A 57,671-nucleotide genomic window follows, 5' to 3' on the forward strand; every position below is an offset into this window, starting at 1 on the left:
GAGGATACCGATACCGACAATGACGGCACAGGCGATAATGCCGATACCGATGATGACAATGATGGAACATTGGATACGGCGGATGTTTTCCCATTGGACCCGACAGAGGATACCGATACCGATGATGACGGCACAGGCGATAATGGCGATACCGATGATGACAATGATGGAACATTGGATACGGCAGATGCCTTCCCATTGGACCCGACAGAGGATACCGATACCGACAATGACGGCACAGGCGATAATGATGATACCGATGATGATGCTGATGGCCAAAGTGATGAAAACGAAATAGACTGTGGGTCCGACCCATTGGAAGCGTCTTCTACCTCACCGGATGCCGATAATGATTCAATACCAGATTGCGCCGACAATGATTATGAAATAGAGGAAGAAGAAGAAGAAGAAGAAGAAGAAGAAGAAGAAGAAGAAGAAGAAGAAGAAGAATCCATTGTTTGTGCCCAAGCCATTACCCCAAATGGCGATAATATAAATGATTCATGGATAATTATGGGTATCGAAAATCATCCAACTGCCGTAATTACTGTTTACAATAAATCAGGCCATGAGGTTTTCAAGACGATCAACTATAAGAATGATTGGGACGGCACATTTAAGTCTCGCTCAGAAAAACTACCCCAAGGATCTTATTACTTTGTAATAAACCTAGGTAATGGCAAGGCTCCTGTGAACGGATGGATATTCATCAATTACTAATCAACCATTTAACCCATAAAAACATGAATAAATTACATTTATATACTGTTATGCTCTTACTGTTTATTTCAGGTACATTGGCAGCACAACAGGACCCAGCCTATACCTTCTATAGGTATAATATGAACTTTATTAACCCTGCCCATGCGGGAGCAGAATCAAGAACGGAATTTGGCGCCAATATTCGTAGCCAGTGGTCGGGTGTTGTTGGTGCACCAGAAACCCAGAGTTTTATGGCAAGCACCTATTTCGGAAAGAATGTAGGACTTGGGATTAGCATTATTAACGACAAGACCTTCATAGAGAACCAAACTTCAGTCGCCCTAGATTTTTCTTACCATTTAAAATGGGACGATGATACGAATATCTATTTGGGACTAAAGGCCTCAGGTAATTCCTATAATGCAAATACAGATGGGTTAATGACCTTTGGTATAGAATCAGATCTTTCATTGATGAATCTTAACGGGGGCGTCACGCCCAATATAGGCATAGGGGTTTATTTGCAGGCCAAGAAGTTGTCACTTTCCTTTTCGGCCCCAAGGATTTTAAAACCAGAACGATTGGAACAGGACGGCGCCACAGCCAAATTAGGTAGAAACAAAATGCATATGTACCTCATGGGAGTATATGACATAGAAATTAATGATAATTTAGTTTTAAAGCCCGCTACCTTAATTAGGCATGTTGAAAGTGCTCCTTTATCGGTAGACCTTACCTTGACCCTAAATTATAATAGCTTATTAGAGTTTGGGTCTTCCTATCGCATAAATGAAGGCTTTTCAGGTTTGTTTATCTTTGATTTGAGCAAAGGGATGAAAGTAGGCTACGCTTATGAGGTTTCTAAGCAGTCTTCTTTAGCTAATACCAATAACGGCACACACGAGATTATGTTAAAGTTGGAATTATAACGTAAAAGAAAAAAATAAGTATGAATATAAAAAAAGCAGTCTATAGGCTGCTTTTTTTATATTCATACTCTTCATTTTAAATTTACGAAAGACTAGCAATCAACACGATTTCAGCTTTCAGTAATTTAGAAACTGGACAAACTTCTTTTGCTTTTTGAGCAATTTTATTGAATTCATCAGCCTTAATGTTTGGTACATTTCCTTTTAAATCTAAAGTAACTTTAACGATTTCTCCATCTTTAAAATCAACCTTTGCATCTACATCTAAAGTTGTAGGTGTAAAACCTGCTTCTCCAAGTAAAAAACTAAGTTGCATTGAAAAACAACCGGCATGTGCTGCGCCGATTAATTCCTCTGGGTTTGTACCTTTTCCATCTTCAAATCTTGTATTATAGGAATATTGAGCATCTTGTAAAACGGTACTCTCGGTTGACATTGTTCCTTTACCGTTTTTTCCATTACCCTTCCATTGTGCTTTAGCGCTTCTTGTAAAATTCATATGTTTTCTTATTTAAGATTAATATAGTAAAACCTGACTATTAAAATGTTTAATTATGTTTCTATCTTTAAGTAAACTATTCTTTCTCGATATATCTTGGATAATCAATATAACCCTCTTTACCTGGCGTGTAAAACGTATCATTATCCCACTGTGCTAATTCATAATCATGTTCAAATCGCTTTACTAAATCAGGATTTGAGATAAACGGTTTACCAAAAGCTACTAAATCTGCATCACCAGCTTCAATAACTTTATTACCTGATTTTTGGTCAAATCCTCCATTAATTATCAATGTACCATTATATAAGGGTCTAAAGTGTTTTGCAATATGTTTTACTGCAAAAGAAATTTCAGATACATCGGTAAAAGGTTCAGATAAATGCACATAAGCTAAATTATAGTCATTTAACTTTTTAATAATGTGCTCAAATGTAGGAATTGTTTCTTCATCCATGGTAATCCCAAAAAGACCATGCAATGAAGGATTGAATCGTACTCCTATTTTTTCTTGTGGAACGACTTTTTTTATGGCTTCTAAAACTTCAAAAAAGAAACGAGTTCTATCTTCTATACTGCCACCGTACTCATCTGTTCTGATATTTGAAGTACCATTGAAAAATTGATGAAACAAATATCCATTAGATGAATGTATTTCAACACCATCAAAGCCAGCTTCTATAGCATTTTTAGCTGCTTGAACAAAATCTTCAATCGTTTGTTCAATATCCTCCTTTGTCATTTCTTTCGGAATCACTGTTTCTTTAAACCCCTCTGGAGTATATGATTGTGCATTAGGATTAATGGCCGAGGGAGCTAATGGCAATTCCCCATTATGAAAATCGGGATGCGACATTCGCCCTACGTGCCATAATTGAATAAAAATCTTACCACCTTCATTATGAACCGCTTCAGTAACTTTTTTCCAACCTTCAACTTGGGCTTTCGAATAAATACCAGGTGTATTCACATAACCAACAGCATCTTTAGATACTTGCGAACCTTCTGTAATTATTAATCCTGCCGAAGCTCTTTGCTTATAGTATTCAACATGCAATTCCTTAACTGGTCTATTCTCTGCATTCGCGGCACGACTTCGAGTCATCGGAGCCATAACGACACGGTTTTTTAATTGCAAATTTTTATGAAACGGAGTTAATAAAGCTTGTTTTCGCATATTAAGTAGTAATAAATTGTTTTGATATTCATTACAAAGTTCAAACATTTAATGCTCAATAATTAACTCATCTCGTTAAAACATTGTTATAAATGCGAAAAGGTATCATACAGATTTAATTGCATGATACCCTATTATAATTAATAATTAGTGTTTATTCTTCTTCTGTCCCAGCAACTGCTACAATGTGGTCATTTTCTACACTACTTCCACTAACGACTATTGCACCTATAATTGTACCCTTAGCATCTTTTATAGATATGCCACCAGGAAACGTAATTAGGCCTCCATTAGAATGTTCTGTTAAATAATGGTCCGCCTGGTTGTGATAGTCCTTCTATACTGCCAGTAGGCATATCTTAATAACGTGCTGTTTTTGCTTTTTCAATAGCTTTTTGAGCTTGTTCTAATGTAATGTTCATTTCTAAGTGTTACTTTGTATTTTCAATTTTGCGATTCTATTCGATGAAAAGCAATGACTTCAAAAGTATTTGTAAGAAATGTAAATTAGGTTGACCTATGTCAATTAAGAAAATACTAACATTTTAAAGAACTACGAATACGGCTTAAACTTTCTGCAGAAACACCCAAATAGTTGGCAATATGATAATTTTGAACCCTATTCTCTATATTTGGATAAGAAGCGCAAAATTCTAAATACCGTTCTTTAGTGTTTTTTTCCAATGAGGAGAATACACGTTTTCGTTGGCCTATAAATGCATTCGTTAATAAAATTCTAAAATAGCGTTCAAAAGCAGGAGCTTTTGTAAATAGAATTTCTAAATTTTCTTGATTAATAGCTAGCAATGTAGAGTCTTCAATGGCCTCTATATATAATTTGATATCTAGATTGTGATAGAACGCTTCGAAATCACTTACCCACCAATTTTCTATAGCAAACTGTATAACATGTTTGTTGCCTTTTTTGTCCAAATAATAGGCTTTCAAGCAACCTTTGTTTACAAAATAGCAATGTTTTAATTGGATGCCTGGCTTTACAAGATACTTTTTTGCTTTAACCGTTAATTCGGTTAAAAGGCTTTGAAATAGGTTTATTTCTGATTCTGTTACTGAAATATATTTTTTAATATGTGTTTCGACCGGTGATTTCATGAATTCGATAATAACCATAGTTTGCAATACCACAATATAATTTAAAATACACTTACGGTTAATGCCTATAACATAAGTATTAAAGAATATAACAAATACTCAATTTATTTTATAAAAATAAAAAGGTAAGCTTACTTTGAAAATGCCAAGAAATACCTAAGTTGTACTGTAAAACTAAACTTAAAAGAAAATTGAAATATTACATCCTGTTTGTTACTTTCTTATGTATATCCAACATAAATGCGCAAAAAAAGAATGAGAACTATAGATTACATATTAAAAAATCGTCAGGGCCAATAAATATTGATGGCATAGGAAATGATATCGCATGGCAAGATGCCGAAGAAGCGAATGATTTTTTTATGGTGTTACCTATGGATAATCGCAAAGCTACTGAGCCTACTACCATAAAAATGACTTATGATAATGATAACTTATACCTCTTAGCTACCTTTTATAATGCAACTAAAGCCAACTATTTTGTAGAGTCTCTACGTCGTGATTTTTCATTTGGTAAGAACGACAACTTCCTACTATTCTTAGATCCTTTTAATAATCAAACAACTGGATTTTCATTTGGTTCTAATGCATATGGTGCACAATGGGACGGTACCATGTATGATGGTTCAAAAATAGACTTGAATTGGGACAGTAAATGGATATCTAAAGTTACCCGTGATGACGAAAAATGGATTTTTGAAATGGCAGTACCTTTTAAATCCATAAGATATGAAGAGGGAGTAAAAGAATGGGGAATAAATTTTAGCCGTTTAGATTTAAAATCGAGCGAAAAATCTAGTTGGACGCCTGTTCCTCGTCAATTTCCAACCGCTTCCCTCGCTTATTCGGGTACTTTGGTATGGGATGCCCCACCACCTGCTCCAGGAACAAATTTCTCTATTATTCCTTATGTACTAGGCGACGTTAAAAAAAACTTAGAAATTGATGGTTACGCTAAAACAAATGGAAAAATTGGAGGAGATGTAAAGTTTAGTCTTACCTCTTCCTTAAATCTTGATTTAACCGTAAATCCCGATTTTTCGCAAGTTGAAGTAGATCGTCAAGTAACCAATCTTGACCGTTTCGAATTATTTTTCCCAGAACGTAGGCAGTTCTTTTTAGAGAATGGCGACTTGTTCGCTAATTTTGGATATGAAACCATAAGACCTTTCTTCTCACGTAGAATCGGACTAAATGTACCTATTCAAGCAGGTGCTCGAATAAGTGGTAACCTAAATGATAAATGGCGTTTGGGTGTAATGGATATGCAAACGGCCCCAATTGATGAGTCTGGACAACCGAGTCAAAACTTTGCGGTCATGTCGCTACAGCGTAAAATTTTTGGGCGAAGTAGTATTGGTATGATGTTCGTAAACAAACAATCTATTAATTACCCACAAGAAAATGATTCTTTAACTGATATTTATTCTAAATATAATCGCAACCTAGGTATAGAATACAATCTAGCCTCTGCAAATAATGCATGGAACGGTAAGGCATTTTTTCTCAAATCTTTTGCACCTACAGATGATGACAGCGGATTTACACAAGGTGCTCATTTAGCATATACCAGTCGTAAATGGAATTTACGCTTGCAAGAAGAATGGGTAAGTAATGATTATTCTGCTGAAGTTGGTTTTATAAGGCGTAGAGGTTATAAAAACCTGTCTGGAAAAGCTGGTCATTTATTTTTCCCGAAAGCAGGACCAATACTTAGCCACGGACCAGAAATAAACGGATTCTATTACTTCAACGAACAATTAAGAGAGACAGATCATACGGCATATATGGCCTATAAATTTGATTTTAGAAAACGTAGCAGTTTACTGTTTTTTTTATCGGATGATTATGTAGAATTACTTTCTCCATTCGACCCTAGCGGGCTTGGCATTTCTAATTTAGCAACAGGTAGTAAACACAACTGGAATGCGTTGGGTTGGGAATATCTTTCAAAGCCTCAAAGTTTAATAACCTATTCCTTTGAAGGTCGATTAGGAGGATATTATCAAGATGGTAATAGAACTAGTTTAACCGGTGAAGTCGGTTATAGATTTCAGCCTTATGTAAGTTTAAAAGCTAATCTTAATTACAATCATATTAATTTACCTGCACCTTGGAATACGAATGAATTTTGGTTGATAGGTGCCGAGGCCGATATCACATTTACCAATAAGCTATTCTTTGCCAATTTATTACAATACAATGAACAAAGCAATAATTTTAATATCAACTCCCGTTTTCAATGGCGTTATACTCCTGCTTCCGATTTGTTTATCGTCTATACCAATAATTATTTCATAGAACCTTATCAAAGTCGCAATTGGGGTTTAACATTAAAATTCACCTATTGGTTAAATAATTAATATACTAAGATTTTTCTATGGTTTGAATTACCCCAATAGCAGCCATTTCACCAGAAATCATGGCAGCATTCAAAGACCCATTGAGCAAATAATCACCTGCTAAAAATATTCGCTCTGTAAGTCGTGTCTCAGTAGGCATTAAACTATACCGAAGGTCGTTCAACTTTGGTAAAGCCATTTTAATAGGGTAATGCTTTAAGTAGCGTTCGGTAGTTATATCGCAATAGATTTTTAGATCCTCTTTTACCTTCTGTATGAGTTTGTACTCACTTAACTCATGTTCTTTTACTACAGTAACAGATAAAAGTTCTTCTGCTCCACTAAGTTTAGTATCTAAAGAATTATGATAAAATATATTATTTATTAATGCCTCCTTATCTGAAATTAAACCGATTAAGGGTTTCTGAATTTTTCTGGTCTTAGTAGTGAAGTATAACGTATCGGATGAATGCCAAACTAGCTGCTGTTTTCGTAAGTTAGGTACTAATGGGGAAGCATCTGTGGCAATAATCACATAGTCTGGCTGAATTAACTGTCCATCGGTAAATTTTATACCATTATCAGTTACACTTTCAATTGCTGTTTTAAATTTAATGGTAGTATGTTTAAGTTTCTGTTCCAATTGCTTCGGAATCGCCTCAATACCAGCTTTAGGTAAAACTGCATTTCCTGTTCCAAACATCTTGTAGACAAATTGAAACATTCTACAAGAGGTATCTAAATTGGGTTCTAAAAATATACCCGAAAAAAAAGGTCTAAAAAACTGTTCTATTATTTGTTCTGAGAATCCTTTTTCTTTTAGGTAAGCCAGTGTTGTAATTTCATCTTCATTAAAAATCTCATTTAATGATTTCTTCTTTAATTCAATATTTAATTTTAAAATCTTCAACTTGTCTGAAAAATTCCCAATAGTTGAAAAAAGAGTAGGTAATAAAAATCGCAAGTTTCGCAAAGGATCCCCAAGAACAGAGCTTTTATCTTTATTGAAAATTTGTGCACCTGGTAATAATTCCTGAAGTTCTAAAGATTTATAATCAAGATATTCTTTTGCCATTGGGTAAGCATCCAAAAGCACTTGAAATCCGTGGTCTAATTGATAGCCATCAACAATATCCGTTTTTACTCGGCCTCCTACCCTATCTTTTTTTTCGTAAATGGTTGGTGAATATCCATCTTTCTCAAGCCTTAGAGCAGTAATAAGTCCGCTAATTCCGGCTCCGATTATTGCAATTTCAGTAGTCTTCTTTTCCATTCGTATAAAAATAGGAAAAGTAGATGGCTTTTTTCGTTAAGTTATTTTAGGAATCTATTCTGGAGAATTTATAGTTACTTCCGATAGCTCAATAAATACTTTTCGCTCCTTTGCAAAAGAATTAATGAAATTTAAAAACCTTTCTATTTAATCCTCTGGCGGATGCCCGTGAATATCTTCAAAAACAGAGTCAAAGTTTTCACGTAAATAAGCATTCAATTTCTTTTGATAATCATCTTTTAACCAGCTTAAGAAATTATAAGTGCTCTTACTGATACATTTACCATACACATGTATACGGTTATCGATATCCTCTTTTAGTAATTTAGCCAATGCCAATGCATCATAAACATCTTCGCTATTTTCAATACATATATAAGCATGATGAGCAATAGACCTTTCTAAAACTACTTTAGACGATTCACCAGCAAATGTTGCGGTTTCATAAGTATCTTTAATATCAAAATACGTTTCCTTCGAATTTTTAAATTCCTCTTTTACTTCGTCGGATAAGTCTAGTATAAAATCACTTTCAATTTCCTCATCATCACGAATACGATCCATGTAGAAGTTAGGTGACTTAAAGATGGCACCCCAGTCTAAATCGGCACCCCATGGTCCAAAACGATATTTATTATTACCTAAATCGATTACAGTAAATTTCGATTTATTGTTCAAAACCCTAGAACCCCTACCTATCATTTGATAATAAAGCGTTAGTGATTTTGTTGCCCTATTAAGTATTATCGTATCTATGGTAGGTTCATCAAAACCCGTGGTCAATATGCTAACCGATGTTAAAATGGCATCTGGGGTTTCTTTAAACCATTTTAATATTTGCTTACGTTGTTTTTTGGTCGCTGTATTATCAAGGTGCATAATCGGGAGACCCGCTGCTTGAAATGTATGATACACCTGAACCGATGTTTCAATACCATTATTGAAAATTAAGGTCTTTTTGCCCTTAGAGTGCTTTGTATAAGCTTCTAACAGCTTACTTAACATTGCAGGACTTGTATATAAGTCTGCCGATGATTTTACGGTATAGTCACCATTAGAGCCTATTTCTAATGATGTTAGCCCCATGTCATATTGAAAAACTTCAGCCCTTGCCAAGAAATCATTAGCAATCAAATTCTCTATAGATTCCCCTGGTATAAGCTCATCATAGTTTTTGTTCATTGGCAAATCTTTGTTCGAACTTAACGGAGTAGCCGTTACCCCTAAAACAAAGGAATTTTCAAAAAACTTAAATAATTTGGTAAATGAGTTGTAGTGTGCCTCATCAATAATTACGAGACCGACATCAGAAATATCTAGGTGGCCATCATTTAACCTATTATTTAAGGTTTCTACCATTGCTACATAGCAACTATAGCGTTCTTGATCGTCTAAATTGGCTTTACTATTTACTACTTTATTTACAACTCCAAAACTGGTAAGCATCTTTGATGTTTGGTTGCAAAGTTCAATACGGTGTGTCATTACCAGAACCTTTTTATTATGGTTCTTTAAATACTGCCGTACCATTTCAGAAAAAATTACTGTTTTTCCACCACCTGTAGGTAATTGGTATAAAAGGTGATAATCATCTCGTTCTGAATCGAACTTGTCAAAAATTTGTTGAATTGCACCTTGTTGGTAGCTGTATAGTTCCTTATCGGTCTTCCTATCCTGTAATTCAAAAACAGTCTCTTGCATAAAATCTTTTCTGGAATTTGCAAAGGTAGCATTCTCTCAAGTAGATTACTAATTCATAGGATAAAAATGGTATCTTTTGCGACCATTGGCACGCGATTATAGACCAATTATAAAATTTTAATGAAACATTACCATTTTTTAGTTCACAAACCTTTCGGTCTTTTGAGTCAAATGACCTCAGGTGAAGAACGTCAATTACGAAAAAAACGATTTTTAAGTCAGCTTTATGATTTTCCTGAAGGAATAATGCCAATAGGTAGATTGGATGAAAAATCGGAAGGTCTTTTATTGATGACTACAGATGGAAAATTAAGTGATGCTATAAATAGTTCTGGGATTGAAAAGGAATATTTAGTACAGTTAGATGGATTGATTTCTTCTAAAGAAATAGAGCAGCTTTCTGAGGGAGTGTGTATAGGAATTTTTGGTAAAAAATATTTGACCAAACCATGCAAAGTACAGTTATTAAAAATTACACCTACACTACCAGAAGCTCATTCGTCTTTACGAATTGGAAGACATAGACCAACCTCTTGGATACGTATTACTATAAGGGAAGGGAAATTTAGGCAAATCAGAAAAATGACCGCTGCAGTGGGTTTTCCAACGTTACGCTTAGTTCGAATACGTATTGGAAAAATTGATTTGGCAAAGATGATACCTGGTGATGTAACACCAATATCTATAAATTTAGAATCTATTTAGGAATTCTTTTCCCTGAGAAACGAGAAAATATGGTTAGTCTCTTTTTGGTATTAATAAAATAAACTCCGGTTAACAAGATCACAGAAGCAATGGCTGATTGTAATGTAACAGCTTCATTCAAAAAATACCACCCTAAGATCATCGCAATTATCGGATTTACATAAGAAGATGTAGCCACCTTTTCTGGCGATACATTTCTTAATAAGTAATTGAATGCGGTGAAGGTTACAATACTGCCAAAAATAATTAATAACAACATCGACCAAAGTACTGGAGTACTCCATTCGTATGGCGATGACCAGGTTTCACCTAATAAAGTACTTATCAGAAGTAATGATAAGCCACTTGAAAGCATTTGATATCCTGTGTTCACAAAAAAATTAGCAGGTAAATCAGCCTTACCAACAAAAAGGCTGCCGTAAGACCAGCTTAACATGCATATAAAAATCAGGACCATTCCTAAAATTGCTCCATCTTGAGCAATAATTTCCTGCTGTCCTACCAAAAGAAAAATACCGGTTATGCCTAAAATTACACCGATGACAGACATAGGCTGTATTTTTATTCCTTGCAACACTCGCATCATTAACAAAACGACTAATGGTTGTGCCGACACTTCTAGTGCAGCAAAGCCACTATCAACATAATTTAATGCCCAAACCACTACTCCATTACCAAAGATTAGAAACAAAAACCCTGCGATAAATGTATTTTTAAATTGTTTTTTGGTTATTTTTAAAGGAAGTCCTAGAATTTTGGATATCATAAAAATTAAACTACCGGCTACCACAAAACGAATACCCGCCAACATAAAGGCAGGTAATTCGCTAACAGCAATTTTATTCCATAGATATGTAGATCCCCAAATGAAGTAAATGGCAAAAAAAGACAATACGACCAAAATGGTATTGCGTTGCATTTTTGCCATTGGAAAACTTTAAATACTATATTTTTTTAACACGAACGGCGTTCATTCCTTTCATGCCTTTTTCAAGCTCATAAGCTACTTTGTCATTTTCCATAATCTCATCTATAAGACCACTAACATGAACAAAGTATTTTTCGTTGTTTTCAGAATCAATTATGAATCCGAAGCCTTTTGAAGTATCGAAAAATGAAACTTTACCGTTTCTTACTGGATCAAACTCTTCAACATCTCCTTCTTCCTTTTTAGGAATACCTAAAATAATATCTTCAGCATCAACTTCGACTTTCATAGAAGGATCTGGTGGAGTGTCTACCAAATTACCGTTGTAATCAACATAAGCAAGTGGAATACCAGAAGTACCACTTTCTTTTACTGCTGCTTTACGGGCAAGCATTTTTTTCTTTTTTTCTTCACGCTTCTTTAAGCGTTTTTTTTCTTTTTCAGTTTTATTAAATGTCTGCTGTGATTTTGCCATTCGAAATTTTAATGATAATACTTTATTTTACTGTAAAGGAACTGAAATACGTGGTGACGTGTATAACGAATGGTAGGTTTCTTGAGCAAACTATGACTTCATTCGTTGTAAGGTCATTGCAAGAATCATCTGCATCCCTTTAAAAGTTTTACAAAGATAAGATTTGTATTCGGAATATGTAGTATATCAATGTATCAAACTATCAATGAAATGATAGAAATTTCTTATTCCTTAAAGATATTTAAGAATACTACTGATAGTAAGGTTGAAAATAATGTTGTTTTATGTATTGTTAGCTTCACAATTTCTCTACTACTTCATATCATAACTAGTGCAAAGCTGTTAATTTTTAAAATATAACTGTTAAAATTCAAATTTTTAAATAATTTATAATCAATTGTTAATCAATTACTTATTTATAATTTATTATTAAATTATGAATAAAATATGTTAAAAATAGTACCTTTTAATACATAGTACTGTAACAAAATGAATTTATCGTCGTCTAGTTAGTATAAGAAAATTATTAATCATCAATTAAAATAAATATTATGAGAACTTTCATAAGTAATACACTGACAGAATCAAGAAGAAATACCTTCTTTTCAAATTTCAAGAATAGCAAGAGGGTGCAATGGGTAACCTCTAGAAACCATACCCATTAAAACAGCAATTAAAAACAATCATTAATCTTTCGGCTAATCACCGATATAAAAACGAACGTCATGAGAACTTTCATAAGTAATACACCGACAGAATCAAGAAGAAATACCTTCTTTTCAAATTTCAAGAATAGCAAGAGGGTGCAATGGGTAACCTCTAGAAACCATACCCATTAAAACAGCAATTAAAAACAATCATTAATCTTTCGGCTAATCACCGATATAAAAACGAACGTCATGAGAACTTTCATCAGAAATACACCGACAGAATCAAGAAGAAATACATTCTTTTCAAATTTCAAGAATAGTAAGAGGGTGCAATGGGTAACCTCTAGAAACCATACCCATTAAAACAGCAATTAAAAACAATCATTAATCTTTCGGCTAATCACCGATATAAAAACGAACGTCATGAGAACTTTCATCAGAAATACACCGACAGAATCAAGAAGAAATACATTCTTTTCAAATTTCAAGAATAGTAAGAGGGTGCAATGGGTAGCTGCAAGAAATTATACGCATTAAACCATAATACAAACAAAATTGGGCGTCATCCTAATAGCAACTCAAAATATTGCTGCAAATTTATGTAAGTAAAAAGAGGATTAGGATTAGGATTAGGATTAGGAAACAACACTATAAGTTTCTAATACTTGATAAAAAAGGATAAGATTCAATAATCTTATCCTTTCTCTTTACTATCTAAATTATATTTTTTTGAATTTATTAGTCTTTAAGGTTAATTTCTTCTTCTACACCATTTGGATATGTTAGCATAGCTACATCATCACAACTACCATCTCCAAAATCAACATTTATAGAAAGTCCATTTTTTGATACATTCATATCACCACTAGAAATATAGCTACAGCTAATATCACTGATCAAAGAAGAATTAATTGTAACATTATAGGTGTTTCCTTCATAAACAACTGTCCAAGTACCATCGATACTATAGCTAAATGTTTCATCAAATGTTATTGTAGTAGATTTGGTTCCGCTATCAGATATGATAGAACCGTCCTCCATTTCTATCATCATTTCACTTGTAACTTCAAAAGTGATAGAATTTTGGTCTGTGTTTGTACTAAAAACATATGACCTTGAACCATTAATTTTAGTTTCTCCAACATAAAAATCAACATAGCTTGCAGTAAACGCACCCTCTTCTCCTTGTAGGTCATACGTAACGGTCAATGTTCCATGTACGTTTTCCGTTCCGTTTAAGACGCAATTATTAAACGTTGCTGTGTAACCAGTTTCTGAATATACAGCGCTATAGCATTCTTCACTCGTAGATTTTCCATTAGAATTTTGATTCGAAAATAAATTGTACAATGCAATATCAACACCGCCCGTTTTATTATCGGTTTCTAATATGGCTTTTAATTCCGTTTGTGTAAAAACAATTTCTTCATTATTGCGCTCATCATTACTACAACTATATGCTATAAAAAGCACTGGTAAGAAAAAGCATAGTTTTTTAAAAATCAATTTTAAATTATTCATATTAACTGCTTATAGGGTTGAGCCCTATAAACGAAAAAAAGACTTTTTAAGTATTGACCTTGATAAATTTAACAACAGCATAAGACAATAATTATATCTATTTTATACTAAAATATTTATAATTAAAGTTTTTATCGTATACGATATATTATATTTGATTATGCTAATAAAGGTAAATTTAAGGGACCAAGTACGTGATTATCTATTATCCGAAATGATCACTGGAAATCTAAGAACTGGCAAAACCATTAATTTAGCTGCGCTTTCAAGAGATTTAAATATAAGTGTTACACCTATTAGAGAGGCATTAACACAGTTACAGCAAGCACATATTTTAAAGGCCGTACCCAATAGAGGTTTTATTATTCCTGAATTAGACGTTAAGGAAGCCGAAAATTTATATGGTTTAGTAGCCAATATAGAGGTAATGGCTATTGAAAATTCTGAGTTTAACGAAGAAGATTTAGCTAACTTAAGAAAACAGCAAGAGATTTTTGAAAATGCGAAAGACGCAATTACCAGAATTCAAGCAGATTTAGAGTTTCATAGGTTGCTTACCAAGGGGTATGAAAATGATTTGGCCCTTCAAATTTTAAATGATTTAAAAACACGTATTTTCTTTTATGAAAAAGCTTTTACGAATGATGATTCATTCTATAATAAATCTGACAACCAGCATGAATCAATAATTTCTGCAATAGCAGACGATAATGTACCAACTGCTTCGCTCCTATTAAAAATGAATTGGATGTTAATTTTAAATTATATTCAAAAGAAACTTACCGAATAAATTATCTATTCTAAATCCTTAATTAATTCTTCTGCAGAATTAGTGACTTTTTTATACCCTATATACCCCAATCTTGATACAAAATATACAAATGTCATGGCTATACCCATTGCTATATACTGCTCTATTTTAAGACTTATTAGAAAAACATCTTTATTCGATATAATTTTAGATGTAACAGGCACTATAAAGGATAGTCCGAAAAAACTAATACCAATTGCTAATTTTTGCAATTTTAAAAGGCTATTTTTTGTTTTTAAGAATTGACTTAAATTTTCTTTATAGGAACCTTTAGAAATGTCAATCATCTTCATTTTATTTAAGGTTTTTAATACGAGGACAGGTAGCACAATCAAAAATATAAGTGTTAAAAGGCCACAAATTTGCAAATACCACGTATCTAAGCTGTGAAATTTAATTAGCACTAATAATGCCAAACTAAAACATACAATTGCGCCTATAGTTTCATACGTACTTATCTTTTTAAATTTATTTTGATATTTTTCCTTAGTCATACTCAATATGATATCATCGGTTAATTTTTTTTGTTTTTTTAACTCAGTACTCATTTGTAACCAAGCAGCTTGTAATTCTTCTATTTCCATGATTTAATTTTTAGTCATGTTAGTTCTTAATTTCTTCTTTATTCTTGAAATACGTGTTCCTACATTACTAACTTGTAATCCTGTTATTAATGCTATTTCATTATAGCTTTTCCCTTCTAGTAGTAAAAAAATCAATCCTTTGTCAAGTGTGTTTAAATGATGCAAATATTTATAAAGAAGATGTAAACGCTCTTCATAAACTTCATCAATTGAATCAATTTGCTTTATAAGTACCTCAGCAATAGGCAACACATTTGGTCTTCTCTTTTTCTTTTTTAAGTGGGCTATAGCAGTATTCATGGCTACACGATACATCCAAGTAGTAATTTTAGAGTCTTGCCGAAATGAATCGAAGTATTTCCATAGTTGATAGACCACTTCTTGAAATAAGTCTTCTTGATCTAGATTGTTATCTGTATAAACAGAAGTTACCTTGTACAATAGTGCTTGGTGCTCCCGAATTAAATCAGTAAAGACTGTTTCTTTTGACATATTTAATCTACTGGTTTATCCATTAGTATATGGCAATTATATTTTGTCACACTTTTTGTATAAACTTTTTTACTTATAGTAAAAAATATATAACTCGAACAACATGAAGTATTTATATACGTTTAATTAAAAAATATTCTGATATGCAATTTTTAAACAAAGAGATTGAGGCATTGACTAAAAGAAAAAATACCCCAGCACTTGCTAAAAAGCAAGAATCATGCGGTATTTTTCAAGATATTAAAGATATTCCGGTCGTTGAAGAAACAGTTGTAATTAGAACGGTATAGTTCTAACTTTTAAAAAGCGAAGTATCTAAACCAGGAATTAGGTTCAACGCATTTTGATAATATAATTTTTTCAACACATCGTCAGGCAAATTTAGTCCGTACATAGACCAAAATGCATGGTATTTTTTATAATAAGGAAAGTATTCATCATTACTTTCTAAAACCCTAAAATAGGTTGGAAACTCTTCTGGTTTCCAACTATCCTTTCCAAAAAGCACTCTATCTTGATATTTAATAAAGAAAGCACTAGCATTCTGAGGTTGTCTACCCAATTCTGCTATAACTGCAGAGATACCTACATTCATATTAGGCATTTCATCTAATAGTTCCCCTAATTTTTTAAGATTATTAGCATGCCAACCCATATGGGCGTTAATAAATTTGGTATTCGGGTGCTTTTTAAACACATTATGTTGCTCTTGTATTATTTGCTCAAATGGTGCAGGATCAGTAGCCGTTCGCTTTCTACGAGGATGAGTCTTTAACTCTAACCAACGCTCATTTTCAGCGTCCATTTCATCCCAAAAAGATTTTGGATCGGCAGCATGTATTAATACTGGCACGCCCATTTCAGCACATTTTGCCCAAATAGGGTCTAATCTTGGATCGTCGATCGCTAAGCGTTTTCCATCCGAATCCTTATTTCTAAGACCTAGGCTTTTAAAAATCTTTAATCCCTTTGCTCCATTATTAATATCCTCTTCTAATTGTGCTGCGGCCTTTAAACCCCAATCCAAATCTTTAGCACCTTCAAAATCTATATTGGCAAATACTGCAAATCTATTTGGATAACTTTTATTAATGTTGTCTATTTTCTCTTTAAGACTTTCTCCTGAACCACCACTTAGATTGACCATTATAGCTTCGTTCATAACATCCATATCTACAATCAAATTATTTAGGGCCTCGACCGACATATCTCTTTGGTGACTATGAACATCTATAAAAGGAAACTTTGCACTTGTTATTTCTTCCCCTGGAACTACAAGTGTTGAAGTAGGATTATATTCTTCAAAACCCATTTCTTGTGCCATAACCTGTAGGTCAGTTAAAAGTAGTACTGCCATTACGATTACAAGTTGAAATTTACGTAGATTATTCATCATTCTTAATTTTGGTTTGTGTAATTAATTTATGGTACTCCTCTTCTGTATCGATATCAAGTTGTCGATTATGTGCATCTATAGAAACGATTTTTTTAATATTATTCTCCAAAATGTCCCTTGCTCCTTGATCTCCATTTAAACACTTTAATTCATTAAATAGGAATTGAGGAAATAATGCAGGTACTCCTACTCGTTTACCATAGTTTGTTGCCACTATTTTAGAGGTATCTTTTTTGAATTGCCGAATAATCGAATCAAAATACTCTGTAGTCAAAAGTGGTTGGTCTGCCAGACAGATTAAAATACCATCGAGGTCATAAAATTTTCTTAGTATTCCTTTTACACCTATAGCGATACTATTACCCAATCCTTCATCCCAATTGGGATTTATTATAACGTTTACCCCCAATTGATTTAGATTACACTCCCTTTCTATTCTTTCGGCATTTGAGCCTAATACCACAGAAACTGTTCTTGCTTTACTTTTTTGAACCGTATTAATGGTTTCCGTTAAAAAGTTGGAATTTTTCCAGGGTAGTAATTGTTTAACACCCTTCATCCGTCTAGACGCTCCCGCTGCCATTATTAGCACCACTACATGTAGATTTTCGTTCAATGAAAGATGCCTTTTATTTTAATTTTTAAGTATAATAAATCGATTAAGACTTACAAAAAATTATTGTAATTAACGTAATAACCAATGGAAATATAAGGTTTTTGACCATTTCAACATATTTGAAACATCTGCTTTAACAATCTTTAACATTAATTTTTTTAATCCCCATAATTTAAATAAACTTTGTCCGTTCTGCTAGTTGAACCTATAATTAATGAATATGAAATTTTTTTTAAAGACCCTAAGTGTGTTTTTTGTGCTGACGCTACTTGTTTCTTGTGGTAATGCTGATGATGATGTAAATCTAGATTTGAACACTGGTGATGGTCTAGGAAAGGGTCAGGAAGTAGATGATTGTTTAGGCTTAGAACAAGGTGATTTAGTTTTATCTATACAAGAACAGTTTACAACTCTACCAGGCAAGGTATCTGTATTCTTTAGAGTATCGGATACAAGTGGAAATCCTGTACCAGGTTTAACTGCAAATCAATTTACTATTTACGAACAAGGAAGAAATGATGATTGTTTTAAAACAATTTCAACTTCAGAGTCTTCTGCTCGTATTTCTCCAAATTCACAGATTTTTTCTAATAATACTCTATTAGTATTAGATTTAAGTAATAGTGTACTTAGCAGTAGCCTTGATGAATTAAAACTTGCATCTACTAGTTTTATTGATGCTGTAATGCCAACCACTTCTCAAGAATCTGTTAAAATGGCAATTTACTGGTTCGATGGTGAAGATAACTTACATTTATTAAATGAATTAACTCCGTCGAAATCTGAATTAATAGCAGCAATTGATGGTATTACTAATACTATTAGTAATGACCCATCTACCGATTTATATGGTGCCGTTATTAAGGCTACCGATATTGCTTCAGATTTAGTAAAAAAGTCCACTGCTGGTGGGAAAATTGGAGCTGCCTCTGTTGTAATCTTTACAGATGGTACTGACCAAGCTTCACGTTACACTGAAGATGCCGCATTAAAGAAGGTAAAAGAAGCAAATGCAAATATTTCATTCTTTAGTATAGGGTTAGGCGCTGAAATTGATACACAAGTATTAACTGCCATAGGTAAAACAGCAAGCGTATTTGCTCAAAACAAAGATGAGTTAGAAAGAACCTTTAGAGATATTTCTGAGAAAGTATCAGAAAGAGCTAACAGTTATTACTTATTCGAATACTGTAGCCCTAAACGTGATGGTAGTGGTGAAAACAATTTGGCTATCGAATTAAATACCGGTTCTAGACAAGGTGCAGTACAAACCAAGTTTAATGCAAGTGGGTTCACAGGCGGATGTGAATAATTATTATACTTTTAAAATATAGAAAGAAGCGTAAAAACGCTTCTTTTTTTTGTTTTACCATATAGGAAAATTGAAGCAATCTATATCTGAAGAGGGTGAAGGTATTAATGTAAGTATAGATAAGACAGTGGTTATGATTAATATTTCTGATGAATTATTATTCAACACCGCTAGCTACAATGTTAGCAGCAAGGCAAATAACATTTTGAAGAAATTATCTGAAGTTATCAAGTCTGAGCCAAGCATGGAAGTTATGGTAGAGGGTCATACAGATTCTAGAACTATCAACCCACCTATGGTTATTGATAACTGGGATTTAAATGTAAAGCGTGCAACGACTATTGTTCGTAAATTACAGAAAGAATATGGTGTTGATCCTTCTCAATTAATTGCCTCAGGCAGAAGTAGTTCTTTACCTTTAGTAGAGAATGATTCTAAAGAGAACATGGCTATGAATAGAAGAACAAAAATTATTATTCTGCCAAACTTGGATAAATTCTTTGCACCTTTAGATGCAGAAGATAATTTATAAGAATCTCGATTCTAAAATTAAAAGAGGACGCAAATGCTCCCCCCTTTTTTATGCTTAAAATTTTAAAGTTATCACTTATAAATCATGCTGTTTGGTACTTCTATAGATGCTGTTTTTAAGTCTATTAAAAAACCATTGATTACAGCATATTCGACAGTACCATCCTTTTCTAAAAAAAATGTAGGGTTTATTCCTGGCTCTAATTTAAACTCTTGTATTTTATATTTAGGTCCAATTAAATGAACAGGAAAGGGAGAGTTAATTTCATTACTAGGTATGGTGGTCATCCTTACAAAGCCATAACCTCGTTTTAATAAATCATTAAAATTTAATGCCTTTACTTCTGCTAGCGTATTTAAAATTTTCGGATATGCCTTAGCCTCTTTAATCGTAAAGGCCGAAGCATCTAAGGTTTCATATCCATAATAGGTAGAAAGGTCACCTTGGTCTAAAATACGACTGCTATACCAAAATGATTTATGTTCAGGATAATCTACTTCAACTTGATTTATTCCTAAATCAATAATGTAGTTATTGCCCATTAAATTATAATTGGCATTCATAATTTTAAGGTCAAATAATTTTCTGTCGTTTTCTGGAATCTTTTCATATTCCTCAATTGAAATAGCTTCGTAAGATTTTTTAGCGATGGTATAAATTGCTGATAAAATTGACGTATAATTCAATTTTCTTATTTCTTGTTTTTCAATATCCTCAGGGTATCCACCAGATTCAATAAGTATGGTACTTGTACCCCATTTTTGAATATTATCACCGAATGCTCTTGGCTCGAAATCATCATTATATCGACCAACCTGACCTGGAGCATATTTCTGAAGAATATCATTCATAAAAACGATGATTTTCATAGCATTACCACGTGTTTCATTAATGTCCTTTTCATAATTATAGGCTGGTGCCAAATAAGATATAGTTGCTGGCTTGTCGGTGCGTTCAGCATTATAGTATGTACTTTGATCATGTAAGTTAAATCCGAAATCAGCATCGAGACTATCACGAACTCTTTTTAAGGTTTTAGATTCTGGTGATTGTAATCGCAATGCATCTCTATTGATATCAATTCCTAATAAGTTTCTACGTTGATAAAGCTCTGCCCCATCAGGATTTAGCATGGGTAGAAAATGCACCGTTAAATTGGCTAAAATCGCTTCTTTTTCAACCTTAAAATCTGGACTATTAAAGAAATTTAGAATATCGAAAATAGCTTGAGTAGCTGTAGGTTCATCGCCATGCATTTGAGACCACAGAAAAACATTTGTTTTTCCTGAACCAATACTAATTAGACTCAAGTCTTTACCCCCAATAGATTTACCAACCGTTGCTACTTTGAACTTTATATTAGAAGAATATTTTTCTATTAAGGGTTGTATATCAGCTCTCTTAATACGTCTTTTACCAATCGATGTTTCTTTATAATTCTCGTAGGTGTCATATAACTGTGATGTTAAATCTGTTGATTGACTCATTCCAATCAAAGAGAATGAACATATTATGGCAAGCACTATTTGCTTCATGGCCTATTCTATTTAAGTTGTAATTAATTTTCTGAAGGATTTTTAGGCAATTCTTTAAATTCCAAATTCTTCACGGCCTTTCTAACTTTGAACATAAAATCTGGTCCTGGGTCCGTTTTTTTGGTACGGTAACCATCATCTTTCTCTAGCCATAAAGGATGATTTTCAAAAAGAGTATACTCGTAATGTCCAATTAAATAATCTATATCATACTTATCCTTAAGATATTTCACCAACCAGATATTAGATTTCAACTGTGCTTTTGTTAATGGCAAATCGTCTGTACCGCCAACATTTTCAACACCAATGGCACAGTGATTAAGACCAATAACATGACGCGCCATAGTAGTTTCTGGCAAAAGTCTATAAATGGTACCGTCTCGGTCAACCAAAAATTGAGAGGATACGTTTAGACCACTTACATCTTTAATATCTGGCCTCCAATTTGGCAAACTAGCAGGATTGAATGCTTCGAAAGATTTTTCAAAAGTAGGAATGACGGTCCAATGTAAAACTATCATTTTAGGAATAATCTGAGGAGTTTCTTGCTCTAAGCCATATCTATTCTCAAGATATTCTAAGGTTAATATTTTCCGTTCATCATTAAAAGTAATAGGTTGTTCTATAATCGTTTTTGTAGTTGTACATGAAACGAATAGTATAATTAGCAAAAAATAATATGAAATGATTCTCATTGATCGATATTTATAAACTATCCTTTAATACAGCATATTTAATAGTTATTTTTCTTCTTCCCCATTCTTTAGCTTTATTGACATTCTCTCCCATGTAGATATCAATTCTGTTCTTCCATCTAGAATGCATTTTATCCTTTACGAGATATACCCCTTCGAAAGTGTCAATTTTGACCATGGTATTGTAAACAAGTCCTTTGTTTAACAAATCTCGAGATACGGCAATCCATTTTAAACCAGGCTTTATTGAATCTCCATATGCTGTAATACCTGGGTGCTCATAGGATGTTTGATATGGGATTGAATTATAAGCTGTAGCAATAACTTGTAAAGGAGCCCAATCATATTTTTCATCTAAGCTTTTATCTACACAGCAAATTACCGTTAAGCTTATGAATAGTATGATTATCCTTTTTACCATACCTACTAATGTAGTTTATTTTCTAAAATTAAAAGATCAGTATAACTTTCGCTCCAGGCCTCTTCCAATTCTTTAGGCACAGGGGTGAATGAATAAGTTAATGCACTTAAAACAATATCTTGGTCACCATCACCATCAATATCTGCCGAATCCATTAAGAACCATCTAGCCATTTTAGTATCTGCTAAATGCTGTTGTCTAAAGGTGTAATTATCACTGTTTTCATTCTCTAAATACACAAAATTGTATTCAGGGTGATTTTCGTAATCAGGAAAAGTAGCCAAGAGCGTAAAATCCAAATCTCCATCCTGATCAAAATCTTTAGCAATTACTCGAGTTGCTCCATTTAATGGGTGAAAAAAAGTTTCTTTAAAGTTATTCTGGCCATCATTTAAATGAATACGCATTCCATGATAAGGCTTACTCACATATGATTCATCTGCATTGTCACCGTTAACCGTAATTATATCATCATAACCATCGCCATTATAATCTACCAGTTCAAACCAACTAGAGCCATATACAGGACTAAACCTAATTACTTTTTCAACGTCAAATTCCAAATTTTCTTTCTGATACAAAATATAGACCGCTTCATCACCTTGTGCAGCTAAAACGACTAAATCATTTTTACCATCGGCATTCATATCTTTTGTTATCACCCTTAGTGTTCCTGGAATGTTCAAAATAGATTTTTCCTTATAAAAACCATAAGAATTTTTTTCGAGCAACGTCAACTTTCCTTGCAAGTCCCCAAATTCGCTTACCACTATCTCTTCTGTTCCATTTTTATCAAGATCTATATAAAGGGTATGAACAGGTCGATGTAGAGAATCCATTATCGACGCTGAGGTATTATTATGCTTTAATATTATTTTACCACTCGGAATTTCAGAAGGCACTAATAAACCCATACTTGTTACATAAGTACTATCACCAATAATCATTGCATCTGTAATTGCACGATTAAAATACCCTTTAAGTTTATTCTCTTTCGTTATCAAATCAAAAGATGCTAGTTCACCTTTTCTTGTGCCTGTTAAAATGGTACTGTTTGCTGTATCGATTTTTAAAAAGGTGTACAAACTTCCAACGGCACTATCCAAAGAAATAGGATTACTGTTAAACTGAGATAGTGGTAAACTTTTTATACTGTCATTTTTGCTGGCAATATTATCAGGTGCCAAGTCAATAATATAGTTTTTTAAAAGCTCCCAATCATCTGCCTCAATAATTGGCTTACTAGGAAAGATACCCGTTTTTATTATGGCCATCTGTTCAGGAAAAGATAGATTATGATAGGGGTGGTTTTCCGTTGTTAAAATACCCATGCGCGCCGCCATTGCAGGTAGCACATTATTTTCCCAAATATCTTTCGGTAAATCTTGAATATCCGGCGCTATATGACAACTAGCACAATAATTTTCATATAAAACAACTTCTCTTTGACGATTTTCTGTAGCACATGAAACAAATAGGAACAAAAAAGATATATAAAAAACTGTTTTCAAATTCATCGTTATTATAATGATTTACTTATTATTTAATAAGATTGAAAGATACCTATACCATTAAAATCTTGCAAGTGATAAATGAAGGCTTTTCTTTAAATTTGCAGGACTATGAATAAAGAAAAAAAACCAGATAATGTTGTATTCAATGAAGAAACCCAAGAATATCATGGAAAGTTATCACCCTTTGCGACAGGTGTATCTGCTCCAAAAATAACTCCGCCAGATGTTACTTCATGGAAAAACACACATATTGTAAGTGCAAACAATCAATTTAAAGCTGAATACGAAGCACTTCAAAAAGCGTATAAAAAATTGATGGACAATTTTGAATACAATAATTTAGTGTACAGTGCCAAATTTAGTTTTGAGCCTATTGTAGGCAAAGAATACCATTTATATAAAGCTAAAGATGAAAGCACATTTCTGTCTTTGATTTTACCGCAAGAATGTAATTTTAACCATATAGGCAGTTTTATACTTAGCGCAGATAAAACGTGGAAGAAATTATAGTAAAGTACAGGTATTTAATTGACAGGGCCTGTTCTAAAAACGAATCTCATTACATTTAAAAAAATAAAAAAAATCGCAGTATAAATGAGGAAAATTAAATTGCTTCTAGGTATTGCTTTGGTCGGGATTATTATAACCGCATATTTCAACTATCCAAAGTTAAACCTAATGTCGGGGTTTGCCTCTAAAAATATGGCTTCTAGCGTATATATTGCAGATAGAGACCCAGTAGATATTATCCTGAACGATAATGATATGCCATTAGTAAATTTGTCTAACTGTACAGTTTCTGAAGCTGATGAATCAGCTAAAGCCACAGTATACGGACTCATGCCAAGAACCGCTGTGTACAAAGAAGGCGTTGGTGCTGTACTTACTAACAAAGAGTTTTCCAAACATAATTTTGAACTTATTCCCAATAGATTTATAACAAAGGATAGCTTGCCTTTCCCATATGGTAACAACGGAGTTACGGACACCATTTTAGAAAACGTGGATTATGATAAGTTAGAAGTGGCTTTCTCTAATGCCTTTAAAGATACGGAGCAAAAAACCAGGACCCTATTAGTAGTGCACAAAAATCAGATTATTGGGGAACGTTACATTCGTGGAATTACTAAGGATACCCCAATATTAGGGTGGTCTATGACCAAAAGTATTCTATCTACCCTTTATGGGATTTTAGAATATCAAGGTAAAATCGATATGAATTACAAACCTTTTACTGACGAAATTCTGACGAAGAATTTAAAATCTAACATCACACTTAACAATTTACTACGTATGCAAAGTGGGTTATCTTGGGATGAAAATTATTTTAAAATATCTGATGTTACCCGTATGCTTTTCTTGGATTCTGATATGACCTTGGCACAAAAAAACAAAGAAGTAATAGCAACTCCGACAGAAATTTGGAATTATTCATCTGGCACTTCTAATTTACTTTCCGGTATCCTCCGCGGGCAGTTTAAAAACCATCAAGCATATTTAGATTTTCCTTATCAATCACTATTTGATAAAATAGGAATGAACTCCGCGCTTTTAGAAACCGATTTGGTTGGTAATTATGTTTTATCTTCTTATGGATGGGCTACTACACGAGATTGGGCTAAATTCGGGATCCTATATCTAAACAAAGGAAATTGGAACGGAGAACGTATATTTTCTGAATCATGGGTAGACTATGTTACAAGACCTACACAAAACTCTGATGGAACGTATGGTGCACATTTTTGGTTGAATTCAGAAGGTAAGTATCCCGATATTTCTCGTGAGGTATACTCCGCAAATGGTTTTCTAGGGCAACGCATTTTTATTATTCCTTCTAAAGAACTTGTCGTGGTACGTACAGGTTTAAAAGAGCAGACAGATAATCAGTTCAATACCTTATTGAAAGAAATTATTCAATCTATTCGATGAATGGGTTGAAATTTTAATCATTTTAAAGCAATACTACATTTTTACCGTTATACACCACATATTTCTCTTGCATGGCAACAATAGTTTCTAGAAACTATGCATCCTCTATATCTTTACAGTGTTATTAAAAACGAATTAAATTTTTTTCATTTTCATATAGTGTTCTCGTAAAAGAGTCTGTTCTTCGCCGATCGGACTCTTTTTAGTTTATGCCTATTTTATTTTAAGTGTTCGGTTTATAGTATTATTTAGTTGGTACTAAATCACCAACAACAAACCTCGAATTTAAGGGAGCCAATTATCCTTCCCGAATTTTGGTTTACGTTTTTCAAGAAAAGCATTTCTACCTTCTTTGGCTTCTTCGGTCATATACGCTAATCGAGTTGCTTCACCAGCAAAAACCTGCTGGCCAACCATGCCATCATCTGTAAGGTTCATTGAGAATTTCAACATTTTAATAGAAATAGGAGATTTCTCCAAAACCTCTTGTGCCCATTGAAAAGCTGTGTCCTCTAACTGATTATGTGGAACAACGGCATTCACCATTCCCATATCAAAAGCATCTTGTGCAGAATAGTTTCTTCCTAAAAAGAAAATCTCACGCGCTTTCTTCTGTCCTACCATTTTAGCCAGGTATGCAGAACCATAACCGCCGTCAAAACTGGTAACATCGGCATCTGTCTGTTTAAAAATCGCATGTTCTTTGCTGGCCAATGTCATATCACAAACTACATGAAGACTATGTCCACCTCCTACTGCCCATCCTGGAACCACAGCAATCACCACTTTAGGCATAAAACGTATCATACGTTGAACCTCTAAAATATTTAATCTATGTTGACCATCTTGCCCAACATATCCCTTTTCTCCCCTAGCCTTTTGATCACCACCACTACAAAAAGACCATATCCCGTCTTTAGTTGATGGCCCTTCGGCTGAAAGTAATACCACACCAATAGATGTATCTTCTTGTGCATCATAAAATGCCTTTATCAATTCACTGGTAGTGTGAGGTCTAAATGCGTTACGAACGTTTGGTCTATTAAATGCGATTCGTGCCACGCCATCGCATTTTTTATAGGTTATATCTTCAAATTCAATGGCCGTTTGCCAGTTAGGTGATTTCATAATTTCTAACGATTCAATTGTGGCATAAAGATAAGGGTTCAATTACCAGCTTACCAAATATGCAAACTAATCAAGTAATGCGCTAGACAAAATTCATTCACTCAAATGAGTTACTTATCAATGTATAGGAAATAGTGTTTCAATGCAATTTCATATAAGTTTATGCCATTAATTAGTACTTTAAGTATGAATCGAATTCTCTTCTCTTTTTTAAAAACAACTCGCCAATTTCTGGCAGATATATTAAATCAATATAACACCACATTACCTTTTATAATTATCAGAATTATTGCATTAGTTGTGGTTGTTGGAGGTATAAATTGTTTATATAACTTAATGAAACTTTGAAAAAAGATGTTTTGCCACCTATGAAACCCATATAACAGATTATATTATTTCCTACAGAAATCCTAGGCTTACCAAGTATTTTAAGTTTGTAACCGATGCTGACGAATTTAGTGGCTATCTCGTTGTTCTGACTATTTTTTGATTGTTTCCTTAATGGTTTTTGAACGATGGAAATATGTGTTGCAGGCCACATTGGTATTGGCTTTGGCCACAGTGTCCAACATGATGCTGAAACGGTTTATTCATAGCACTAGACCGCGAATTGAGTATTTGGTTTCAGTGGAGACATTAAGTTACCCTAGTGGCCACGCCATGGGCGCCATGGCCAACTATGTCTTTTTAATATTTATGCTCTATAAGTTCAAAATGAATAAAGTACCTAACTTTGCTCTTATTTTCTTGGTGGTATTGCCTATTTTACGTTTTGGAATAAGTTGGATTTATTAAGGGGTTCATATCCTATCCGATATTGCCGGAGACTTTATTGCTGGATTTATATAGGTTGTTTTCTGTCTACCTATTTTCGATTTAATAGAGCTGTTTTGAAGAGACCCTAGAACATAATACTATAATATTAAAAGTATGAAAAAGAACAAAATAGCCTTGATTACCGGTGGTAGTCGTGGATTAGGGAAAAATATGGCTCTTAGATTGGCGGAAAAAGAGATTGATGTAATTATCACCTACAACAGTAATAGCCATGCTGCTGAGGAAGTGGTAGAACATATTAACGGCCAAGGGCAAAAAGCGAAAGCATTTCAATTAGATACCACGAACATTGCGGCATTCAATGCCTTTTTTAATGAGTTGTCCGATTATTTGTCCGCAACCTATAAAGATGCCCATTTTGATTATTTAATTAATAACGCGGGCACGGGCATTTACAAGCCATTTTTAGACACTACGGAGACCGATTTTGATGAAATGATGAACATTCATATAAAAGGGGTTTACTTTTTGACCCAAAAGGCCGTTCCGTTTTTAAATGATGGTGGTGGCATCATAAATATTTCCTCCGGATTGGCTCGTTTTTCATTGCCAGGCTCTTCCGCCTATGGTAGCATGAAAGGTGCTGTGGAAACCTTTACCAAGTATTTGGCAAAAGAATTGGGCAGCAGAAAAATAAGAGCCAATGTAGTGGCACCAGGGGCCGTTGCGACCGACTTTGGCGGTGGCGAGAATAAGGACAATAATAAAAAACGTACGCTAATTTCCAATAATACCGCATTAGGCCGCGTAGGCGAACCCGATGATATTGGCGGTATCGTTGCCTTTTTATGTACCGATGATGCCAAATGGATCAATGGACAGCGCATTGAAGTTTCTGGAGGTATGATGCTTTAAAATTTTGAATACGATTACCTTAATTATTTAATTAAATGATTATCGTAAACTGTAAAGGGTTTCTGTACTTATATTCTTATAAGGATGTTAAAATAAAACGTAAGAAATATAATAACTAATACGACGTAAATTCCGAATTACACTAGTGTTACTTTTAGTTATAATGAATACGATTTTTTCCTTTTCCCAATACAGATGGACGGAAGGGGAACTAACATTAAAGAACGGGAAAAATTATCGGGTGAAATGCGCATACTGGTGGTCTCAAAGGATTTATTGGCTTTTGGCGGTAAATACAAAGTTAGGTTTAGAAATAAATAAAAAGGGACTAAAAGTACCTATGATAAGGAACAAGTACATCTAATTACATTTAATATTCCAGATTCTGGAATTGCTTATTTTACCTATGTACCAGTATCAGAAAATAAAAAAGAAATTTTTTTATTGTTACAACTGGGCCGGTTACCCTTTATGGCAGGGCGGTTAAAATGACCCATAATTCCCAGTTTATAATGAGCATTTACCAATTGAACGAATTTTTAGTCAAACGTGATGAAGAGGTATTTGCCTCTCCCTTAGAAACAGCACGACCTTCTAAATCTTACAGATCAAGTGCCTTGCGCTATTTCCATGATTGCTCCACCTTAGTTTCCAAACTGAACCAAAAATTATATAACAAAGAGGATAAATTTACCCTGGTGGAAGAATATAATAGTTGTAAACACTAAAAATGCATACTTTCCAGGAACTTAACAACATCATTAAGAAATAAATATTTTGGGTCTATCGGATTATGTGTGTTAGAACAGAAAATTTCCGAAATTTATTTATCCAATAGTTTTCTGTTGCAAATTTATAAGAGTTGAATTAAAAACTATTTCTGCTTTACTTACGTCTTACAATTAATATTAGAATGTTCTAAATTATTATTTTGGAAACGTGAAATCCTAAACATACTCCAATACTCCTCAGGTTCGTCATAGGTACCATGAAGATTATACTTTTGTTTGGAATTAAAAGATAAAAATAGAGCGGAAGCGCCGCTATGGAACTGGTTATATTAAAGCCTTACGTTGATTCTATGGATGTATTATGCAGACTCTTTACTATAATGTATGTCTATTAAGAATAAATTTAAAACAGTTAAAAAATAGCGAACCCCAGACTTGCATCAAGCTAGTGTCAATAGTTCTTTTTTAATCCCACTAACAAAGTACATCTTTACTTTACCTCTATTCTTTGCTTCTATTTCGCCGCGATATTCGCAATGAAAATCTGATTTTATAAGTTCATACGTGCTTTGGGAAATATTTATCCTTCCCGGTTCTGACATAGTTTCCATTCGCGAGGCAACATTTACCGTATCTCCCCAGATATCATAGGCGAATTTTTTAGTGCCGACCACACCCGCTACAACCGGACCTGTATTGATTCCAATACGGATGTCAAAATTCAAGGAACAAGCCTGATCGTCATGTTTTGTATCAAATACAAATTGTGCTATTTCGGTTGCTGCCATGATCATTTTCTGTGGGTGGGTTTCTTCCGATCCATGCAGACCTCCGGCACACATATAAGCATCGCCAATGGTCTTGATTTTTTCCAATCCGTGTTTTTCGACAATAGCATCGAACTTGGAAAAGTAAAATCCGATGGTCTCGACCAAAGCCTCCGGTGAGAGCTTTTCCGAATAACTGGTAAAACCCTTAAAATCGGTAAACAATACCGTAACCGCGTCGTGTTTTTTGGCTTTTACCTTACCATGCTCCTTTAGTTCCCGAGCAGTTTCTTCGGGTAGAATATTGAGCAATAAATTATCGGAACGATCCCGTTCATGCTCAATGATTTGTTTAGTTTTCCGTATAAACCTATTGCGTCGAAACAAACCAACAGCAAGAAGACCAATCAAAAATAAAGCAATGGCCGTCGCAATCGCTATTGTACGCTGGTTTTCTTCCCTTTGTTCCGCAAGATCTACTTCTATTTGCTTTTGGGAAACTTCGAAGTCAGTACGCTGATCCGCCATTTGTTGTACTCTTTCAATATTTAATAAACTGTCCCTATAGGTGATATGGTCTTTATAATATTTATAGGAAATTACAGGTTTGCCTATAATCTCAAAAAGTTCTGAAAGTTTAAGGTTAGCGTCAGAAATCTGCTCCTTTAAGCCATACTGTTCTGCGAGTGTAAGACTTCTTTGTGCATAATCAATTGCAGTTTGGTGCTCTTTTTTTTCCAAATAGATATCGGCCATATATATAAGATAAACACAGATGGGATGATAATCGCCAGATTTTTGTAAGATTAGTATGGCTTCATTGATGTTCTTTTCAGCAAGATTGTTTTTACCCGTATGGGCATATACCATCCCTATATTACCTAGGTTATAAGCCTTTCCAGTAACATAATTGACCTGTTCAAAAAGTGCTCCAGATTCATTGAAGTATGCTAAGGCCGAATCGTATTTTTTATTGGCAAGCAGCGCATCACCTGCATTTAAAACAAAAGATGCCAAAGCCACAGTGTCTTTGGTATTACGTAGTTTAGCGATAGCTTTTCCATAATAAAGCATTGCGTTAGTATGATTGTCAGAAATTGAATAGATGTCTGCAATGGCCCCATAAGCGCTACCTTCAGCGGAAATCAATTTCTCTTTCTTTGCGACTTCTGCGCTTTTAAAATAAGAAGCTACAGCCTCTTCTAAATCCCCCAAAAATTGATTTGAGTTTCCTTTTTGAAAATACCCATGATACAGGTATTCATTGTTATTATATTGGCTAGCCAGTAGTATCAATTCCTCCGCATAATTCAATCTTTTAGAATAATCATTTACTTCATTAAAGGATAGCTTCCTAAGCAACTCCATTTTTGCCTTACCTATCAATGAATCTGACAAGTAAATGTCTACCAAGCTATCAGCGAAACGTTGGTCTTGGGTTCTTGCAATTTGCCCAATAATTAAAAAAAAGCCTATTAGAAAACAGACTTTTTTTATTTTAATAATCATTGTTGCGTTTGTGGATTAACTTTAATTTTAGGATCAATTTGGAATTGTTGACCTGTACCATTCACTTTAAAGAATATTGTATAGGTTTCATTTTCACCACCAGTACCTGCTTGCACTGTACCAGTAACTGTTTCAGGATTACCAATACCTTGCAAAATACCATTACCGCCAAATACATTTGAACTACCCGGAACATTTTCCTTTTTGACCTGGGTTATATCAATAACATTTGAAGATGGTGGCGTTGTTTCGCCTCGCCAAATAACTGTATCACCAACATTTACACTTCGTAAAAAATTTTCATTTGTGGTTTGCGACTTATCCTGTCCAAAACTACAATACGTATCGACCGTTTGGGTAGTAAGGGTTGTCGCATAATCTGCGTCAACGTAAAGGGTTATTGTAGGTATCAATTTCCAAAGAAACCCATTAGGGTCACCATCGGTAAGGGGGTATTGCCAAACCTTTTTATCGCTAGGTAACGCACCCCAACTACCTGCCAACAAACCAAATCCGCTGACTTTGTTTATTATGTTTCCTTGGTCGTTAATGCTCCATAGAAATCCGTCAGGGTCATAGTTACCGTTCGTATTGCCATCGGTAAGTGCATATTGCCACATTGCTCTATCGCTAGGCACTTTTCCCCAGCTGCCAGCCAATAAAAACATACCGCTAACCTTATTAACGATTTTATAATAACCATTATTATCAGATACAAACTGCCATAAAAATCCGTCGGGATCATAGTAACCATTGCCAATATCGTCGGTTAGCGCATACTGCCATACCAGTTTATCGGTAGGGACTTTGCCCCAGCTACCGGCCAATAAGAACATTCCGCTAACTTGGTTTTCAATTCTGTAAAACCCTGTTGTATCAATCATAGTTAGATAATTTAGATTAGTACTAATTTTATACCAATGAATATAGATTACATATAAAAACACGATGATTGAACTAGGACGAATGGTCTTAATTATTGTCCGAAAGTATCTATTTTATTACCGAAGCTATTTTCGGATTTACAGTTTTTACGCCATATCAAAATGCACATTCACGTTACCACGATTCTTAACATAAATTTTGCCTGAATATCCGCGAGCAAATTCTGACATAACAAGCTCATAAAAGTTTTCTGAAATATCAATTTTTCGTGGTTATGGCATGATTTTCATCTGTGAAACTATATTCACTATATTTCCTCAACTATCGTAGAAGAATTTTTTGGCGGCTACTAATTTTGGGGATTAAAATTTAAATGGAGTAAACTGAAAATTCCTTCCATTCAATTATCCCAATAGCTACCTATGGAAATTTATAAGGAAGGGCATTAAAATATGGTTCTACGTTAATAACTTCTTACAGATGCTGTAGGGCCATCCTTGATTTTTATTTTGAAACATCGAACTTCATTATCATCCGCTAAAAGGAATTGAAACCCCTCTTAGCTCACCGATAACGAAACCTATCCCTAAACATCCCTATTCTTCTCCTCGATCCATTTTCCCATAAATTTGGTAGCACTCATGGTATGGTGCTGTAGTAAAGAACCAATAAAATTTTGTCTACGGTGCATTGTTAGCTCCTTTTGAAGATGTTCCAGTTTTTGCTCCAAAATATAGCCTAAGTTAGTTTTGGAATACAAACTGTTAATCAAGTTTTTTCCTTGTTCTTGGGCCATTTTCCATGTCTGCAGTTCGGTATATAATTCAACTGCAGCTTCAACGAAAGCGGTATGGTCATTTTCAATAGATCCGTTCCATTCTAAAATACCGTGCATACCTTCTGCTCCTATGGTTGTTGTAACGCTAGGTGTTCCGTTTTGCATCGCAGATAACAATTTACCTTTAATACCGGCACCGAAACGTAATGGTGCTAAACATACTTTTGCTGCTTTCATGACCTGATCAGCATCTTCTGCCCTGCCCTTTACAAAAAATCCCTCTTTTGGGTTATGCATTTCCAGTATTTGTTGTGGTAAATACGCACCGTAAATATTCAATTTGGCTTCTGGCAATTTCGCATGTAATAAAGGCCAAATCGTAGTTTTCATTAGCTTTATTGCATCAATATTTGGAGCATGCTTTCCACCACCAATAAATATGAAATCGTTTCTTTCTTCAAATGCCTTCCAACTCGTTTCTTGAGTAATTTCATCTACCATGAAGGGCAGTAACAAAAAAAGACTTTTACTAATTTTAATGACATTGGTCAATAATTCCCATTCAAAACTTGAGATAATTAAAGAAAGGTCGCAACGATAAATACTGGCAATTTCTCGCTTAGTTTTATCATCTTTTAACCAAGTGTCTATAGTAAATACTATCCCCTTTTTAAAACATTGTTCCCGAACATGACGAAGTGAGTGTAAATCTTCGGTATCTAATATTCGTATGGCATCAGGGCAATTTTCTGCAACACGCCACCCAAATTGTTCTTCGGTCAAAAATCGGTCAAACAGCACTACATTAGGATTCAATTCTTTAACGAAAACATCAAAAGAATTATCGTTCATTTTTATAGCTTTCATCTTATATCCTAAGGAATCAAAATCAAATGAAAACTCCGATTTAGACGCTGCAGAAGCTATGGTAATAGAATATTCTTGCTTTTGAAATACATCTAATAACTGCATCATTCGCACACCGGCAGCTGTAGAAGCAGGTTCTGGCCACACTAAAGCAATTACAAGGAGGGTATTATTGTCAGTCAACGAGATGGTTGTTTGTATTTAGTACAAAGTACGTGAAAGGATGGACAGTTAGCAATTAACAGTATTAATTTTCAGTTTTCAGTTTTCAGTTTTCAGTGTCAGTTCACAGTTCTCAGTATCTGTTTTCAATAATTCTGTCAGAATGAGTCCAATAGAAAACCCTTGTGTGTTCCGATACCTTTGACTACACGCAGGGTGCCCTCTTAGTAATTTTCTAAATACGGACAACCAACAACTAATATCTACTTACACCAATCTCATCGACTACGACTACACCATAATCGGTTTGGTCAAATATGAATTTTAGACTTTTTATGTGTTCCATGTTAAAGTCGGGGTTTTTTAGCAAAAAAATAGGTAAGGGAAAATGATAGGTCTGTAATTGAATTTCCCAATCATCGCCAATCATTTCTTTATCTAAAAATTTGAATTTTGTAAAGCGGGTTTTTAAGGGCTTAGGAATCCCTTTTATATCACTGACCTTAATAGCGGCAGATTGGCCAAGTTTATCGGTCAACTGAATGGTAAAATCCAACTGCGGAACCTCCCGTTCTTCATCATCCTTTTTCTCTTCTATTTCTTCATCCGATAGGTTTACATTTAACCAATCATGTTTACCTGCCCCTAATGTAAGCTGTAAGCTTGCTTCTGGCGTAAAAAACGATATTACGGCGTTAGACAGGTTAACCTCATAAACTCCTTTCTTGGCCGAACTTTTGGGGTCTTCATAATCCCAACCCAAGATAACTCCACTATTCTCTTGACTATGCTCGTCGCGGGTAGGTAAAATCTGTTCTTTCCATAACGCTAAATCCGTCGCTTGTAACGTAGTACTATCTTTAGCAGTGGTTATATCTAAATCTTCCTCAAAATCAGCTATCGTTTGTAATTTAGAAGACTCAAAGTGCGTTAAATAATGCTCCATAGGCAACCATTTTTTTGCAACAGACACATTCTTAAAAATAGTACTATATTCTAGCTTATTCTTTAGCGTTGCTTCTGCAAAAGCACTCACAAAAATTTTGGCGGTTTCTTGCTGTTGCTCTTCTTTGAGTAACGGTTCAAGATTCAATAACCATTTAGACGGGGCACCAAAATCTGCATTACCCCAAGTTGAGTTAAACTGCCCATGATTGGCATGATGGATATACACCCCAGATTTAAACCTAGAAATGGAATCGGTGTACTGTAACCTGCGATAGGGCCGCATACCCCAAAAGCTGACTTCATCAGCATCATACGAGCCTTGTATGCTTAAAAAGTTGATGTCCTTTAAAATAATTTTTCGGTTATATCTATAATCCGTAGGCGCAAGGGCAACCACACCTTTTATAGTATAATTAAAATCGAATTTCTCTTTCGCCTCATCAGGAAAATAAGGCAATTTATTATATGCTGCAGCAATAGATACGGCCTCTCCACCTCTAGAATGACCTACTAACATGATATTTTCCATATCAACTTTACCTGCTAGTTTATGACCAATTTCTGAATTCCAGCTATTCCATTGTTCTAGGTGTTTTAAAAGCAGCCAAGCTCTGGCAGGCATTTCCTTACCCATAAAATCACCGGACCAATGCGCGTTTAAGAAATTCTCATCAACAGACACAGCAATAATTCCTCTGCTGGCCAAAAGACGACCTAGATAGCCATACCCATCATCAGAATAATCAATCATGCTATGGTTACCATGCACGATAAGTGTCAGCGGAAAAGGCCCTTCACCTTCTGGCATATAAACCCGACCATTTATAGGGAAGTTTTCAGCACCGAAACCCCAATAGCGTTCACGCCATTTTTTCTTTTTATCCTTCCAATCAGGGATAAGCCATTTCCCATTAACCGAACTGGTCGTATAGGTTACTCCTGTTGCAAATTCTTCCCTTTGTTTATCCACACCGCTACCATAGGTAAACGTTTGTAGCTCGTAAGAACCATTAGCAGCAGGGTTTTCAAATAGTACTTCGGAGGGTGGAAACGTACCGTCTTCTTTAAAAGCCGAAGGAACTTCCTTATCAAAAGGATCAGAACCAGGTGTAGCCAAAATAAATAGAATATAACCGACACCAATTAGAAACACTCCAAAAAATAAGGTAGACAGCAATGTTTTCTTTCGTTGAAACAAAAACAGTGAAATGCAAAATAAAATACCCAGCGCTGTAACCGCGCTATAGAATAGTGTAGGCCAACCAAAACCGAAAATTTTTAAAATAATAAAACCAATAATACCGCTACAAATAGCTATAATAAATTTTACGGGGATTTTATGAGATACTTTTAAGAGTAGATTTAATAGTCCGTAAACAGCTAGGTTAATTAATACACCTAAAACAATACCAATGAACATCATTACCAAAGGATGCCACCCCGTTAGAAAATGATATCCTACTATGCCATAAAAAATAAGTGATAATAAAATGACGAACGAGAGAAGGTGATTTTTCATTTGCGTTGGTTATGCTTGTGGTTAAAGCACATCAATTTAACCATCTTACTTGAATTTTGATCACCCTACGTTTATTTTTTGGAAATCTGGTAATGGTATGTAAGTAAGATTATAGAATTACCAGGGTAGTCAATGAAATTCTAGAATATACAATAGAAGATATTAATGTTAAGGTTTGGCTTTTTTCGAACTTCTAATGCCCAACAATTATAAAACCTACATCTTTGCGGCGAACTTCTTAGAAATATTTGAACGCAATTTACGTTCATAATCTTCCTCTAACCACTCTTTGTAGTTCTTGGTATTGTTCATGATACAATATGAATATTGACGAACTCTATATTTTATTTCTTCTTTCAGTTTTTTTGCTAAAATTCGAGCATCAAAAACATCTTCAGCATTCTCAACACATATTTTTGCGTGTTGCTCAATACTTTTCTCCAATACTAATTTAGATTTTTCACCATTTGCGAAACTCTTCTTATATTCAGCTTTAATATCAAAATCAATTTCAATAGATTTTGCAAACTCCGCCCTTAAATCCGCTGGCATTTCGTAAACAAATTCCCTTTCAATGTCCTCATCATTCTTAATGTTTTCCAGATAAAAATCTGGAAAATGAAATATCTCTTGCCAGTCAATACCTGCATTCCAAAGTCCGAAACGAGCAACATTATTACCCATATCTATTACATTAAACTCTTCTTTTTGGGGTAAATACCTAGATCCACGACCAATCATTTGAAAATAAAGTGTTAGTGAACGTGTAGCACGATTAAGAATAATAGTTTCAACACTAGGCTCATCAAAACCAGTGGTTAAAATACTAACCGAGGTAAGAATAGCATCGGGTGTTTCTTTAAACCATTTTAGAATTTCTTTACGCTCAGATGCATTATTCTTATTATCAAGATGGCGAATATTGTATCCTGCCTTTTTAAATGTTTCGCATACGTATCTTGATGTGTTTATTCCATTATTAAAAATAAGTGTTTTTGTACCTTTTGCTATTTCATTATAAGCCGCTACCAATTTATTAAGCATACTATAGTTACCGTAAAGCTCATCAGAAGATTTTACGGTGTAATCACCATTAATACCCAATTTTAAAGTTTGAAGACTAACATCATAATTATACATGTTAGCTTTAGCCAAGAACTTTTTCTGAATCAACGATTCAATAGATTCACCCACAATCAACTTTTTATAGTTGTCTTTCATGGGAAGCTTAATGTTTGAACTAAGAGGAGTTGCAGTAACGCCAAGAATTACGGAGTTCTCAAAAAACTTAAATAGCTTGCGAAAAGAGTTATAATGTGCCTCATCAATAATAACAAGACCTATATTATTTATTTCTATTTTTTCTTCTTGCAATCGGTTGTTCAGTGTTTCGACCATTGCCACAAAGCACATATACTCATTCTGGTCTTGCCACTCTTTAACTTCACTGTTTATAATCTTATTCTTCACCCCAAACCCCTTCAGCATTTTAGAAGTCTGTTGACTCAATTCTATACGGTGGGTAAGTACAACTACCTTTTTCTTGGTGCGTTCTATGTAACGTTTTGCAATTTCGGAGAACACAACGGTTTTACCACCACCTGTTGGTAATTGGTAAAGTAAGTTTGAATTATCACCATTATCGTCCAAATAATTAAAAATCGTATTTAGATCTTCCTCTTGATAATCGTATAAGGTCTTCTCAGTACTATCTTTCTGTAGCTTCAAAAGGTGTATAGGCGTTAATTATGTTAATAATGCAAAAACCTTATAAAATTATGGGATTTTTATGGGTATATGAAATAAAAATATTAATATACACCATATTAATACCCCTTGTTCATATCTACCATATTTAGAAGTTTTTCACCAGATTGCAATCGTTTATAATTCTCTACAAATTGGGGAATAACGGAATTGGTATCCGAAACACTTGCATAATGGGGCGTCATGTGTATTTTTTCATGTTTCCAAAATGGATGTGATGTTGGCAATGGTTCTGTATGGTATACATCTAAGCAAGCCCCGGATAAGTGTCCATTATCGATTAACGCTAACAAATCTTCATCTACCATATGTCCGCCTCTCGCAACGTTGATAACATATGCATTTTTAGGTAGCTGCGACAGTAGTCCTCTATTCAAAATACCTTTCGTAGCGGTAGTTAACGGTAGCAAACAAACCAAAACATCAGTGGATTCAAGAAATTCTGACAATGAATCAGGGCCAAAAAATGTGGTAACGTTCTCAATATTTTTAGCACTACGACTCCATCCTTGAACCTTAAATCCATATTTGGTAAGGTCAGTACCCGTAAGAGCACCTAATTCACCGAGACCTAAAATACCAACTGTTACATCTTTTATCCGTAGATATTCCAATGGTTCCCAAACATTCGCTATTTGTTTTACTTTATAGGTGTTCAGATTTTTAAGATGAGCCAAAATCACCGCCAAAACATGTTCAGACATGTCACTAGCTAAAAATGGGTCAACAATACGTGTAATAGGAATATCATTAGGGCGAGTAGCATCTTCAAATAAATAGTCGACACCAGCGCCAGCCGATGCAATACATTTTAAATTTGGATACCCTGAAAGTGAACCAGAAGGATGTTTCCAGGTGATGGCCATGGTAATTTCATCTTTCGGATGCTCCTCTAAAAAACTATAAACTTGTAGTGAAGGGTCAGTCTTTTCTAACGCCTTTTGCCAAAGTTCAATTTTGTGGTCCTGTCTAATTATTACAATTGCCATATTCTAGTTTAAAATATCCAATGCTTTTGAGAACTCATCTTCAAAAAGCCATTTTTGGTTTTGGGTTTCTGTATATATTTTTAAAATCCGTTCTTTAAATTCAGGCAGTACACCATGAACTGTTGCAAACTGTATTACTTCATTAAATGAATTCAGCATACTTCTAAAGAAAGAATCGGGTACATTTTTCTCCATTGAAAATGTCTGGGCAATTTCGAGGTTAAAGCACATAACGTCCGTAATTAAATGTGGGTCAACACCTAATTTAATAAAATGCTTAAAGAATTTTTGTGCTACGGAACGTCTTGCTTTAGGTCGTCTTCTTTTTAAAGGAAAGTATTCATTAGAAATTTTAGCCTTAGCATCTTGCACCAGTTTATCCTCTTTCGGATTAAACGCAAAATCATAATACGTTTTTACTGTAGGAAATTTTTCATATAACTCTACTATCTGCTCTTCCAAGGCTTTTTTTGGAAGTTTGGATAGATATGTTTTTAAAGCCCTTTTACTCATATAAAACGTCTGTGTTAGTTCAAAAATAAGTTATACTTCTTTAACGTCCTAAATACATAATACTTTGTTAAACCTTATAAATAGTGTAGAAGTAAAGTGTAGTTTCTTTGGTAAAGACAATAATTTGTGGTATACTGTAAGTTCGTAAAACTTCTAAATTCCATACACACATATGAGGCAACTAAAGATTATTAAGCAAGTAACGAATCGCGAATCAAAATCACTCGATAAATACTTGCAAGATATCAGTAAAATAGATTTGATTACTGCGAATGAAGAAGTAGAATTAGCACAGAAAATAAGGGAAGGTAGTCAGGCAGCTTTGGAAAAATTGACTACAGCAAATTTAAGATTTGTGGTATCCGTAGCAAAACAATATCAAAATCAAGGTCTTAAATTACCCGATTTAATAAACGAAGGAAATTTAGGTTTAGTTAAAGCAGCAAAAAGATTTGATGAAACTAGAGGGTTTAAATTTATATCCTATGCCGTATGGTGGATAAGACAATCTATTCTACAAGCATTAGCAGAACAGTCAAGAGTAGTTCGTTTACCATTGAACAAAATTGGTTCGATAAATAAAATTAAGAAGACATTTTCATATTTAGAGCAGGCGCATGAGCGGCCACCTTCTCCAGAAGAAATTGCCAAAGAATTAGAAATGACAGTTTCTGAGGTAAAGCAGTCTCTTAAGAATTCTGGTAGACACGTATCAATGGATGCTCCTTTACGTGAAGGTGAAGATTCTAATTTGTATGATGTATTGCGTTCAGGTGAATCACCTAGACCAGATAATCAATTATTACAACAATCATTAAATACAGAAATAAATAGAGCGTTAGATACTTTATCGCCTAGAGAAGCTGATGTTGTTAAGTTATATTATGGTATTGGTGACCAGCAATCAATGACTTTGGCTGAAATTGGCCAAACGTTTGATTTAACTAGAGAGCGAGTAAGACAAATACGGGAAAAGGCAATACGTAAATTACGTCATGCCTCTAGAAGTAAGTTGTTAAAAACGTATTTAGGATAAAATTAAAACTATTATAAAAAAGAAAGCGCCCGTCTAGACGGGCGCTTTCTTTTTTCTTAATGTTCAAAATTAAGAATAGGTCAATTTGTTGATATTGAAATTTACAAGGATTGAATTTAAATCCTGTATGAAATTTTGATAAGATGAATAATCTTGATTTTGATGTGCCATGTGAATTTAATTTTTAATTTTTGGTTTGGTTACAATTTACATGTAGTCCAACTCAACTAATTTGTTGATACTTAAAATTTCGTTTAAATCTTGAAGAAATACTAAATATTCCTCACCGTAAGTGTCGTAAAGCATTTTTGTAGGTTTAAAAATTATATTTCAATTTGGGTAAATAATCCTTGTGAGGTAAATATAAAAGTATGTTGAAATTGCAACAAATTATTGTGGCAAACCTCTCCATTTTTGTTGTAAAATCCATAAAAATAAGGGTTAACCCTAAAAAAAAATAACCAAACCAATAGATATTGGGCATTATAAAGCCATTATTTTTCATATTACAGACTGTTAAAATATACGTAAGCCCATTACAAATACACTCCTTAATTAACCAGGTTCAAAACGCAGGTCTATATCAAATTTTTTACTAAAATAATTTTGCTACTTTTAAAGTCTATAAAACCAAAATATTTAAAATTAATAAAGGAGTAGAATTAACTACTCCCTTATTATAAATAAAGGTTTCGGGGGAAATCATTGTATTCTTTTTTTATTCTAGATAAATAATTTTCATTAGAATACCTTTCTTTATTTAGCTACTAAGGTACTTTTCCTACAATTTTAGTTTATCCACATCAATTAAGCAAAACGGTTAAGTTTGTTAGTTTTAAAATTTTATCAGGCATAAATTCAGCAAATTCATTATTGCTTAAATTTAAGTGCTTCAATTGCTTTAAATCCACAAAGGACGAAGGGATACTTCCCTCAAAACGGTTACTGGACAAATCCAAGAAAGTTAAACGTCTTATTAAACCAATTTCACTTGGAATATCACCACTTAAATTATTACCAGATAGATTTATTTTCTCAAGACTCTTCATGAAAACAATATCTCCATCCAAATTTCCATTTATAAAGTTGCTATTCAACTCTAAAACCTCTAGGCTTTTTAACTGATAAATACTTGCAGGCAAATTTCCGGTCAACTGATTCATGTTCATCTTCAACACTCTCAAATTTTGTAACCTACCTATATTTTCAGGAATGTTACCAACCAATTTATTAAGCGAAAGATCCAAAAACTCCAAAGTTTCCAATTCTCCTAAATTATTTGGAATTCTATCTTCAATCCTGTTGAACAGAAGGTTAAGTTTTTTAAGCTTTTTAAGTTTGAAAAGTGATTCAGGAAGATAACCTGTTAAATTATTATAAGGTAAATCTATACTAGTTACAAAACCATTTTCTACAGTTACACCAAACCAGGTTTCAACAGAATCTTTTATATTCCATTTGTTTAGCCAATTTTCGCCCTCAGTGGCCTTGTAGAATTGAATTAAGATGTCTTTCTCAATAGTGTCTACCTCTTTCGCTAACACTGATAAGTTAATTAAAAGAAACCCTAAAAATGTGTATACCCTAAACATCTAAATAATCAGATTTTCAGTGAATTTAAAAGGTTTTTTTTTTAATCCCACCCTAAATTCATATTCGGTACAATAGCGGAATATATGGTATGATTTAAGATGTATTCTTTTTTTTTAAATTAAAAAAAGTAAAAACAAAACATATACCATTCAAGTATACCTTGTTAAATTTTAACTTTATAATTTTATATTTACGACCTAATTTTTAAAGAAAAAAAATGTCCAGATCTTCAGGTTATGAAAAAGAGTTATTGAAAATTGCACTTCAACTTAGTGAACCCGATATTTTTGAAGATCTAGTTAAAGTGGGGATACTAGCATTTTATAAAAAACTTTCCTGTACTGGTGTTGTTTTAAAATCCGTGTACGATAAATCAGTTTCAATTATTGGTGACATTGTTTTAAAAGATACACTTCAAGAGAGTCAATGGGTCTTAATTGACAATGAAATTGACAATAGGTTGCTCAAGGAAGCAAAAACTAATGATTTTAATTTCCAATACTTACAAAAACACATTTATATTTATTTTATGTATCAAGATAAATGGTTAGTCTTAATAAAGGGCAAAGCATTTAGTAAGGATATTACACACAAGCTCGATGGCACCATTAAGCTCTTTTCAAAACTACTTGAAAAGAGCCAACAAATAGTATCTAAAAACAGATCATCGATTACAGAGAATAATAGTATTCCTGACCATTTAGAAACTAATATCTTTAAAAATATTGTCGATGAACTACCAAGATCGATACTTGTTTCCGATTTAGAAGGTTCTTTATGTTATGCAAACAACCTAGGTAAAGAATGGTTAGGCATAGAAAATAATGAAATCAAAAACTTGAAAGTTTATGATTTTGAGAAGTATTTTGAGGGGAACAGATTAATAAAATGGCAGCAGCATGTAAAGGAACTCAAAAATGTTTCTGAAGAAATTACAAATGGAAACATTGTTAATTATCAAACAGGTAATACTATTCCTACCGAAGTAATTTTAAAGTATGTTGATTATTCTGGAAAAGACTATATAATAGCAAACTCTGAAGATATTTCAGAAAAACTAAAAATTGCCGAGAAAGTAGCAAATGAAGAGATGTTGCAAGAAATGCTCCTTAAAATAGCATCTAATTATATTAATTCAGATTTACTGAATAACGATAATGTCATCAATACCTCTTTAAAAGAAATAGGCACCTTCGTAGATGCCGATAGAGCTTACATCTTTAGTTATGATCTTTTAAACAACACAACTTCAAATACATATGAATGGTGTGCCGAGCGTATTGCGCCAGAAATAGAAAATTTACAAAATATACCGATCGAATATATCAATGACTGGATCAATGCCCATAAAAGAAGAGAAGCTTTTGTAATTGACAATGTTCAAGACCTACCCGATACTGGCCCAAGTGGATTAAAAGCGATTCTTGAACCCCAAGGAATTAAAAGTTTAATCACCCTTCCTATGCACAACTCAGATAGGCTAATGGGTTTTGTTGGTTTTGATTCCGTAAAAAAAGTTAAAAAATATACCCAACGAGAAGAAAAACTACTATTTGTGTATGCAGAAATATTGGTGAATATAAATTTAAGACAGAAATATGAAACGGAGCTCTTAAATCAAAAAGAACGATTTCAAAGAATTATTAGCAGCATAGATATTGGTTTAATTGAGGTTAATAAGGATTTTAATATTGTTTTTGCGAATCAATCCTTTTTGCGTTTTTATAAATATAAGTGGAAGGAATTGGAAGAGAAAAACTTGTTCAACACCTTCATTAAGCATGAAAAGACAGGTGATTTAAAAGAACGGCTATTTAATTTACCTTATAAAGATGGTGTAACAGATGAGATAGTAACTGTTGATGGGACAGGACAAGAGAAAATAGTTTTTGCTAGTATCGTAAGGAATATTGACGAAAATGGCACCGAGAAATACCTTGTTGCAATCGTAGATCTATCACATCAAAAAGAAATGGAGCAACAACTCCGTGAATCAATTCAAAAAGTAGAAGAAGCTTCTAAGGCCAAAGAAGTATTCTTTGCTAATATGAGCCATGAACTCCGCACACCTTTGAATATTATTTGTGGAACGATTACTGAAGTTGCTAAAAAAACCAATACAAATGATACCGTTTTTCTTTTAAATCATGCAAATTCTTCAGCTAAACATATGCTGAATTTGGTGAATAATATTCTTGATTATGCTAAAATTAATGCTGGCGAGATACGCTTTGAGCGTAAAAATTTTAATTTAAGAACTACCATTCAAGAAACTTTTGAGATTTTCAGTCTTTTGGCAGATGAAAAAGGAATCAATTATAGGCTTAGTGTTGACAATAAGATTCATGCTAATGTAACCGGCGATTACAATAAGTTAAACCAAGTACTTATTAATTTAATAGGAAACGCCGTTAAATATACCGAAGTCGGTGAAGTAACCATACAAGTATCTATGCTAGAGGGTACAAAAAAGAGTCAAATAATTGGTTTTACTATTATTGATTCTGGTATTGGCATGAGCGTCGAGTTTATTGAACGGATATTTGAGGAATACCAGCGAGATATTTTAGTGAATAATTTGCAGAGTGGTACCGGGTTAGGTATGCCTATTTCAAAAAAGTTAATTGAAATAATGGGTGGCACTATAAAAGTGAACAGCACAAAAAGTAGTGGAACTATTATTCATTTTAATTTACCCTTTGAAAAATCTAAGCATAATGGCTCTACCGAAAAAATCAAAGTAAATAGTACGGTTTTAAAAACAAAACATATACTTATTGCCGAAGATAATTACATGAATGCTTTAATTCTAGAGCGAAAATTGAAAAGTCTAGGAGCAAAAGTAACAAAAGCGGAAAATGGCCAAATCGCTTTAAATTTAATACCCAATATTAATTTCGATTTAATTTTGATGGATATTCAGATGCCAGTTATGGATGGCTTGAATGCGACAATAAGCATAAGGGAAACTTATGGTGATTCAATACCGATATTAGCCATAACTGCAAATGTTTTTAGGAAGAACATTAATCAATATTTAGCTTCTGGAATGAATGATGTGGTCATAAAACCTTATGAAGATAATATCCTATACAGCAAAATATTTAAAGTGCTCGATATTAAATTGCAGCATGAAACGAATGAAATTGAGACTGTAAATAAAGAATTGGACATAGCACCAGACCTCTTATTTTCGTTAGATAATTTACGAACGATCAGCAATGGTGATAGTGATTTTTATGAGCAACTACGTACCGTTTTTATTAAACTTATAAAAACTAGCATAAAAGAATTGCAAAAAGCACTGATAGATGAAGACTGGATTACGGTAAAAAACAACGCCCACAAACTTAGGGTTAGTTTAGAAGACCTAAAGATAGAAACAGCTCTCGCTATAGCCATCTTTTTGGATACTAATGAGAAAATAGACCCTTTAAAAATAAAGGAGAAAACTTCTAAATTAATAGAAATATTAAAGATTGTTCTGAAAACGATAAATGATTAGCATGAAAGCATTTATTGAAAATCAAAGCTTGACGTTTAGAAAAAAAATTAAGTTAATCACCTTTTTAAAAAGAATGGTTAATCTATTAAATTACCAGATATCTTCTACCTAAGTATTTTATAAAGATGTGCTAAAAACAAATTAGAAACTATCAATATTATATGAACTTTATATGTATAGTTCTTAAGTATAGCTTATAAACGCTTTGTTTGATCAACTTATATTTACCTAATCTACCATATTAGGCAACAAAAATATTTAAGGAGTTGAGGATAGAAATTTTGTCAAAAAGCAGAGTATTGACCTTGGATTTGGAAATGAAAGTATTTTCCATAAAAGAGGCATAACATTTTTGAAATAAGTATTGTTTTAAATGTACATCGGTTTAAATTTAAGTAATTTAGCTTAGAAATTAATTCTATATGAATGAAGGTTTTTATAATTGAAGATGATGAATGGTCTAAACTAATTTTAGATAAATTAATTACTTCCTATTTTCCTGATTTAGAGGTTATTGGTACTGCTTCAACTATCTCTGATGCCATAACTTTGATTAATGACTGCGAACCAGATTTTATTTTAGCAGATATTAAATTAGGTAATGAGGATATTTTTGAATTAATCAATCATTTTGGAGAAGCGTGGAAATATAATTATATTCTCACGACATCTCATGAGAATTACGCTTTAGAGGCAATTTCAAGTGAAGTTTTAGATTATATTATAAAACCCATAACGGTTGAAAAATTAATAACCGCTATCAATAAGGTCAAAATAAGGATAAAAGCATCCCTTGAGTCTAAAGAGGAAAATGGTAACCGTAACCATCAATTAATAGGTATATCCTCTGTTGATAAAATCGAAGTGATAAAAATTGATTCCATTGTTTATATTAAAGCCAACGGTCGTTATTCAGATTTTTATCTAATGGATGGTTCTAGAAAAACAGCTTCACGAAATTTAGGGGAATATGAAAAGTTGCTGCCAAATGAAAACTTTGTAAGAACACATCAATCATATTTGGTTAATATGAATTATGTAGAGCACATATCTAAATCAGATGGATATGTTGTTAAGCTCATTAATAATGATAAATTAATTCCTATTTCCAAACGAAAACAAGATGTAATCGCTAAATTTTTAAAACTTAAAATTTAATCAAATCACGTTACTTTTTTTTAATGACCAACTTATGAAAACGAGCTTCAAATCACCACATAAAATGGTAGGGTTAGGTCAAAGGGAATCCTAGCAGCCGTATAATGTAAGTATGCTAAAAACTGGGATCCCAAAGTCCGGTTCTATTTGTATTTAAACATCATGATTATTTTATAATATTTTAGCACAGATTTCTTATTGATGTATATTCTACCCTTTGTGTTCAAAGCACTATCAAAACCATATCAGCGGTGTATAACATGTTCCTAAAAAATCTCGTGCCATTCATCAATCTAAAGGTAATATAGAAACAATTAAGGTTATTTTTTATTTCCGTTCTTTTTGGTTTCTGGTAAGAAACTCTTGTTGATGTATTCTACACGACAAATTCATGTATGTTTTTTAACCACTTATTCACCAAAAACATCGATTATTACTTACTTAAAATAGTTTTAAGATAAAAAACTACCTTCCCTAGGTAAACTTTTTTAAAAGTAGATATTTAGTTAGTTTTGACTTTAAAAGGTTGAATATATTTTCATAAAACTATTAACAAACGATGAGTGATTTTTTTGATTTAGAGGTAATACCAAGTGTTTATGAAAGCAATAATTTTGATTTAAAACATGTTGCTAAAAATTTAGTTAATGGACTTAAAATAGTTCATGAAGACCAATCATATATTGTGGGTGAGCTAGCCTTATCTGAAGGGATATCCCCTCACAGGAACATAAATGCGTCACCTGATGAGATAGATTATAATTTATTATTAAAATCGGCTTTATTGATGGCGGTTCAAAAAATGGGAAATCCAATAACATTAACAACGGGCTTGCCATTTTCAACGTACCAACTTTACAAAGAAGAAATAAAAAGCAGATTTATTGGCGAGCATACTATCGAATATGACACAAGCACTTTCGCCAATGGTAGTCTTAAAAAGGTTTCTGTTGAAATTGATAAGCTTATTGTTATGCCAGAGGTTGTTAGTTGTGCTCTTGCGCAAAGAAAACAGCAGGATATAAAGAAATCCTTTTTTATGCTAAGCTTGGGTTACGGTACTTTAGAAGGTATTGTTAGTACTCCTAATGGTATTGTACAAAGATCTGCATTATCTGTTTTTGGTATACGATACGCAGTCAATCTTATGAAAGAGGAGTTAAGTAAAATTTATTACTTACATCTAAAGAATGAACATCAATTAGATATAGCGTTCCGTGACGCCTCAATAGTGTTAAATAGAAAACGCATAGATCTTTTGGATTTACGGAAAAAAGTTCTAACACAATATTATAACGATGTAGTTTCGCCTGCTCTTAGAAAAGCTTTTGATGATACCGATTTTGCTAAAGCAGACAAAATGTATCTTGCCGGTGGTGGTAGTGGTTTTATCGATTTAGTTTCTTTGTTTAAAGAAGAATTTGGAGATTTCATACAAGTAGAAGTACCTGAAAATGCTCCACACCTAGCTGCAATGGGGTATTGCTATCAAAGTATTCTAACAAACAATGGTGATGAAAGTAAGGCAGTAGGTATTGATGTAGGTAATTCTAGTACAATTGTTTGTGTCCCAACAACTAGTAATTAGAAAAAATATGTTTTTCTCAAAAACAAAATCAAAAGCAGAACAAACTAAAAAGCCTAGTTGGGTAGAACCAACAATTATTGCTGAAGGGGCAACACTAACTGGTGATTTGATATGCTCTTGCGATATAAAGGTTGAAGGAGCTATTATTGGAAATATTGTTACTACGGGTAGATTAATAATTGGGAAAAGTGCCAAGGTAAAAGGAACGGCTAGTTGTTATGGAAGTATCATACAAGGCGTTTTTGATGGTAAATTTGAATGCGCAGGCATGGTCACTATACAAAGTAATGCCAGTGTTAAAGGCCAAATCTATTATGATGAAATTCAAATTGATAGTGGAGTTAATCTTATGGCAGAATTAAAGAAAAAAGGAATTGATAAAATTAAACTTATAAATACTGAGAAAGGAAATTATTTTATTGATAAAAAGACCCAAAATTATAAGGTAGATAAAAATTATAATAAAACAGCGATTACTGAAAAAGTTGGTACTGCCAAAGCTTCTAATTATGACAAATTGGACAATGATAACCTACTTTGGGAATAAACTTACTTTTTAGTACAGTTTCTAAGTAACCCAACACGCTGTATGTTAACTATTGTATAAAGTCTACAATGACACTAAAAATATATTAGGCTAACTAAATGCAGGAGGAGGTCACTATACTATTCCATTACATTCATAGTGGTTAATTCTAGAATTCCACTTGAAATAATTTGTCATCTTCTGATCGCTAATTTTTCAAATGCATCGTTGTGCAGGCCTAAGTCTTTATAAAGCTCAATAAGTACAGTTTGTGATTGGTCAGAATTTTTTTTTCGGAAATCTAGCAGCACCTCTTTTAAAATGCTTATATCAAAATTGTCTTTGATTAATTCCCTTATCTGAATTTTTAAGTTTAAATAATTCATTTTTTCCTCTTTACTATTAGAGTCTTCATAGAAAAGAAACTCACTGATCATTGAAGAAAACTCAGTCTTCTTATCTTTAGTACGACCTCTATTAGAGGTAATTCGATTTCTAATTAAAAAAAAACCAATAAAATATATCACTACCAATATCATAAATAAAACGGATAGCCACCAGAGATATTCCAAATTGAATTCTGGGACCGTAATCCGTGATATTTTTATTTGTATTGAGGGAATCAACTAATTTCTTTAGTTATTTTTATTTCTCTTGCTACTCGAACCAATAATTAGGTTGGACTTTCACGTTTACCCATATTATTTCTTATTCAATTTTTCTAAATAAATATTCAAGTTATTCTCCAACAATGGATAATCGTTTAAAAACAAACTGTACAACTCCTGAACCTTGTCAGGATCATTTGCTTTACAATTAGCTTCTAACTCTACTATAAGGTTACGCATCCCATTCGCCTTAAGCATAGCAAAACCAGCCTTAAGTTTATGTGCAGAAAAAGCAATTTCTACTAAGTTATTTGTTTTAAGATGAATTTTGACATTACCTATAAATTCAAGAACATTGGTCTTAAAAAGTTTAATCAGTTCATTTAGCATTTCAAGTTCTCCAAAACAATCATTTAAAAGACTATTTAGGTCAACTACGGTGGTTTCCTTAGATTCTATCATTTGTTTTTGAAGTATTGACCCAAACTCCTCAGTTGGGTTATTATCTCTTTTGTTTCTTATTAGAATTGACATTAAATCATTTAAGGTATAAGGCTTTAGTAAAAAATCATTGATACCAATAGATTTACAATCCATACGATCTTGTTCAGTAAAATCAGCACTAAAAGCAACAATTGGTGTATTTCTTATTAGCGAATTCTCATTAGACCTTATAGCTTTAGATACTTCAAATCCGTTTAAATTTGGCATCTTTAAATCCATCAGAATCAGATCTATTTTTTTTGTAGCTAAAATGGTTAACCCATTATTTAAGGTTAGATTGGTATGTACGTTACAGCCCCATTTCGTTAACTGTTCTATTATTAAATGTTGATTCATTAAATTATCTTCGAATACCATTATTTCAGTACCCTCTAATAGCTTCTTTGCTTTCTTAACATCAAAATTCATAGCCTTTTTTTTAGGTAGCTTTTTTAGTTCACCTTTAGAAAAAGGCAACGTAAAAGAAACAGTAGTTCCTTTACCTACAACACTACGAATTTCTATTTCACCATGTTGCCTTTCAATAATTTCTTTGGTAATAGACAAACCCAATCCAGTGCCACCATATTTAATGTAAGTGTCTTTATCGGCTTGAGAATAGCGTTCAAATAAGGAATTTATCTTTTCTTTAGAAATACCAATACCAGTATCAAGAACAGAGAATTCTAACAAATAGCCATTCTCATTAACCTCTTTAACAAAGACACCCAACTTTATAAACCCAAGATCAACAAATTTGATAGAGTTACTAACTAGATTTAAAATTACTTGCGAAAGTTTTGATGGATCGCCTTTTATTACCTTAGGTACATTCTCATCGATATCAATAATAAGCTTTACTTGGCTATCAACTAGTAATGTCTCACACAAGTACATGACATCATTAAGTAAACCATGTAACTTAAAATCTATAGATTCAAAACTTGTATTACCTAAAGATATATTTGAATAGTCTAAAACTTCATTAATTAACTTTAATAAGGTATTCGAAGCAAATTGAATAGCTTGAACTTTTTTATGCTGGCTCGTAGTAAGTCTTTCTTCCTTAAGAAGATTTGCAAAACCAATTATACTGTTTAAAGGAGTTCGTATTTCATGACTTACATGAGTAATAAATTCCTTTTGGGATACTTCCTGTTTATTCACAACCATAGGCCCCTCTTTTTTAGGAGAATAACTGTAATGGCTTGGACTATAAATTTGATTTTCTAAACTAGATTTAAAGGTATTAAATGTTTTCTTTAAAACCTTAGCTTCATCAGCACTTAATTCCTCAAAAGAGAACTCACTCACAGAGCGCTCTAGCTGAGCTAATTGATCAAGTAAATCTGTAGTTCTTGAAATTGACATAAAATGCTATTCTTTAATTATTTGTCTAATTTTGTTTAAGAGATTTTAAAAATGCACCATTATAAACGTGACAACAATAAAATGTTTTCAAGGGTTGGATATTTGTTGTAAATACCCTTAAATTGTAGGTCAAAAACTATCTTATGAAGCAGTTTATCCATTTATTTTGTTTTATCGTTGTATTCTCTTGTGCTGAAAAAAAGGAAAAATCAACTGAAACAATACTTGAAAAAGCCAAAAGAATACATGAAAATATTATTACAATTGACACTCATAATGACATCAATGTCAACAACTTTACTGATAGTATTAATTACACACAAAACCTAGAAACTCAGGTGAACTTACCGAAAATGAAAGAGGGTGGTTTAGACGTTTCTTGGCTAATTGTTTATACAGGTCAAGATACACTTACAGAGACTGGTTATGCTAAAGCAAAAGATAATGCCATGCAGAAGTTTAAAGCTATTCATAAGCTTTGTGAGGAAATAGCGCCCGATCAACTAGGAATCGCATTAACTTCTACTGATGTGAGGAATATTATCGCCTCTGGTAAGAAAGTGGCAATGATTGGCGTAGAAAATGCATACCCTATTGGTATAGACATGAGCCAGTTTAAAACATACTTCGATTTGGGCGCTCGTTATATCTCATTGGCACATAATGGTCATAGTCAATTTTCAGATTCAAACACCGGAGAGGCCGACAACAAATGGTTACATAATGGATTAAGTGAGATAGGCAAAGAAGCTGTAATTGAGATGAATAGACTTGGAATCATGATAGATGTTTCTCACCCTTCAAAAGAAGCAATGAAACAAATAATTTCACTTTCCAAAGCACCTATAATTGCATCGCACTCTTCAGCTAGAGCATTATGTAATCATAGTAGAAACCTAGATGACGAACAATTAATGATGATGCAAGAAAATGGAGGTGTTGTTCAAACAGTTGCGTTTAGCTCCTATTTAAATACCGAAAAACATGATGCAAGATCGGCATATATGAAGTTAATTTATCAACAGGTAGCAGATTCATTAGGCATTGATTGGCATGAGCGTTCGCAATTCTCAAGTCTAAACGATACACAGAAAGAGGCATTTATGGAGAATTATCCTAAAGTTCTGAAGCTTGGTAAAGAACTAGTAAAAAATAAAAAAGATGCACCCGAAGAAGTTAATGTTTCCGATTTTATAGACCACATAGACTATATGGTCAAATTAATTGGTATAGACCATGTTGGTATTTCATCAGATTTTGATGGTGGTGGTGGTATCGAAGGATGGAACGATGCATCCGAAACCTTTAATGTAACACTAGAACTAGTTGAACGTGGATACACAAAAGAAGAAATCACTAAATTATGGGGTGGCAATTTATTGAGAGTATTAGATGAAGTACAGGCTATAGCCAAAAATTTAGGGGATAGTTAATCTTCTTCTCCCAAAGCAGCTAAACGGTCCTTTACAAATTCGATTTTAGTTTTACCATGTGGTTTAGGTTTTCCATTCTCACCTAAATTTACCATAATGATATTATCTACTGTTACAATCGTTTCATGGTTCATCTTATTACGTACCTCACAATTCAATGTTAACGATGTTTTGCCAAACTTAACAACCTCAATACCAATCTCAATAACGTCACCTTGTTTGGCAGCACTCATGAAGTTTATTTCTGACATATACTTTGTAACAATTTTCCCGTTTTCAAGTTGAACAATGGTATATAATGCAGCTTCCTCATCTATCCAAGCTAATAATCTGCCTCCAAACAATGTTCCATTTGAGTTTAAATCTCCAGGCTTAACTAATTTTCTAGTATGAAATCTCATAATCTTGAATTTTGGTAATATACATTACAAAGTTATACCGAATATTAAGATTTATACGACTTTTTGGAATAAGACCTATCGATTTATCAATGCCATTGATTGGGTATTCGTTTAGTTCCATTTTAATAAAATGTACCTGAGGTAACTACTATTTTCTTAGTTACAACACGCATTATTAGAGACTATACCTCCTTTGTTAATAACAGGTTAAAAACTAATTACGGGCTCATAATATAAGCTTACTCTAATATGTACCTTTAAAAAAATCATAGAAAACATGGACAGAACACAGAAATTACTTTCGATACGACCAATAATTTCTTCAGCCAAAATAGTTCCGAACATGACAGAAGAAGAACGTTTTCAAAATCAAGTTTTACGTCCAATATTAAAATTACAAAACGATTTATTATTGGCTTCTTTTAAGAATTATATTAAAAAAATGAAGAATATGTTTTATGAGCTTAAGCTCGAAAAGCGTATGAATTACATTACTAAATCAATTCAAAAAGATATTAAATTTCGCAACTCTTTAAAAGGGATGATTACAGGTCAATTCACCATTGAAGAATATGAGCTTTACATTCAAAATTCTTCAGCATTAAATAAGCGAATGATGAACATGGTTATTAAACGCCTACAAGATCAAATTCAATACTTTGAGAAATTCGAACTAGTCTAGTAATGATTCTCCATTTAAATTTGTAGTTAAAATACTGCTCATCAAATTAAAATAAGGTTTTATTAATTTAAAACTTTCATCTATTTGGGCAGCGAAATCAATTGACAAAACCTCTTTATCTGTAAATTTTCGTATAAAAATAAATTGCTTTTTTCTAATAAATTCTATGTTTGGGTCATCCTTATCAAAACCTTTTGGAGCCGTTTTCAACTCCTCGCCTTCTAAGGCACCCCATACTTTTTTAAACGCATCATTTTCGATAATAGCTACCAATTCAGTAACATCTATCTCCCACTCTTTTCGAATTCGTAACAAATCCTCTTTTTCTGGATTCCAAAAACCTGTAGCAATAAAACTATTGCCAGGCTCTATTTGCAAGTAATAACCACCGCGTCGATGGCTACCTGCTCTAGTAAAAGAAGCCGAAAAATTACTTTTATACGGGGTTTTATTTTTGGAGAAACGTACATCCCTATATATTCTAAAAACCTTTAAACGCTCAATTTCGTCATGAGACTTTAGTTTTTCAAGCACGTAATTAAAAAAGCCTTTAACCTTTTCAGACTCTGTAGAAAAGCCGGTTTTATGTTCGGCGAACCATTCTCTATTATTGTTTTTTTTAAGGGAGTTTAAAAATTGGAAGGTACTCTTTGTAATATTAGTTTCTAACATACGACCTAGCTCTTGTGATTTTAAGCTAAAGTTAACCAATAGAAGGGAAGTACTTTTAGTTAATTGGTTAATTTTGACTAACTAATGTAGAACCATGGACCATCGATCAATAATCGACAAAATAAACGCTCACAAAAAACAGCCTAACCTTAGATTTCGGTTAAAAAGAAATGTAGAAAAATTCACAGACCTTCTTTTTTATACCCTCTTCGATATAGAAACCCCTGTTGCAGACAATTTAGGTAAACTTCAAGCCCAATTTGATGAGCTTGTAGATTTAGCTTGCTGGAAGAGTGAAAAGCCTTGCAAGAAAGTTTGGGAGAATTATGTAGAAAAACTACCGCAAGTTTTAGAAAGCCTAAACCTAGATGCTGAAGCAACAGTGAATTGTGATCCAGCTTCATTATCTATTGAGGAAGTTTATATGGCCTATCCGGGGTTTTACGCCATATCCGTATATCGTTTGGCACATGAACTATATAAATCCGGATTTCCACTTGTACCCAGGCTAATGACCGAATATGCTCATAGACAAACTGGGGTAGATATTAATCCTGGAGCAAAAATTGGTAAATCATTCCATATCGACCATGGTACCGGTGTAGTAATTGGTGAAACTGCAGTGATAAAGAATGATGTAAAAATATATCAAGGTGTAACCCTTGGTGGTCTTTTTGTTGCAAAGAACCTTCAAAAAACAAAACGTCATCCTACTATAGAGAATAACGTTACCATTTATGCCAATGCGACTATTCTAGGAGGAGATACTATTATTGGGGCAAATAGTGTAATAGGTGGAAATGCATGGATAACAGCATCTGTACCTCCTAATTCAACTGTATTTCATACCCCTGATATTAAAATTAAAACCTTACCTAATGTCTAATTCTATACTTTCCCTTATTGGTAATACCCCTTTGGTAAAATCAAGAGTTATTAACACGAACCCAAATGTTTCGTTATATTTTAAATTAGAGGGTCACAACCCTGGCGGTAGCGTTAAAGACCGTGCAGCATACAATATGATTAAAACTGGAATTGAACGTGGAGATTTCGGTACTAATGATAAACTTATTGAAGCTACAAGTGGCAATACGGGTATTGCTTTAGCTATGATAGCGGGTATTTACGGTTTAGACATTGAGCTGGTAATGCCTGAAAACGCTACCGTAGAGCGCGTACAAACAATGCGTGCCTATGGTGCTAAAGTAACTTTAACTTCTAAGGAAGTCGGTATAGAAGGTGCGCGAGATTATGCAGAAAGTAAAGTTTCCAAAGAAGGTTACATAATGATGAACCAATTTGGAAACCCAGATAATTGGAAAGCACATTACAAAACTACAGGCCCCGAAATATGGAATGATACAGAAGGCAAAATAACTCATTTTGTTTCTTCTATGGGAACCACTGGCACTATAATGGGTACTTCCACCTTTTTGAAAGAAAAGAACACTGATATTCAAATAATAGGTGTACAACCTTGTGATAATGCGAGTATACCCGGTATACGTAAATGGCCAAAAGAATATTTACCCAAAATTTTTGATGCTAAAAAAGTAGATAGAATTATGGAAGTTAATGAAGAAGAAGCTAAATCAATGGCAAAAAGACTTGCCAAAGAAGAAGGAATTTTTTCTGGAATGAGTAGTGGCGGAGCTGCTACCGTTGCTTTACGCTTAGCTAGAGAATTAGATCATGGTGTAATTGTTTCAATAGTCTGTGATCGAGGAGATCGCTACCTTTCATCTAATCTATTTGATTAATAATTCTTAACCGTTTAATATACAAATAGAGCCAAATTTAAGCTCTCATATTATTGAAAGTTCTATCAAATAATCATCTTTATAAATAGGTGGAAATAAACGAAAACCTACAACCACTTTTTCTTTTTGAAGTAAAACATCATTCCAATAATAAGAACAATCATAACAGCCCAAACATAGTAGTATCCATATTTAGCATGTAATTCGGGCATGTGATCAAAGTTCATTCCATAAATACCTGCAATAAAAGTTAGTGGAATAAATATTGAGGCCATAATGGTTAAAACTTTCATTACCTCATTCATTTTATTACTCATATTGCTCATGTACATCTCCATTAAACTCATAGACATTTCGCGGTAAATCTGTAAACTCTCATTTATTTCAACCGTATGATCGTGTACATCTCTTAGAAAGAGTTTAGTATCTTTTGTAATTAAAGGGTTTTCCGAATCTATTAATCTACTAATCAATTCTTTTACAGGGTAGATCCATCTTCTTATCTTAAGTACTTCTTTTTTTAACTGCTGAATATTCTTTGCAACGATAGGCTCAGGATTGTTGTAAACCTCTTCTTCCAAACTTTCGATTCTATTGTTTAAATTCTCGATTGCTAAAAAGTAATTATCTACTATAGCATCTAATAACGCGAAGAACAAATAATCGCCTCCTCTTACTCTAATACGACCAAGTTTACCGGTTATACGATCTCTTAATCCATTAAAAACATCTGCCTTGACTTCTT

At 33.4% G+C, this 57,671-nt stretch carries 51 protein-coding genes and 1 pseudogene (1 of these 52 running past the window's edge); 21 read left to right on the forward strand and 31 right to left on the reverse strand.

Annotated elements, in window-relative coordinates; genetic code table 11:
* The coding region (locus tag AACZ49_RS04680) for a gliding motility-associated C-terminal domain-containing protein (protein WP_339652213.1) at window positions 1-720 on the forward strand (720 nt) is incomplete at its 5' end.
* Window positions 721-743: 23 nt separating this feature from the next.
* The gene (locus AACZ49_RS04685; RefSeq protein WP_339652216.1) at window positions 744-1,631 is read left to right on the forward strand and encodes a type IX secretion system membrane protein PorP/SprF; all 888 of its coding nucleotides are present in this window, start codon (window positions 744-746) and stop codon (window positions 1,629-1,631) included.
* Window positions 1,632-1,713: 82 nt separating this feature from the next.
* Here AACZ49_RS04685 and AACZ49_RS04690 read toward each other — a convergent pair whose 3' ends face one another.
* The 4 genes from AACZ49_RS04690 to AACZ49_RS04705 all read right to left on the reverse strand — a co-directional run bounded on the left by AACZ49_RS04690 (window position 1,714) and on the right by AACZ49_RS04705 (window position 4,420).
* Complete coding sequence (locus tag AACZ49_RS04690) at window positions 1,714-2,130, reverse strand: OsmC family protein (RefSeq protein ID WP_339652218.1); 417 nt, start codon at window positions 2,128-2,130, stop codon at window positions 1,714-1,716.
* Between the two features lie 76 nt (window positions 2,131-2,206).
* Window positions 2,207-3,307, reverse strand: coding sequence for an alkene reductase (locus tag AACZ49_RS04695; protein WP_339652221.1), 1,101 nt, complete (start codon window positions 3,305-3,307; stop codon window positions 2,207-2,209).
* A 154-nt stretch (window positions 3,308-3,461) separates the two neighbouring features.
* Complete coding sequence (locus tag AACZ49_RS04700; protein WP_339652716.1) at window positions 3,462-3,587, reverse strand: heme-binding protein; 126 nt, start codon at window positions 3,585-3,587, stop codon at window positions 3,462-3,464.
* A gap of 257 nt (window positions 3,588-3,844) precedes the next feature.
* Window positions 3,845-4,420: a Crp/Fnr family transcriptional regulator gene (locus AACZ49_RS04705; RefSeq protein ID WP_339652223.1), complete on the reverse strand. Its 576-nt coding sequence runs from the start codon at window positions 4,418-4,420 to the stop codon at window positions 3,845-3,847.
* A gap of 191 nt (window positions 4,421-4,611) precedes the next feature.
* Here AACZ49_RS04705 and AACZ49_RS04710 point away from each other — a divergent pair, with 191 nt between their 5' ends.
* Window positions 4,612-6,783 carry a DUF5916 domain-containing protein gene (locus AACZ49_RS04710; RefSeq protein WP_339652224.1) on the forward strand — a complete coding sequence of 724 codons (2,172 nt, stop codon included), beginning with the start codon at window positions 4,612-4,614 and terminating at the stop codon, window positions 6,781-6,783.
* A 4-nt stretch (window positions 6,784-6,787) separates the two neighbouring features.
* Here AACZ49_RS04710 and AACZ49_RS04715 read toward each other — a convergent pair whose 3' ends face one another.
* Both AACZ49_RS04715 and AACZ49_RS04720 read right to left on the reverse strand, forming a co-directional pair.
* Window positions 6,788-8,035 carry an NAD(P)/FAD-dependent oxidoreductase gene (locus tag AACZ49_RS04715; protein ID WP_339652225.1) on the reverse strand — a complete coding sequence of 416 codons (1,248 nt, stop codon included), beginning with the start codon at window positions 8,033-8,035 and terminating at the stop codon, window positions 6,788-6,790.
* 147 nt (window positions 8,036-8,182) lie between these two features.
* Window positions 8,183-9,736, reverse strand: coding sequence for a DEAD/DEAH box helicase family protein (locus AACZ49_RS04720; protein ID WP_339652226.1), 1,554 nt, complete (start codon window positions 9,734-9,736; stop codon window positions 8,183-8,185).
* A gap of 120 nt (window positions 9,737-9,856) precedes the next feature.
* Here AACZ49_RS04720 and AACZ49_RS04725 point away from each other — a divergent pair, with 120 nt between their 5' ends.
* Complete coding sequence (locus AACZ49_RS04725; RefSeq protein WP_339652228.1) at window positions 9,857-10,441, forward strand: pseudouridine synthase; 585 nt, start codon at window positions 9,857-9,859, stop codon at window positions 10,439-10,441.
* On the opposite strand, the gene AACZ49_RS04730 is transcribed toward AACZ49_RS04725, so the two are convergent.
* The 3 genes from AACZ49_RS04730 to AACZ49_RS04740 all read right to left on the reverse strand — a co-directional run bounded on the left by AACZ49_RS04730 (window position 10,434) and on the right by AACZ49_RS04740 (window position 14,015).
* Window positions 10,434-11,369, reverse strand: a complete 936-nt coding sequence (locus AACZ49_RS04730; protein ID WP_339652230.1) for an EamA family transporter — start codon at window positions 11,367-11,369, stop codon at window positions 10,434-10,436. The two genes, AACZ49_RS04725 and AACZ49_RS04730, sit on opposite strands and share 8 nt — an antisense overlap.
* A 16-nt stretch (window positions 11,370-11,385) precedes the next feature.
* Entirely contained in the window at window positions 11,386-11,844 is a 459-nt protein-coding gene (locus AACZ49_RS04735) for a cold shock domain-containing protein (RefSeq protein ID WP_339652231.1), read from the reverse strand.
* A 1,388-nt stretch (window positions 11,845-13,232) separates the two neighbouring features.
* Window positions 13,233-14,015: a hypothetical protein gene (locus tag AACZ49_RS04740; protein WP_339652232.1), complete on the reverse strand. Its 783-nt coding sequence runs from the start codon at window positions 14,013-14,015 to the stop codon at window positions 13,233-13,235.
* Window positions 14,016-14,175: 160 nt separating this feature from the next.
* Between AACZ49_RS04740 and AACZ49_RS04745 the strand changes: the two genes are divergently transcribed.
* A complete protein-coding gene (locus AACZ49_RS04745) occupies window positions 14,176-14,805 on the forward strand; it encodes a GntR family transcriptional regulator (protein WP_339652233.1) in 630 nt (209 codons plus the stop codon).
* A gap of 5 nt (window positions 14,806-14,810) precedes the next feature.
* On the opposite strand, the gene AACZ49_RS04750 is transcribed toward AACZ49_RS04745, so the two are convergent.
* Window positions 14,811-15,410, reverse strand: coding sequence for a hypothetical protein (locus AACZ49_RS04750; protein WP_339652234.1), 600 nt, complete (start codon window positions 15,408-15,410; stop codon window positions 14,811-14,813).
* A 3-nt stretch (window positions 15,411-15,413) separates the two neighbouring features.
* Window positions 15,414-15,902, reverse strand: coding sequence for a sigma-70 family RNA polymerase sigma factor (locus tag AACZ49_RS04755; RefSeq protein WP_339652235.1), 489 nt, complete (start codon window positions 15,900-15,902; stop codon window positions 15,414-15,416).
* Between the two features lie 143 nt (window positions 15,903-16,045).
* Between AACZ49_RS04755 and AACZ49_RS04760 the strand changes: the two genes are divergently transcribed.
* Window positions 16,046-16,192 carry a hypothetical protein gene (locus AACZ49_RS04760; protein ID WP_339652236.1) on the forward strand — a complete coding sequence of 49 codons (147 nt, stop codon included), beginning with the start codon at window positions 16,046-16,048 and terminating at the stop codon, window positions 16,190-16,192.
* A gap of 2 nt (window positions 16,193-16,194) precedes the next feature.
* Here the strand turns inward: AACZ49_RS04760 and AACZ49_RS04765 are convergent, their stop codons facing one another.
* Window positions 16,195-17,298: an amidohydrolase family protein gene (locus AACZ49_RS04765; protein ID WP_339652237.1), complete on the reverse strand. Its 1,104-nt coding sequence runs from the start codon at window positions 17,296-17,298 to the stop codon at window positions 16,195-16,197.
* On the reverse strand, window positions 17,288-17,914 hold the full coding sequence (locus AACZ49_RS04770; RefSeq protein WP_339652238.1) for a nucleotidyltransferase family protein: 627 nt from the start codon (window positions 17,912-17,914) through the stop codon (window positions 17,288-17,290). The genes AACZ49_RS04765 and AACZ49_RS04770 overlap by 11 nt, the downstream gene beginning before the upstream one ends.
* A gap of 220 nt (window positions 17,915-18,134) precedes the next feature.
* On the opposite strand from AACZ49_RS04770, the gene AACZ49_RS04775 reads away from it, so the two are divergent.
* Together AACZ49_RS04775 and AACZ49_RS04780 are read left to right on the forward strand one after the other, a co-directional pair.
* Window positions 18,135-19,226: a VWA domain-containing protein gene (locus AACZ49_RS04775; RefSeq protein ID WP_339652239.1), complete on the forward strand. Its 1,092-nt coding sequence runs from the start codon at window positions 18,135-18,137 to the stop codon at window positions 19,224-19,226.
* A 103-nt stretch (window positions 19,227-19,329) separates the two neighbouring features.
* Window positions 19,330-19,758: pseudogene (locus tag AACZ49_RS04780) on the forward strand (OmpA family protein); the annotation flags it as partial.
* Between the two features lie 71 nt (window positions 19,759-19,829).
* Here the strand turns inward: AACZ49_RS04780 and AACZ49_RS04785 are convergent.
* Genes AACZ49_RS04785 through AACZ49_RS04800 form a run of 4 tightly spaced genes read right to left on the reverse strand, consistent with a single transcriptional unit; the run spans window position 19,830 to window position 23,920 of the window.
* On the reverse strand, window positions 19,830-21,293 hold the full coding sequence (locus AACZ49_RS04785) for a M14 metallopeptidase family protein (protein WP_339652240.1): 1,464 nt from the start codon (window positions 21,291-21,293) through the stop codon (window positions 19,830-19,832).
* Between the two features lie 23 nt (window positions 21,294-21,316).
* On the reverse strand, window positions 21,317-21,988 hold the full coding sequence (locus tag AACZ49_RS04790) for a peptidoglycan recognition family protein (protein ID WP_339652241.1): 672 nt from the start codon (window positions 21,986-21,988) through the stop codon (window positions 21,317-21,319).
* A gap of 10 nt (window positions 21,989-21,998) precedes the next feature.
* Entirely contained in the window at window positions 21,999-22,409 is a 411-nt protein-coding gene (locus AACZ49_RS04795) for a hypothetical protein (protein ID WP_339652243.1), read from the reverse strand.
* 5 nt (window positions 22,410-22,414) lie between these two features.
* Window positions 22,415-23,920 carry a VCBS repeat-containing protein gene (locus AACZ49_RS04800; protein ID WP_339652244.1) on the reverse strand — a complete coding sequence of 502 codons (1,506 nt, stop codon included), beginning with the start codon at window positions 23,918-23,920 and terminating at the stop codon, window positions 22,415-22,417.
* 111 nt (window positions 23,921-24,031) lie between these two features.
* Between AACZ49_RS04800 and AACZ49_RS04805 the strand changes: the two genes are divergently transcribed.
* Together AACZ49_RS04805 and AACZ49_RS04810 are read left to right on the forward strand one after the other, a co-directional pair.
* Entirely contained in the window at window positions 24,032-24,433 is a 402-nt protein-coding gene (locus AACZ49_RS04805; protein WP_339652246.1) for a DUF2452 domain-containing protein, read from the forward strand.
* 84 nt (window positions 24,434-24,517) lie between these two features.
* The gene (locus AACZ49_RS04810) at window positions 24,518-25,852 is read left to right on the forward strand and encodes a serine hydrolase (RefSeq protein ID WP_339652247.1); all 1,335 of its coding nucleotides are present in this window, start codon (window positions 24,518-24,520) and stop codon (window positions 25,850-25,852) included.
* A gap of 285 nt (window positions 25,853-26,137) precedes the next feature.
* Here AACZ49_RS04810 and AACZ49_RS04815 read toward each other — a convergent pair whose 3' ends face one another.
* Window positions 26,138-26,980: a 1,4-dihydroxy-2-naphthoyl-CoA synthase gene (locus tag AACZ49_RS04815; RefSeq protein WP_339652249.1), complete on the reverse strand. Its 843-nt coding sequence runs from the start codon at window positions 26,978-26,980 to the stop codon at window positions 26,138-26,140.
* Between the two features lie 501 nt (window positions 26,981-27,481).
* Between AACZ49_RS04815 and AACZ49_RS04820 the strand changes: the two genes are divergently transcribed.
* Together AACZ49_RS04820 and AACZ49_RS04825 are read left to right on the forward strand one after the other, a co-directional pair.
* Window positions 27,482-27,775 (forward strand): phosphatase PAP2 family protein, encoded by a 294-nt coding sequence (locus AACZ49_RS04820; RefSeq protein ID WP_339652251.1) that lies wholly within the window; start codon window positions 27,482-27,484, stop codon window positions 27,773-27,775.
* A 135-nt stretch (window positions 27,776-27,910) separates the two neighbouring features.
* Entirely contained in the window at window positions 27,911-28,672 is a 762-nt protein-coding gene (locus AACZ49_RS04825; RefSeq protein WP_339652253.1) for an SDR family oxidoreductase, read from the forward strand.
* Window positions 28,673-29,843: 1,171 nt separating this feature from the next.
* Here AACZ49_RS04825 and AACZ49_RS04830 read toward each other — a convergent pair.
* The 7 genes from AACZ49_RS04830 to AACZ49_RS04860 all read right to left on the reverse strand — a co-directional run bounded on the left by AACZ49_RS04830 (window position 29,844) and on the right by AACZ49_RS04860 (window position 40,107).
* A complete protein-coding gene (locus tag AACZ49_RS04830; RefSeq protein ID WP_339652254.1) occupies window positions 29,844-31,679 on the reverse strand; it encodes an adenylate/guanylate cyclase domain-containing protein in 1,836 nt (611 codons plus the stop codon).
* Window positions 31,676-32,563 carry an RICIN domain-containing protein gene (locus tag AACZ49_RS04835; protein WP_339652255.1) on the reverse strand — a complete coding sequence of 296 codons (888 nt, stop codon included), beginning with the start codon at window positions 32,561-32,563 and terminating at the stop codon, window positions 31,676-31,678. Before AACZ49_RS04835 ends, AACZ49_RS04830 begins: the two co-directional genes overlap by 4 nt.
* Before the next feature lie 587 nt (window positions 32,564-33,150).
* Window positions 33,151-34,392, reverse strand: coding sequence for a glycosyltransferase (locus AACZ49_RS04840; protein WP_339652257.1), 1,242 nt, complete (start codon window positions 34,390-34,392; stop codon window positions 33,151-33,153).
* A 235-nt stretch (window positions 34,393-34,627) separates the two neighbouring features.
* On the reverse strand, window positions 34,628-36,838 hold the full coding sequence (locus tag AACZ49_RS04845) for a hypothetical protein (RefSeq protein ID WP_339652258.1): 2,211 nt from the start codon (window positions 36,836-36,838) through the stop codon (window positions 34,628-34,630).
* A 216-nt stretch (window positions 36,839-37,054) separates the two neighbouring features.
* On the reverse strand, window positions 37,055-38,566 hold the full coding sequence (locus AACZ49_RS04850; protein ID WP_339652260.1) for a DEAD/DEAH box helicase: 1,512 nt from the start codon (window positions 38,564-38,566) through the stop codon (window positions 37,055-37,057).
* A gap of 98 nt (window positions 38,567-38,664) precedes the next feature.
* The gene (locus AACZ49_RS04855; protein ID WP_339652262.1) at window positions 38,665-39,594 is read right to left on the reverse strand and encodes a glyoxylate/hydroxypyruvate reductase A; all 930 of its coding nucleotides are present in this window, start codon (window positions 39,592-39,594) and stop codon (window positions 38,665-38,667) included.
* A gap of 3 nt (window positions 39,595-39,597) precedes the next feature.
* A complete protein-coding gene (locus AACZ49_RS04860) occupies window positions 39,598-40,107 on the reverse strand; it encodes a DUF6155 family protein (protein ID WP_339652263.1) in 510 nt (169 codons plus the stop codon).
* Window positions 40,108-40,279: 172 nt separating this feature from the next.
* Here AACZ49_RS04860 and AACZ49_RS04865 point away from each other — a divergent pair, with 172 nt between their 5' ends.
* Complete coding sequence (locus AACZ49_RS04865; RefSeq protein WP_079513021.1) at window positions 40,280-41,143, forward strand: RNA polymerase sigma factor RpoD/SigA; 864 nt, start codon at window positions 40,280-40,282, stop codon at window positions 41,141-41,143.
* An 803-nt stretch (window positions 41,144-41,946) separates the two neighbouring features.
* Here AACZ49_RS04865 and AACZ49_RS04870 read toward each other — a convergent pair.
* Window positions 41,947-42,687, reverse strand: a complete 741-nt coding sequence (locus AACZ49_RS04870; protein ID WP_339652266.1) for a Two component regulator three Y domain protein — start codon at window positions 42,685-42,687, stop codon at window positions 41,947-41,949.
* A gap of 266 nt (window positions 42,688-42,953) precedes the next feature.
* Between AACZ49_RS04870 and AACZ49_RS04875 the strand changes: the two genes are divergently transcribed.
* From AACZ49_RS04875 to AACZ49_RS04890, 4 genes are all read left to right on the forward strand, one after another.
* On the forward strand, window positions 42,954-46,241 hold the full coding sequence (locus AACZ49_RS04875; RefSeq protein ID WP_339652268.1) for an ATP-binding protein: 3,288 nt from the start codon (window positions 42,954-42,956) through the stop codon (window positions 46,239-46,241).
* Window positions 46,242-46,667: 426 nt separating this feature from the next.
* Entirely contained in the window at window positions 46,668-47,399 is a 732-nt protein-coding gene (locus AACZ49_RS04880) for a LytTR family DNA-binding domain-containing protein (protein ID WP_339652270.1), read from the forward strand.
* 559 nt (window positions 47,400-47,958) lie between these two features.
* Window positions 47,959-48,987, forward strand: coding sequence for a ParM/StbA family protein (locus AACZ49_RS04885; protein WP_339652272.1), 1,029 nt, complete (start codon window positions 47,959-47,961; stop codon window positions 48,985-48,987).
* 7 nt (window positions 48,988-48,994) lie between these two features.
* Window positions 48,995-49,534, forward strand: a complete 540-nt coding sequence (locus tag AACZ49_RS04890; RefSeq protein ID WP_339652274.1) for a polymer-forming cytoskeletal protein — start codon at window positions 48,995-48,997, stop codon at window positions 49,532-49,534.
* Window positions 49,535-49,707: 173 nt separating this feature from the next.
* Here AACZ49_RS04890 and AACZ49_RS04895 read toward each other — a convergent pair whose 3' ends face one another.
* Window positions 49,708-50,052, reverse strand: coding sequence for a hypothetical protein (locus AACZ49_RS04895; protein WP_339652276.1), 345 nt, complete (start codon window positions 50,050-50,052; stop codon window positions 49,708-49,710).
* Between the two features lie 162 nt (window positions 50,053-50,214).
* On the reverse strand, window positions 50,215-51,975 hold the full coding sequence (locus tag AACZ49_RS04900; RefSeq protein WP_339652279.1) for an ATP-binding protein: 1,761 nt from the start codon (window positions 51,973-51,975) through the stop codon (window positions 50,215-50,217).
* Window positions 51,976-52,118: 143 nt separating this feature from the next.
* Here AACZ49_RS04900 and AACZ49_RS04905 point away from each other — a divergent pair, with 143 nt between their 5' ends.
* Entirely contained in the window at window positions 52,119-53,408 is a 1,290-nt protein-coding gene (locus tag AACZ49_RS04905) for a dipeptidase (RefSeq protein WP_339652282.1), read from the forward strand.
* Here the strand turns inward: AACZ49_RS04905 and AACZ49_RS04910 are convergent.
* Window positions 53,405-53,809, reverse strand: a complete 405-nt coding sequence (locus AACZ49_RS04910; protein WP_339652285.1) for a hotdog domain-containing protein — start codon at window positions 53,807-53,809, stop codon at window positions 53,405-53,407. The two genes, AACZ49_RS04905 and AACZ49_RS04910, sit on opposite strands and share 4 nt — an antisense overlap.
* Before the next feature lie 277 nt (window positions 53,810-54,086).
* Between AACZ49_RS04910 and AACZ49_RS04915 the strand changes: the two genes are divergently transcribed.
* The gene (locus tag AACZ49_RS04915) at window positions 54,087-54,491 is read left to right on the forward strand and encodes a glyoxalase (RefSeq protein WP_339652287.1); all 405 of its coding nucleotides are present in this window, start codon (window positions 54,087-54,089) and stop codon (window positions 54,489-54,491) included.
* Here AACZ49_RS04915 and AACZ49_RS04920 read toward each other — a convergent pair.
* The gene (locus tag AACZ49_RS04920; RefSeq protein WP_339652717.1) at window positions 54,483-55,163 is read right to left on the reverse strand and encodes a DUF2461 domain-containing protein; all 681 of its coding nucleotides are present in this window, start codon (window positions 55,161-55,163) and stop codon (window positions 54,483-54,485) included. The two genes, AACZ49_RS04915 and AACZ49_RS04920, sit on opposite strands and share 9 nt — an antisense overlap.
* Before the next feature lie 94 nt (window positions 55,164-55,257).
* On the opposite strand from AACZ49_RS04920, the gene epsC reads away from it, so the two are divergent.
* Both epsC and cysM read left to right on the forward strand, forming a co-directional pair.
* Window positions 55,258-56,049 carry a serine O-acetyltransferase EpsC gene (gene epsC / locus AACZ49_RS04925; protein ID WP_339652290.1) on the forward strand — a complete coding sequence of 264 codons (792 nt, stop codon included), beginning with the start codon at window positions 55,258-55,260 and terminating at the stop codon, window positions 56,047-56,049.
* Window positions 56,042-56,926, forward strand: a complete 885-nt coding sequence (cysM, locus tag AACZ49_RS04930) for a cysteine synthase CysM (RefSeq protein ID WP_339652293.1) — start codon at window positions 56,042-56,044, stop codon at window positions 56,924-56,926. The genes epsC and cysM overlap by 8 nt, the downstream gene beginning before the upstream one ends.
* Window positions 56,927-57,033: 107 nt before the next feature.
* On the opposite strand, the gene corA is transcribed toward cysM, so the two are convergent.
* A protein-coding gene (gene corA / locus AACZ49_RS04935) for a magnesium/cobalt transporter CorA (RefSeq protein WP_339652295.1) crosses the window boundary here: on the reverse strand, window positions 57,034-57,671 show its 3' portion. 457 nt of this gene lie beyond the right edge of the window; the window shows 638 of its 1,095 coding nt (coding positions 458-1,095); the start codon falls outside the window, past its right edge; it ends in the stop codon at window positions 57,034-57,036.

It is taken from the genome of uncultured Maribacter sp. (assembly GCF_963975365.1).
In the GTDB taxonomy this organism is placed as follows: domain Bacteria; phylum Bacteroidota; class Bacteroidia; order Flavobacteriales; family Flavobacteriaceae; genus Maribacter.

Excerpts from the sequence above, each read along its gene's own strand:
- epsC (WP_339652290.1), top strand. The coding sequence starts at position 55,258 with ATGGACCATCGATCAATAATCGACAAAATAAACGCTCACAAAAAACAG.
- AACZ49_RS04880 (WP_339652270.1), top strand. The coding sequence starts at position 46,668 with ATGAAGGTTTTTATAATTGAAGATGATGAATGGTCTAAACTAATTTTA.
- AACZ49_RS04690 (WP_339652218.1), bottom strand. The coding sequence starts at position 2,130 with ATGAATTTTACAAGAAGCGCTAAAGCACAATGGAAGGGTAATGGAAAA.
- AACZ49_RS04825 (WP_339652253.1), top strand. The coding sequence starts at position 27,911 with ATGAAAAAGAACAAAATAGCCTTGATTACCGGTGGTAGTCGTGGATTA.
- AACZ49_RS04805 (WP_339652246.1), top strand. The coding sequence starts at position 24,032 with ATGAATAAAGAAAAAAAACCAGATAATGTTGTATTCAATGAAGAAACC.
- AACZ49_RS04845 (WP_339652258.1), bottom strand. The coding sequence starts at position 36,838 with ATGAAAAATCACCTTCTCTCGTTCGTCATTTTATTATCACTTATTTTT.
- AACZ49_RS04895 (WP_339652276.1), bottom strand. The coding sequence starts at position 50,052 with ATGATATTGGTAGTGATATATTTTATTGGTTTTTTTTTAATTAGAAAT.
- AACZ49_RS04715 (WP_339652225.1), bottom strand. The coding sequence starts at position 8,035 with ATGGAAAAGAAGACTACTGAAATTGCAATAATCGGAGCCGGAATTAGC.
- AACZ49_RS04720 (WP_339652226.1), bottom strand. The coding sequence starts at position 9,736 with ATGCAAGAGACTGTTTTTGAATTACAGGATAGGAAGACCGATAAGGAA.
- AACZ49_RS04885 (WP_339652272.1), top strand. The coding sequence starts at position 47,959 with ATGAGTGATTTTTTTGATTTAGAGGTAATACCAAGTGTTTATGAAAGC.
- AACZ49_RS04875 (WP_339652268.1), top strand. The coding sequence starts at position 42,954 with ATGTCCAGATCTTCAGGTTATGAAAAAGAGTTATTGAAAATTGCACTT.
- AACZ49_RS04915 (WP_339652287.1), top strand. The coding sequence starts at position 54,087 with ATGGACAGAACACAGAAATTACTTTCGATACGACCAATAATTTCTTCA.
- AACZ49_RS04820 (WP_339652251.1), top strand. The coding sequence starts at position 27,482 with ATGGTTTTTGAACGATGGAAATATGTGTTGCAGGCCACATTGGTATTG.
- AACZ49_RS04685 (WP_339652216.1), top strand. The coding sequence starts at position 744 with ATGAATAAATTACATTTATATACTGTTATGCTCTTACTGTTTATTTCA.
- AACZ49_RS04705 (WP_339652223.1), bottom strand. The coding sequence starts at position 4,420 with ATGAAATCACCGGTCGAAACACATATTAAAAAATATATTTCAGTAACA.
- AACZ49_RS04760 (WP_339652236.1), top strand. The coding sequence starts at position 16,046 with ATGCAATTTTTAAACAAAGAGATTGAGGCATTGACTAAAAGAAAAAAT.
- AACZ49_RS04730 (WP_339652230.1), bottom strand. The coding sequence starts at position 11,369 with ATGGCAAAAATGCAACGCAATACCATTTTGGTCGTATTGTCTTTTTTT.
- cysM (WP_339652293.1), top strand. The coding sequence starts at position 56,042 with ATGTCTAATTCTATACTTTCCCTTATTGGTAATACCCCTTTGGTAAAA.
- AACZ49_RS04905 (WP_339652282.1), top strand. The coding sequence starts at position 52,119 with ATGAAGCAGTTTATCCATTTATTTTGTTTTATCGTTGTATTCTCTTGT.
- AACZ49_RS04735 (WP_339652231.1), bottom strand. The coding sequence starts at position 11,844 with ATGGCAAAATCACAGCAGACATTTAATAAAACTGAAAAAGAAAAAAAA.
- AACZ49_RS04755 (WP_339652235.1), bottom strand. The coding sequence starts at position 15,902 with ATGTCAAAAGAAACAGTCTTTACTGATTTAATTCGGGAGCACCAAGCA.
- AACZ49_RS04865 (WP_079513021.1), top strand. The coding sequence starts at position 40,280 with ATGAGGCAACTAAAGATTATTAAGCAAGTAACGAATCGCGAATCAAAA.
- AACZ49_RS04860 (WP_339652263.1), bottom strand. The coding sequence starts at position 40,107 with ATGAGTAAAAGGGCTTTAAAAACATATCTATCCAAACTTCCAAAAAAA.
- AACZ49_RS04830 (WP_339652254.1), bottom strand. The coding sequence starts at position 31,679 with ATGATTATTAAAATAAAAAAAGTCTGTTTTCTAATAGGCTTTTTTTTA.
- AACZ49_RS04725 (WP_339652228.1), top strand. The coding sequence starts at position 9,857 with ATGAAACATTACCATTTTTTAGTTCACAAACCTTTCGGTCTTTTGAGT.
- AACZ49_RS04790 (WP_339652241.1), bottom strand. The coding sequence starts at position 21,988 with ATGAGAATCATTTCATATTATTTTTTGCTAATTATACTATTCGTTTCA.
- AACZ49_RS04775 (WP_339652239.1), top strand. The coding sequence starts at position 18,135 with ATGAAATTTTTTTTAAAGACCCTAAGTGTGTTTTTTGTGCTGACGCTA.
- AACZ49_RS04855 (WP_339652262.1), bottom strand. The coding sequence starts at position 39,594 with ATGGCAATTGTAATAATTAGACAGGACCACAAAATTGAACTTTGGCAA.
- AACZ49_RS04890 (WP_339652274.1), top strand. The coding sequence starts at position 48,995 with ATGTTTTTCTCAAAAACAAAATCAAAAGCAGAACAAACTAAAAAGCCT.
- AACZ49_RS04910 (WP_339652285.1), bottom strand. The coding sequence starts at position 53,809 with ATGAGATTTCATACTAGAAAATTAGTTAAGCCTGGAGATTTAAACTCA.
- AACZ49_RS04815 (WP_339652249.1), bottom strand. The coding sequence starts at position 26,980 with ATGAAATCACCTAACTGGCAAACGGCCATTGAATTTGAAGATATAACC.
- AACZ49_RS04745 (WP_339652233.1), top strand. The coding sequence starts at position 14,176 with ATGCTAATAAAGGTAAATTTAAGGGACCAAGTACGTGATTATCTATTA.
- AACZ49_RS04765 (WP_339652237.1), bottom strand. The coding sequence starts at position 17,298 with ATGATGAATAATCTACGTAAATTTCAACTTGTAATCGTAATGGCAGTA.
- AACZ49_RS04835 (WP_339652255.1), bottom strand. The coding sequence starts at position 32,563 with ATGATTGATACAACAGGGTTTTACAGAATTGAAAACCAAGTTAGCGGA.
- AACZ49_RS04900 (WP_339652279.1), bottom strand. The coding sequence starts at position 51,975 with ATGTCAATTTCAAGAACTACAGATTTACTTGATCAATTAGCTCAGCTA.
- AACZ49_RS04920 (WP_339652717.1), bottom strand. The coding sequence starts at position 55,163 with ATGTTAGAAACTAATATTACAAAGAGTACCTTCCAATTTTTAAACTCC.
- AACZ49_RS04785 (WP_339652240.1), bottom strand. The coding sequence starts at position 21,293 with ATGAAGCAAATAGTGCTTGCCATAATATGTTCATTCTCTTTGATTGGA.
- AACZ49_RS04810 (WP_339652247.1), top strand. The coding sequence starts at position 24,518 with ATGAGGAAAATTAAATTGCTTCTAGGTATTGCTTTGGTCGGGATTATT.
- AACZ49_RS04750 (WP_339652234.1), bottom strand. The coding sequence starts at position 15,410 with ATGGAAATAGAAGAATTACAAGCTGCTTGGTTACAAATGAGTACTGAG.
- AACZ49_RS04740 (WP_339652232.1), bottom strand. The coding sequence starts at position 14,015 with ATGAATAATTTAAAATTGATTTTTAAAAAACTATGCTTTTTCTTACCA.
- AACZ49_RS04795 (WP_339652243.1), bottom strand. The coding sequence starts at position 22,409 with ATGGTAAAAAGGATAATCATACTATTCATAAGCTTAACGGTAATTTGC.
- AACZ49_RS04695 (WP_339652221.1), bottom strand. The coding sequence starts at position 3,307 with ATGCGAAAACAAGCTTTATTAACTCCGTTTCATAAAAATTTGCAATTA.